Genomic DNA, 55560 nt, shown 5'->3' on the forward strand with positions numbered 1-55560 from the left:
TCGCTGCCCGGACTGCAACCTGTTCAGCCGCCGGCTGGGAGACGGCGGCCATTGCCCCAACTGCGACGAGCCAGTGCTCGTCCAGGAGCTATTCAGCCCCATCCATCAAGCACCGTCACACACAGAGAACTTGACAGGCCCCGCGCCCGGGGCCACTGGGCTACGGCTGGACCGAGGGCTACGCCGACTCCCTCGCCGTCGACCCGAACAGCGGGGTGGTAACGGTCACCGCGGGGGACGGTTCGACGCTGCCGTTCACACCCTCCGGCGGCGGCGGGTACACCGCCCCGCCGTGGGTGTCGGCGACGCTGACCCACAACGGTGACGGCAGTTACACGGTGCGCCTGCCCGACGGGTCGGCGATCGCCTACGACGCCGCCGGGCAAGCCACCGCGGACACCGACCCGAACGGCTACACCACCACCTTGTCCTACACCGGCGGGCTGCTCGCCGCGGTCACCGACCCGGCCGGGCGGAGCCTCACCTTCGGTTACAACCAGTCCGGCCAGCTGGTCAGTGTCACCGACCCGGCCGGCCGGGTGGTCGCCTACGACTACGACCCGGCCGGGGACCTGATCGCCGTCACCGACCCGGCCGGGCGGGTTACCCGCTACGGCTACGACAGCGCGCACCGGATCACCACGATGACCGATCCGGATGGGCACACCACCGCGAACAGCTACAACTCCGCCAGCCAGGTGATCGAGCAGGTCGACCCGATCGGTCGGGTGACCGGGTTCGCCTACGGCAGCGAGATCGACGCGCCGGAGATGACCACCGTCACCAACCCCAGCGGCTCGGTCAGTGTGGTCAAATTCGACAACGACTGGTTAACGTCGACGACCGTCGGCTACGGCAGCCCGCTCGCCGCGACGACGAGCCAAACCCATGACGCGAGTGACAATGTCACCTCGTTCACCGACCCGGCCGGGCACACCAGCAGCTACAGCTACGACGCGAGCGGGAACATGCTCACCGCCACCGACCCGGACGGGCGCACCACCAGCTACAGCTACGACCCGGCCGGGGACCTGACCGCCAGCACCGACCCGCTAGGTGTCACCACCAGCTACAGCTACGACCCCGAGCGTGACCTGACCTCGGTCGCCACCCCGAACTCGAGCACCGGGCATCCGGCGGTGACGAGCTTCGGCTACGGCGACGGTAATCCCGGCGAGTTGACGTCGGTCACCGACCCGGACGGGAACACCAGCAGGTTCGGCTACGACCCGAACGGGGACCTGACCAGCGTCACCGACCCGAACGGGCACACCACCAGCTACACCTACGGCTGCCCGTCGGGCTGCCTGGACAACATCGGCTGGCCCTACTCGACCACCTCCCCCACCGGTGGGGTGACCACCTCGAGTTTCGACGCCGACGGCAACAAGCTGTCCAGCACCGACCCCGACGGTCACCGGACCACCTCCAGCTACGACGCGGACGGCAACGTGGTGTCGGTCACCGACCCCGACGGCAACATCACCACCACCGACTACAACGCCGACGGGCAACCCGTCTCGACCGTGCAGGGGGCCGGCACCGCGCAGCAGGTCCAGCAGCAGACCGGCTACGACGCCGCCGGTGACCTGACCAGCCAAACCGACGGCCGCGGGGCCACCCGAACCTACAGCTACGACCTGCTCGGCCAGCTCACCTCGGTCACCGAGCCGGCGACCCCGGCCGACCCGGGCGGGACCACCACCAGCTACAGCTACAACCCGGACGGCAGCCCGGCCACCGTCAGCAACCCGGCCGGCCGGCTCACCTCCTACGGCTACGACCCGGCTGGACAGCTCACAGCCATCTACTACAGCGACGGCACCACCCCCGACGTCCGCTACGCCTACGACGGCGACGGCCGGCGCACCCAGATGAACGACGGCACCGGCACCAGCCGCTACACCTACAACAGCCTCGGCCAACTCGTGACAGCCACGAACGGACCCGGCGCCACCGTGCGCTACACCTTCGACCCGGCCGGGCAGCTGACCGCCCTCGGCTACCCGGACGGCCGGATCGTCACCCGCACCTTCGACCCGGCCGGGCAGCTGACCGGCGTCGACGACGGGCTCGGGAACCACACCGGATTCGGCTACGATCCGGACGGCAACCTCACCCAGATCAGCTACCCCAACAACGTCGTCGAAACCTCCAGCTACGACAAGGCGGACAACCTCACCGCACTCACCGACACCGAAACCGTCGGCGGGCAGACCACCACCCTGGCCGGCTACAGCTACGGCCGGGACAACGCCGGGCAGCTGACCTCGCAGATCAACACCGTCGGCGCCACCCAAACCCCGCAGACCGCCTACACCTACACCTCGCTCAACCAGCTCGCCAGCACCGCGAGCCAAGCGGGCGAACAGACGTTGACCAGCGGCGGCTACAGCTACGACAAGGCCGGCAACCTGACCGGCCTCCCGGACGGCACCACCCAGAACTACAACCCCGCCGACCAGCTGACCTCCCGCACCGGCCCGGCCGGGGTGACCACGAACTACACCTACACCGCCGCGGGTGATCGGGCCACCGCCGCCTCCGCAGCGGCGACCCTCAGCTACGGATACAACCAAGCCGACCAGCTCACCAGCGTCGGCACCCCCACCCTGAACGCCACGTATGGCTACGACGGGGACGGACTCCGCACCTCAGCCCAAACCACGATCGACGGCACCCCCTCGTCAACCCTCACGAACGGTTTCGCCTACGACCTCGCCGCCGGAATGCCGCTCATCCTCACCGACGGCGCCCTGGACTACATCTACGGACCCGGCGGACTGCCCATCGAGCAGATCCAGACCGTCGATGCCCACAGTGTCCCCACGTTTCTGAGCCACGACCAAAGCGGGTCCACCCGAATACTGACCGACCTCGGCGGCGTCGTCGTCGGCACCTACCAATACGACCCGTACGGCACCACCGTCGACCACACCGGAGTCGACACCCCGCTGCAATACGACGGGCAATACCACGATCCAACCGGCCTCTACTACCTCCGAGCCCGCTACTACGACCCGCAGACCGGCCAATTCCTCACGAGAGATCCCCTCGAAGCCATCACCGGGCAACCGTACGGCTACGCTGGGAACGACCCCCTCAACTCGGCCGACCCGACCGGACTTGGCTGTCCTTGGTGGGACCTGACGTGCTATGCGTACCAAGCGGTTTACGCTATCGGCGGCGGAATTGATTGGACAGCCAGTTTTGTGTCCAGGCATTTCGGAGATATTGCCGAATTAGGGGCCGGGGCTGGATGCATTATCGCGACGGGGGGTACGTGCTTCGCTTTGGTAATTTCGGCCACTGCCCTGCAGGTCAGTCAGGATCACTTTGTGGGGCATGCGGCTGGTGTACAGTTGGCCATCGACGGCATTGTAGGAGCATTGGGCGCCTCCTTTGCCGGGATTGCGGCAGAGGCAGTTTCGGGCCTCGAAGACGGCTCTGTCGTGGGCCTGAATAGGCTGATTGCGCAGGTGGAACGTAGCGGCTCAGCAAGGGCCCTGAAGGGCCTTAAAGGCCTCCTCCAAGCAACCGGCTTTGCCCCATCCATCGTCAATGCGGTTATTTCTGCTACCGCACACCATTCGTTCTGGTCGGTATGTAAGGGCTAGATGGATGAAGGCAACCATGGCGCAGGGAGGCGCGGCGAGAACCTTCCAGAGTGCCTATCCGCGAAAAGTTGGAATCACAGGTACCGCGATCGTCCTCCTAATGCTCGTGTCGGTGTTGTTGGGCCATTCGATGAACAACTTCGGCAAAGTGACAACGGGAGTGATGCTGTTCGCCATTGGCTTATTTCTCATGCTTGGAGTTGCCCAGAGTCGTGTGATTGCCAACATGGAAGGAATCGTCATCCGAAATGCGACGAGTAGGCGTTTCGTACCTTGGTCGAATATCGACTGCTTCGGCCTGGAGGCGGGCCGTTCGGCCCGAGTTGTTCTCCGGGAGGGCCGGACGCTGCGCATGGATGGGATCGTTGCCATTCGCATTTCTCCTGCGGCCAGCTTGAGGGTCAACAGGGTTCATATCGAAGCACTAGAGGCTCTGGCTGCGCTAGCCAGGCAGAACATGCCGTCGCTGTTAGCAGATCGACTGCAGTCGTGATTCCTGGCGATCGGGATGTTGACCGCCGAGTGGGATGGCCACGGCACCGACGCGATGCGTGGTAATGGATCCCTGGTTCAGAGATGTACCGCTCGGTCCTCGTCGCTCACCGACCCAGAGGCAAATCTCTATACGGACTGAATTACGCAATTCACCGGTACGGATCTGTGGTTACTAATTGGGTTACTAATCGCACTCGCGGCTTGCGGAAGAAAGTAGCAGAAACCCGAGGGTCGCGGCCGAGCCCAATATTGATACTTGCTGCCGCCCTCGGCAGCCTGATCGCGGGGTGCCGCGCAACCGCGTCACCGATCTACGGTGGCCCGTCTACCCGGACTAGCTCAGCGGTAGCGCGCCCTATGTCTGATGTTCTAGTCGTGGACTGTGTCGGCGACCCGGCCCAGCGTGAACCGGCGATAATTATTCTCGCATGTGGCGACGGGAATATCCAAGCGATCCAATTGCGATGGTTAAGTTGGCAGAATACCGAAGCGAAAGCTATTGGCTATGTCAACGCGAATAATTGCGATCCGAGTTGCGTCGCCGGTCACTTCGAGGAATACGCCGCTTCGTTTACACTCTCTCGGGTTGAGCGCGCGGGGGAGCAGGTGTACTTCACACTAGTTGTTGTTACCTACCGGAACAAGGAAGCATTCGGCAGGCGGACCGAGTCGTATCAGCTGCTTACTCCACGGGGTGGATGACGCTTGTCTGTCGCTTGTCACCTCTACGACCCTGCGGCGGGTGAGGGACGCAACGGCGGCAATAGCTCTTACCTATCCTGACGGTAGGTGTTGGATCAGATCACTGGTACATACCGCCATATCCACATTGGGTGGTCACGCCAAGGCTCAGGCTCCCGCCGCACCCCGGCCACCCGTGCGCTTGATCGGAGGTGCAGCGTGAAATCCGATGATGGGTCGTTTCGGCGGGCGCGGCGAGAAGTCAGGCTGCGGACGCAGGCATTAGCCGCTGTTAGAGCCCGATCACGCGTCACTGACGTTGACACCATTCGGGCAGACTTCCGGACAGAGTTGGCAGAGCGCGGGCTCACGGTCACGGATGAGCAGCTAAGAGCGCGCGCGGATAGGTGGGTCACGGGCGCGGTAGTGCCGGGTCGTTCTCGACGGTCTGCAGGGCCAAGGTCTCGAGTTCGGTGGCCAGTTCGCGCAGCCGTCGTGCGTTGTCGAGCAGTGGCTGGAGTCGGTCTGCTTGGTCGGGGGTCAGGGTGCGGGTGACGGTCTTGTTCTCGACCTTTCGGGTCCAGCTCAGGTAGGGCCCGTGTAGCTGTGGTGGGTCGGCGTTGCAGCGGCAGCCGGGGTTGCCGCAGCGGGTGGTCCGGCCCACGAGGCTGCCCGGCAGAGGTAGTCCGAGCGCGGCGATCTCAGCGGTGATCGTCGCCCGTCGGCGCTCGATCGCGGCCCTTGCAACTGGTGGCTTCCCACGGCGTCTCATGCCGGTCCTCTCGCTTGAAGTAGCCATACTTGAAGTATCAGTACTTCAGGTAAGACTACCCACCGGAGGACGCCGTGCAAGCGCTGAACCCTCGTGTCGTGGACGCTGTCTGGGCAGCGGTCGAGCCGCTGCTGCCACCACAACCACCGGATGAGCATCCGCTGGGGTGTCACCGACCCCGCATCGCCGACCGGGACTGCTTCACCGGGATCCTGCTGCGACTGGTCACCGGCTGCTCCTGGGACGTGGCGGCCCGGTTCAGCACCGCCGGGGAGACCACGCTGCGTCAGCGGCGCACGTTGTGGTTGCAGGCCGGGGTGTTCGACGCCCTGGTCGAGGAGGCCCTGGCCGGCTACGACCGGATCATCGGCCTGGACCTGGCCGAGGTCGCGGTGGACGGCAGCCTGCACAAGGCACCCTGCGGCGGTGAGGGAACCGGACCCAACCCCACCGACCGGGCCAAGACCGGCTGGAAATGGTCGTTGGCCACCGACACCAAGGGCATCCCGATCGGCTGGGTCGCCGACGGGGCCAACCGCCACGATTCCATCCTGCTCGAACCCACCCTGCAGGCCATCGCCGAGCGTGGGCTGCTGCTCGACATCGAGACCCTGCACCTGGACCGCGGCTACGACAGCAACCTGACCATCACCCGATGCACCGACCTGGGCCTGAACGACGTCATCTGCGCCAAGAAGAAACCCAAGCGCGATCCGAAGAAGAAGACAACAACGAGGAGGCCCGGCCGAACTACGACAACGGCCACCGGTCCCAACGCGAAGAAGACCAGGCAGGCGAAGAAGTCAGCACTGACCCTGGGGCTGCGCTGGCCAGTGGAACGCACCAACTCGTGGATGTCCAACTTCGGCCAGCTCCGCCGCAACACCGACCGCTACCCCGCCCAACGCCTCGGTCAGCTGGCCCTGGCCATCACGCTCATCCTGACCGTCAAGCTCGTCGCATGGGCCAAGCGCTGGACCGACTAGCCGCCGCCTATCCGCGCGCGCTCTAAATCATATGACGAGAGAAATCTCCCGTGGGCAGGGAGCTACCGGTACCTTGAGGCGAGGCATCAGCGCTTTTTCTGCCATCAGAGAAATTCGACGGATTCTTAGACAGTCAGAGGGGCCTGATTGGCTTAGGCCCCCGCCTGGGGCTATGTGACGGGTGGAGGGCAGTACGGCGCATCGCTGGATGGGGTCGGAGAATATGAAAGCATGGTGGCCTCCGTCTATAACGCCATTAAAGACGATGACAGCGACCAGATTGTCGTCTGCACATGGCTATGTCTAGAGCATTCCGATGGTGGGGCGATTAGGCTGTCGGTGCGCGCAGGGGATGCGCCCCTAGGCTATCTCTCCGAAAAGGATTTCGCCCCTCTCCGAGGGTTGGTCGAGCGTGCTCAAGCCCGGCGGCGAGCAGTATGGGTGGATGCATTCATCGCGCTCCAAGAGAACAGATACCACATATCAGTGAGCCTGCCTGTGGCACGGCCTGCCAAGGCGACGGGCAGGGAGACCGCTTAGGCGGCCCGAGATTCCCCCGAATCCGCAGAGACCTCCGCCGTTAGGCGGATCTTGCTCTTCCGGCCTTCCTCGTCGAAGTGGCACAGCACCGCATCACGCACCGTCGCCCGCAGTCCGTCGAGGTCGTCTGCCTCGTTCAGGATCGATTCTCCGAGGGCGCGGGCCAGATAGCCCCCTCGGGGCGTCTTCGACGACGAACACAAGCTCGGACATAGCCAAAGGATCATGCCAAGGTCCCGCCGCTGTCGGTTGCCCATCTGGCACGAAGCTGGCACGACCCGTCTGGCCTCGGAGTCCGAATCGCCGAGATCCAGCTGCAATTCAAGGCATTCACACGCCGGAGCAACCCGCAATCACGGTGGTCCGCAGCACAGCGGCCGGCCTACGGGCGCGGTCTGATCGCCCGGACCGGTCGGCCGGCGACGAGATCCGACCACTCGACCTCGGCGAGCGATCCATCCCGGCGTCGGATGGTGAGCCGGCCCTCGCGCCAGGACACCAGCTCGCCGACGACATCACCGAGCCGGCCGGTCGGGAGCATCCGGCGCACCGTGACCCGGTTCCCCACGTCGGCGGGGCTCAGATCGATCCGGTGTGGCAGCGGGCGCGGCACGTCGGGGCGCCCTCCTTCCGGATCGGGGCGGCCACCCTCCGGCAACCCGGCCATCCCTGACCGCGATACTAGGAGCCGCTCGCCCCCGCGCCGAGGAGGAACAAGGGCCGTGACCTACGTCATCGCCGAGCCCTGCGTCGATGTGCTCGACAAGGCCTGTATCGAGGAGTGCCCCGTCGACTGCATCTACGAGGGTGCTCGGATGCTGTACATCCACCCCGACGAATGTGTCGACTGCGGGGCTTGCGAACCGGTCTGCCCGGTTGAGGCGATCTTCTACGAGGATGACACGCCCGAGCAGTGGAAGGAGTACTACAAGGCGAACGTCGAGTTCTTCGAGGACCTCGGGTCGCCCGGTGGCGCGTCGAAGGTTGGCAAGATCGACCGGGATCATCCGATCGTGGCGGTGTTGCCCCCGCAGGGCGAGGGACACTGACCGCACCGCCCCGTCCGGCCGACCCGGAGCGAGTCCGACTACCGGACTTCCCGTGGGATCGGCTCGCGCCGTACGCGGCCATCGCCGCCCGTCATCCCGGCGGGCTGGTCGACCTCTCGGTCGGCACCCCGGTCGATCCCACCCCCGACGTCGCCCGCCAGGCCCTCGCCGCGGCTTCGGAGGCACCCGGCTATCCGGCAACCGCCGGCTCGGTCGAGCTGCGCAGGGCCGCCGCCGGGTGGCTTCATCGACGGGCCGGGGCCCTTGTCCCGGCCGAGGCAGTGCTGCCGACGGTCGGATCCAAGGAGCTCGTAGCGGGCCTGCCGTCCCAACTCCGGGTGGCCGGGCGCCGGTCGGCCACCACCGTCGTCTTCCCTCGGCTCGCCTATCCCACCTACGACATCGGTGCCCGAATGGCCGGCTTGCGTCCGCACGCAGCCGACGACGTGACCACGCTCGACCCGGCCGACGTCGCGCTCGTCTGGCTGAACTCGCCAGCCAACCCGACCGGCGAGGTGCTGTCCGCGGAGCGGTTGCGGACGGTCGTGGACTGGGCCCGCGCCGGCGAGGTGATAGTCGCCTCCGACGAGTGCTATCTCGAATTTGGCTGGGATGCGGAACCGGTCTCCGTCCTCGCCGCCGAGGTCTGTTCCGGCTCGCTGGCGAATCTGCTGGCCGTTCACTCGCTGTCCAAGCGCTCCAATCTCGCCGGGTACCGGGCCGGATTCGTCGCCGGCGATCCCCGACTGATCGCCGGGCTGCTCGGCGTTCGCAAGCACCTGGGGTTCATGGTTCCGTCCCCGGTACAGGCCGCGATGGCCGCTGTCCTCGATGACGACGCGCACGTCGCGGACCAGCGTGCCCGCTACCGCGAGCGGCGGGCGAGGCTGCTCCCGGCGCTCGGCGCAGCCGGCTTCCAGATAGAACACTCCGCCGCCGGCCTCTACCTGTGGGCGAGCCGGGCGGAGGACTGCTGGCGCAGCGTCGCGCGCCTGGCCGAACAGGGGATCCTCGTCGCGCCCGGCGATTTCTACGGGCCCGACGGCGCCGAACACATCCGAGTGGCCCTCACCGCTACCGATGAACGGGTCGACGCTGCCGTCGAGCGGCTGCACCGGCTGGGCGGGGACTAGGGTTCCGCGATGACCAGATCCGAGCTCGACCCCGCAGTCGACGAGCTGTGGGAGCGGCAAGAAGAGCTAGGCGCCGACGTCCGCGAGGCGATCGACACCGTGACGGCGGCCCTGGACGACCTCGACGAAGGCCGGGCGCGGGTGGCCTGGGTGGATCCGCGGACCGACCAGGTCGTCGTGGACGAGCGGGCCAAACGGGCCATCCTGCTGGCGTTCCGTATCCTGCCGATGACCGAGTCGGTGGCCGGTGGCTTCCGGTACCAGGACCGGATACCGCTGAAGACCCGCCTGGCCGGGGTGCGGGTGGTCCCGGGTGCGATCGTCCGCTGGGGTGCCTACCTCGCCCCGGGTGTGGTGCTCATGCCGTCCTACGTCAACGTGGGGGGCTACGTAGACGAGGAGACGATGGTCGACACCTGGGCCACCGTCGGCTCCTGCGCACAGATCGGGAAGCGGGTGCACCTTTCCGGCGGGGTGGGGATCGGGGGCGTGCTCGAGCCGCCGAACGCGATCCCCGTGGTAATCGAGGACGACGCCATGATCGGGAGCCGCGCGATGATCACCGACGGCGCCCGGGTAGGCCCTGGCGCCGTCGTGGCGGCTGGGGTGATTCTCAACCCGTCGATCCCGGTCATCGATGCCGAGACCGGAACCGAGATCTCCCGCGGGTACGTCCCGCCGTGGTCGGTGGCGGTCAGCGCTTCCCGGATGCGTGAGTTTGCCGGCGGCACCTTCGGATTGCCGTGCGTGCTCGTGATCAAGCGGCTCGAGGAAGGCCAGCGGCACAGCAAGGCGCAGCTCAACCAGGTGCTGCGGGAGCACGGAATCGCGACCTGAGCATGTCGACCTCGAAGCTCATGCTCAACGCGCCGGGCGACGCCCTGACCGCGGCGCTCGTGGACATGCCGTCGCCCAGCGGCTCGGAAGGCCGCCTCGCCGACGCGATCGAACACGCGCTCCGACAGGTCGAGCACCTGAGCGTCGACCGGGACGGTGACGCCGTCGTCGCGCGCACCACGCTGAACCGGACGGAGCGGATCATCCTGGCCGGCCATCTCGACACGGTGCCGCCTGCGGACAACCTGCCGGCGCGCCGGGACGGCGATCGGCTCTACGGCTGCGGGAGCTCGGACATGAAAGCCGGGATCGCGGTCATGCTCAGGCTCGCGGCGGCCGTGAGCGAACCGGTCCGTGACGTGACCTACCTCTTCTACGACAACGAGGAGACCGACGCCGCGCGGAACGGCCTCGGCCGGCTCGGGCGCACCCACCGGGAGTGGTTGGCCGCGGACCTCGCGCTGCTCATGGAGCCGACCGCGAACCGGGTCGAGGCAGGTTGCCAGGGCACCCTGCGGGTCCTGGTCGTCGTGCCCGGGCGCCGCGCACACAGCGCGCGGAACTGGCTCGGCGACAACGCGATCCACAACGCCGGCCAGGTCCTCGAACGGCTGGCCGGATATCAGGCGCGGCAGGTGGTGATCGACGGATGCACCTACCGGGAGGGGCTGTCCGCGGTCCGCATCGAAGGCGGAGTTTCCGGCAATGTGGTGCCGGACCGCTGCACGGTGATGGTGAACTACCGGTTCGCACCGGACCGGGACGAGGCCGCCGCGCTCGCGCATGTCCAGCAGGTGCTCGCCCCGTTCGAGTGCGTGCTCACCGACTCGGCGCCCGGGGCGCTCCCCGGGCTTTCGGCCCCGGCGGCGAGCGAATTCGTCCGAACCGTAGGGGACGAGGCGGTGGCCAAGCTCGGCTGGACCGACGTCGCCCGGTTCACGACGCTCGGCGTTCCGGCACTCAACTACGGGCCAGGCGACCCCAACGTGGCGCATACTCGGGACGAATACGTGGACACGTTCCGAATCGGCGAGTGCGAGCGGATCCTGCGCGGCTACCTTTCCAGCCGCGGGTAGCGTCGCCCGCATGAGCGCGCAGCGCCCGACCCAGCCGGGCGACCCGGACGCGGTTCCCGCCGGGCGGCAGGTCGAGGGTCAGGCGTCCCGCGAGGCGGCGGCGACCGCATCGAGCGCAGCCCGCGCGAGCGATCCGGCCGACAGCGCCGAACCGCCGGAAAAGCATCGCGGGCCGATCGTCTTCCGGCGCGGTCAGGTGCAGACGACGACGACCGATCAACGGCTGCTCGACACCCGTGGCCGCTCGGACTGGGTGCACACCGACCCGTGGCGGGTGTTGCGGATTCAGTCGGAATTCGTGGAGGGGTTCGGGCTGCTCGCCGAACTGCCGCGGGCCGTGAGCGTCTTCGGCTCCGCCCGTACCGAGCGGGGCGCCCCGGAGTACGTCGCCGGGGAAGCACTCGGCGGGGCGCTCGCCCGGGCCGGCTACGGGGTGATCACCGGCGGCGGCCCGGGCATCATGGAGGCTCTGAACAAGGGCGCCAGCGAGGCCGGGGGGGTATCCGTCGGCCTCGGCATAGAGCTGCCGTTCGAGCAGCGGCTGAACGCCTGGGTGGACATCGGACTGCACTTCCGGTACTTCTTCGCCCGCAAGACGATGTTCGTCAAGTACGCGCAGGCGTTCGTCGTTCTCCCCGGCGGATTCGGAACGTTGGACGAGCTGTTCGAGTCGCTGACGCTCGTCCAGACCGGCAAGGTCACCTCGTTCCCCGTAATCCTCTACGGCTCCGCCTACTGGCAAGGACTGCTCGACTGGCTGCGATCGACGGTCGCCGGGTCCGGGCGGATCGCCGGTCCCGACCTTGACCTGGTGCGGGTAACCGACGACGTCGACGAGGCAGTCGCGATCATCGCGGCCAGCGAGGCGGAGCGGCGGGACGACCGCCGCCAGGGGAACGAAGCCGGGGCTCCCTCGGCCTGATGCCGGCCATCTGCGTGTTCTGCGCCTCCAGTGACCTCGTCGCGGACCGGTACGTCGCATTGGCGACGGAGGTCGGCCAGGAGCTGGCGCGGCGGGGTCATTCCCTGGTCAGCGGGGGCGGCAGCGTGTCGTGCATGGGTGCGGTGGCTCGGGCCGCGCGGGCGGGGGGTGCCCGGACCGTCGGGGTGATCCCGCGCGCACTGCTCAACCTCGAGGTGGCCGACACGGACTGCGACGAGCTGGTGGTCGCCGACGACATGCGCCACCGCAAGGGGGAGATGGACCGCCGAGCCGACGCCTTCCTCGCGTTGCCCGGGGGCCTCGGCACCCTCGAGGAACTCCTCGAGGTGTGGGTGGCCCGGACCCTCGACATGCATGACAAGCCGATCGTGGTCCTCGACCCGGACGGCGTCTTCGAGCCGCTCCGGGCTCAGGTCGACCGCCTGCTGGCTGGCGGGTTCGTCCGCGCACGGAGCCTGGACGCCGTCCGATGGACGGACAGCGTCCAGGCCGCGTTCGACGCGCTGGGCGCGCCCCCCGAGTTGCCGGGTCCGCCGAGCTCGGCGGAGGTACTCGAAGCCGAGCCGTGAGCCGGGCGGTCGGTCAGGCGCCGGTGGCGCCCGATCCGGTGGCGCCCGACCCGGTGGCTGTCGGCGGCCCGGCGTCGACAATCCGCATGGCGAGGAAGCCGCCGTTGGACTGTTCGACGGCGAACACGAGGACCCGATCGCCGGTGGCCACAGAGCTCAGCGGTACCGCCTTGCCGTGCTCCCGGATCTTGGTGGTCGCGGTCACGGCGTAGGTGGCCGCGTGCCCGTCGGCGCTGGTCACGCTGATCGACTCCGTGCCGGTTGTCACGGTTGCGCTCACCTTGCCGCGCTGGACATCGACGGTGGCGAAGCCGCCCTTGCGGCGAACGACGAACTGACCCCACACGGTGCGGCCGGCCAGGCCGCGCAGCCCGGCTGCGGACCGGCCGGGGTGCGGGCGGGGGGATGGCGCGGACGGGGAAGTCCCACCGGCTGACCCGGCGTAGGCGATCCCCCCCGCGAGCCCGGCGCCGAGGACGGCGACCGCAGCCCACGCCCCGGCCTTGGCCAATCCATGAACTCTGGACATCGGAGGATCCTTTCTCGAAACATTCCCGGGCCGACCGGCCCGTCGGAAATGACTGTCGCCGACCCTCGTGGTGTCCCGGTTGTCGCAAGGTTCGGGCCAGGTAAATCCGCTATGCGAGACCGCGCCTGGTCACCGCCGGGGGCCGGTCGCCGCGCACGCTTGCGACCATGTCGAGGGTCTCCCGGGTCTCCCGGACGTTGTGCGCCCGGAAGACCCGAGCCCCGAGCCAGGCGCACAGGGCGGTCACGGCGAGGGTTCCGGTGAGTCGTTCAGGCACCGGAAGGTCGAGGGTTTCGCCGACGAAATCCTTGTTCGACACCGAGACGAGGACGGGCCAGCCGCCCGCCACCAACTCGTCGAGGCGGCGGGTCGCCTCGAGGGAGTGCCAGGTGTTCTTGCCGAAGTCGTGCCCCGGGTCGACAAGGATCCCGTCGGCACGTACCCCTGCATGGATCGCGGCGGTCGCCAGCCGGCCGGTGACCGCCACGATGTCGGCCATCACATCCGGATAGGCCACCCGGTGCGGGCGGGTCCGCGGGGGCAGGCCGCCGGCGTGGGTGCAGACCAGGCCGAGACCCGACCGGGCGGCGACGATGGCTAGGTCCGGGTCGAATCCCCCCCAGGCGTCGTTGATGAGGTCGGCCCCCGCCGCCGCGGCGGCCTCGGCGACGGGAGCTCGCCAGGTGTCCACGCTGATCGGCAGCGCCGGATGGCTCAGCCGGACCGCGCCAACCAGATCGACGACCCGGTTCACCTCCTCCTCGACGTCGACCGCGTCGCCGGGGCCGGCCTTGACCCCGCCGATGTCCACGAGATCCGCGCCTTCGGCCACCGCCCGCTCCACGGCGGCCAGTGCCGCGTCCAGCGCGTAGGTAGCCCCCCGGTCGTAGAACGAGTCGGGAGTGCGGTTGATGACGGCCATGACGAGTAAGGCCCGGTCGTCGAAGACCCGGCCACCGAGACGCAACGCCATGACCCTCCAACCGCTCACCGGTCCGCCCAGCGTGACACCATCACCCGGTCGATGTCGCAGGGAGACCCGGTGGTCCTCGCTCTCGAAGTCCTTGTCGCGGTCGCGTTGATCGCCGCGACCGCGGTACTCGCCGCCGGTCGCGGTGAAGCGATGTCCCAGCCGGAGCCCGACCGGCCGGACACGGGCCTGCCCGAAGGTCGCCCGCTGCGCTCCGACGAGGTCGGCCGGCTGCGATTCCCGATCGCTGTGCGCGGCTACCGGATGGAGGACGTCGACCGTGCGCTGGACGCGGTCGCGGCAACGCTGGCGCGGTTCGAAGCCGAACGGGCGCGGCCGGCATGGCTCAACTCGGGGGCCGACCAGCCCCCGGCCGATCCGGCGTCGACCGGCCCCAGCTCGGCGCTCGGTGGGACGCCCGAGCCAACGGCCTGAACGGGTGGGCGGCCTGGTAACCGGGTCTGACGGCCACCGACGGTGCGCCTGGTCGGTCGGCGCGCCCGAGTACATGGCCTACCACGACGACGAGTGGGGGCGTCCGGTGCGCACCGATGATCCGATCTTCGAGCGGCTCACCCTGGAGGCCTTCCAGTCCGGGCTGTCCTGGCTGATCGTGTTACGCAAGCGGCCAGCGTTCCGGGCGGCGTTCAACGGGTTCTCCATCGCGAAGGTGGCGACGTTCACGCCCGGTGACGTCGACCGGTTGCTGCTGGACCCCGGGATCATCCGCAACCGGGCGAAGATCGAGGCGGCGGTGGCCAACGCCCGTGCCGCAGGGGAACTGCCGGGCGGGCTGGCCAACCACCTCTGGGCGTTCGCCCCGGGGCGCCCGAGGCGGGCGCCCCGCAGCGGGGCGGAGGTTCCCGCGACCTCAGCCGCCTCGACGGCGATGGCTCGGGACCTGCGCACCCGCGGTTTCCGGTTCGTCGGACCGACCACCGCCTACGCCCTGATGCAGGCCACCGGGATGGTCAACGACCATCTGGTTGGCTGCTGGCGCCGACGTGGCTAGCGGCCGACGAAGGTCACCGGTGTTTTCTCGAGAAACGCCAGGGTCGATGCCCGGTGGTCCTCGGTCATGCCGCACATGGCCTGAAGATCGGCCTCGCGTTCGAGGGACTCGGCCAGTGAATGGTCGGCGGCGAAAGCCAGTGCATCCTTGATCGCCCCGTAGGCCACGGTCGGACCGGCCGCGAGCAAACTCGCGAGCAGATGGCTCCGCTCGGCGAGCGCCGCGCGCGGAACGATCTCGTTGACCAGACCCAGCTCGAGTGCCCGGGCCGCCCCGACTGGTTCGGCAAGCATGAGCAGCTCGGTGGCGGCAGCCCGGCCGACGAGTCGAGGCAGCGTCCAGGTGGCGCCGGAGTCACCGCCCAGCCCGACCTTGGCAAAGGCCATGAGGAATCCAGCGGTTTCCGCCGCGATTCGGAAGTCGCAGGCGAGCGCCAGCGCGGCACCGGCCCCGGCCGCCATCCCGTTCACCGCGGCGACGACCGGTTTCGGCATGGCGGTGAGTCCGAGGATGATCGGGTTGTAGTGCGCCCGCACCGTGTCCAGGGTGCTGCCGCCGCCGTCGCGCAGGGTGTCGGCGTGCTCGCGGAGGTCCTGTCCCGCGCAGAAGCCCCGCCCCGCCCCGGTCAGGACGAGCGCCCGGACCTCGCCGTCGTCCCGAGACCGCCCGATCGCGTCGATCAGCTGCTCCTTCATGCCTACGCTCAAGGCGTTCATCGCGTCCGGCCGGTTCAACGTGATCGTCGCCACCCCGCCGGACAGCTCGAAAAGGACTTCGTCACTCACGATTCGCCTCCAGGCAGCTGTCGACGTAGCGGGCGGCGGCGGGCAGCAGGCGGCTGGACTCCGCGTCGAAGTAGGTGGCGGCGGTATCGCCGGCCCAGTTCTCCGGCAGCAGTACACGCGGTAGAGCCGGATCACGGAACAGGAACTTGCGCCACTCGTGGACCAGCCGACTGCGGGCCGCGAAGGCCGCCTCCTCCGTGGGTGCCGCCCCCACCGCCACGACGATCCGCGTGGCGTCGGCCAGCCACTGGTGGTAGGCCCGGTGCAACTCCGCGAGGTTCCACCCGCGGGCGACAAGGGCCGGGTCCTGACCCAGGTAGCGGGCGGTGAAGCATTCGCCGCGAACGTGCTCGCCGGCGAGCAGTCCGGCGACCTCCGGTGACGGGTACGCGGAGATCCACACTTGCGGCTCGAGTTCGGCGTAGCCGAGGAAGCGCAGTCCGACCCGTATCCGGTCCCGAGCCGACCGGCTGGCCGGTCGCGCGGTGCTCACCAGGTGCCAGCAGCCATCCCAGCTCCGGGTGGTGGTGCGGTAGATCCGGGCCGAGGCCGCGTCCAGCCGCTTCCGCGCCCGGTCGGTGGCGGCGTAGCCCGGCCCGGCCGGGGTGCTCCGAGGTTCCAGCCAACCCTGCCGGACCATTCGCGAGATGGCCGTGCGGACCGCCGGGGCCGCGACGTCGAGCGGGCGCAGGAGCCGGACGATCGAGGCCACCGGTGCATATCCGCCGCGCTCCCGGAGGTGATCGCCGAACAGGTCGAACACGGCGGAACGAGCGTTCACCGCCGCCTCCTGACCCCGTCGCCGTGACTCGGTCACCCCGGGCCGGGGATAATCATGGCCGATGGCGATGCCGGGCCCGTTCGGTCATTGCCGGCAGGGTCCGTGGACGCACGAGAGGAGCACGTATGGCGGCCATGAAGCCGCGGACGGGTGACGGTCCGCTGGAGGTCACCAAGGAGGGTCGGGGCATCGTCATGCGCGTCCCGCTCGAAGGTGGTGGCCGACTCGTCGTCGAGCTCTCGGCCGACGAGGCCAACGCGCTCGGGGACGCGCTGAAGAGCGTCGCCGGCTGACCCAGGATCGGGAGAAGGCCCCGGGCCGGGGAACCGGTCCCGGGGCCTTCTGTTGTCAAGCGAGAACCTGTAGATACACCTCGAGTGTCCGCTGGGCGGCCCGGGCCCAGCTGAATTCGCCGATGGCCCGCTCGCGCCCCGCCCGGCCCAGCCGGTCCGCCAGCTCGGGATCGTCGAGCAGGGTGTCGAGCGCGGCCGCCAGGTCGGCCGCGAACCGGGCCGGATCGCGGGGAGTGCCGTCGGGATCCTGGTCGACCTCGACCAGGATCCCGGTGGTCCCGTCGGCGACCACCTCGGGAATGCCGCCCACCCGTCCGGCGACGACCGGCGTCGCGCAGGCCATCGCCTCGAGGTTGACGATCCCCAACGGTTCGTAGATCGACGGGCAGACGAAGGCGCGGGCGTGACTCAGCAACTGCACCAGATCGCCGCGGGGCACCGGCTCGGCGACCAGCAGCACCGAACGTCCAGCTGAGGCGAGGTCGCGGACCCGCTGGTCGACGTGCGCGCCGAGCTCGGGGGTGTCCGGCGCGGCGGCGCAGAGCACGAGTTGCGCGTTCGCCCGGATCAGCTCGGCGGCGTCGAGCAGGTGCGTGAGGCCTTTCTGCCTGGTGATCCGCCCGACGAACAGGAGATACGGGCGGTCCCGATCTATGCCGAGCCGGTCGAGCGCCCCCGATCCCGGGTCGGGAGCGAACCGCACCGTGTCGATCCCGTTGTGCACGACGCTCACACGGGACGGGGGCACGCCCGGGTAGCACCGCAGCACGTCCGTGCGCATCGCCTCGGACACGGCGATAACCGCGTCGGCGGCCTCGATGGCGGTTCGCTCGCACCAGCCCGAGATCGCGTACCCGCCGCCGAGCTGTTCGGCTTTCCAGGGCCGCAGCGGTTCCAGCGAGTGTGCGGTCACGACGTGCGGGATTCCGTGCAGGAGACCGGCCAGGTGACCGGCGATGCTCGCGTACCAGGTGTGCGAGTGCACGAGATCCCGATCGCCGGCGGCCGCGGCCATCGCCAGGTCGGTGGAGAGCACCCCCAGGGTCGGGTTGGCCCCGGCAAGCTCGGTCCACGGCTGATGGGCGATCGCACCCGGGCGGGGGCCGCCCATGCAGTGCACGACCACGTCGACGAGCCGCGCGAGTTCAGCGGCGAGGTGCTCGACGTGCACCCCAGCCCCCCCGTACACATCCGGGGGGAACTCTCGCGTAAGCAGACCTACGCGCATCGCACTAGTGTGCCCGGGTGGCCGAACCCCGCACGCTCGGGATCGTTCTCGCCGGCGGCGAGGGCAAGCGGCTGTGGCCGCTGACCGCCGACCGGGCGAAGCCCGCCGTGCCGTTCGGCGGGATCTACCGCCTGATCGACTTCGTGCTGTCCAATCTCGTCAACGGCGGCCATCGCCAGGTCGTCGTGCTCACCCAGTACAAGTCGCACTCGCTGGACCGCCACATCACCACCACCTGGCGGATGTCCACCCTGCTCGGCAATTACGTGACCCCGGTGCCTGCCCAGCAACGCCTCGGCCCGCGCTGGTTCTCCGGCTCGGCGGACGCGATCTACCAGAGTCTCAACCTGGTTTATGACGAGCGGCCGGAGTACATCGTCGTTTTCGGTGCCGACCACGTCTACCGGATGGACCCGAGCCAGATGCTGGCCCAGCACATCGCGTCGGGGGCCGGCGTCACGGTGGCCGCGATCCGCGTCCCGCGGGCGACGGCGACGCAGTTCGGCGTGGTGGCCGCCCGGGCAGACGGCCGGATCGAGGCATTCCTCGAAAAGCCGGCTGTGCCCCCCGGCCTGCCGGACGAGCCGGATACCTCCTACGTCTCGATGGGCAACTACGTGTTCTCCACGACGGTCCTGCTCGATGCCGTGAAGGAGGACGCCTACGACGAGGGCTCCGTGCACGACATGGGGGGAAACATCATCCCGATGCTCGTTGCCCGCGGGCTGGCCCATGTTTACGACTTCGCGAACAACATCGTGCCCGGCGCCACGACCCGTGACCGGGGCTACTGGCGCGACGTCGGAACGCTGGACAGCTACCACGAGGCCCACATGGACCTCATTTCGGTGCACCCGATCTTCAACCTCTACAACCGGAGTTGGCCGATCCTCACCAGCGTCCCGCCGTTGCCGCCGGCCAAATTCGTCCACCAGGAGCCGGATCGGACCGGGGCCGCCTTCGACTCGATCGTGAGCAACGGCGTGATCATCTCCGGCGGCCAGGTCCGCGGCTCGGTTCTCTCTCCGGGGGTCCGGGTGCACTCCCGAGCGCTGGTCGAGGACAGCGTGCTGCTGCACAACGTCGAGATCGGCGAGGGTGCGGTGGTGCGCCGGGCGATCCTCGACAAGAACGTCCGGGTGCCGCCGGGCGTCCGGCTCGGAGTGGATCCCGCCGAGGACAGGGCCCGAGGACTGCACCGCAGCGTTGGCGGCGTCATCGTCGTTGGGAAAAATGAAAACGTGAGTTAGGGCTTGACCGCCGCGAGCAGCCCGTCGCCGCACGGGAACAGGGTCGGGACCAGCCCCGGGTGATCGCGGACCGTCCGGCCGAGTTCGCGGACCGCGGTCGTCTCGGGGTCGCGGGCTGCCGGGTCGGCGACCCGGTCGTGCCAGAGCGCGTTGTCGAAGGCGACGATGCCGCCGGGACGCAAAAGTCGGATCGCCTCGCCGAGGTAGTCGGGGTACTCGGATTTCGCCGCGTCGCAGAAAACCAGGTCGTATGCCGAATCAGTGAGCCGAGGGAGCACTTCGAGTGCCCGCCCGGTGATCAAGCGGGCCCGGTTCGGGGCAATTCCGGCCTCGGCGTAGGCCTGCCGGGCCAGCTGCTGGTGCTCGGCCTCGACGTCGATGCTCGTGAGCACACCATCGCCGACCATCCCCCGGAACAGCCAAAGTCCGGACACCCCGCACCCGGTGCCGACCTCGACCACGGCGTGTGCCGAGACGACCGCAGCCAGGAAGCGGAGGGCGGCCCCGACGCCCGGGCTCACCGGCACCGCGCCGACCTCGGCGGCACGCATCCGGGCGGAGACCAGCGGCTCGTCCTCTGCCAGGTACCGCTCGGCGTAATCCCGACTCGCCTCGGCGCTCAGCTGCCCACCTCCATGTGCGTATACGCAGCGTAACGGGAACGGCTTCGGGGACCGCGGCGTTGAACCGGACGCGGGTCGGCTCGCGTACAGGAGGACGACAGGCGACGATGATGTCCACCATGACGATGCTGCGGGTGGGAGGTGACCGGGTGACCGTTCACTCGGCGGCCGTTCCCTACGCCCGGCCGTCCTGGGACGACGTGGTCCGCGATCACGGGGCGCGGGTATACCGGCTGGCCTTCCGGCTGGCTGGAAACCGTCCGGACGCCGAGGACCTGACCCAGGAGACGTTCGTCCGGGTCTTCCGCTCGCTGGACAGCTACACCCCCGGCACGTTCGAAGGCTGGCTGCACCGGATCACCACAAACTTGTTCCTCGACCTCGTCCGCCGGCGGGCCCGGATCCGATTCGAAGGGCTGCCCGAGGACACCGAGCGACTGGTCGGCCCGGAGTTGCCCCCGGAGCGGATCATCGACGACCGGCTCTTCGACGGCGACGTTCAGGCCGCGCTGGATGCGCTGCCGGCGGACTTCCGAGCCGCGGTCGTGCTCTGTGACATCGAGGGCCTGTCCTACGAGGAGATCGCCGAGACGCTCGGGGTGAAGCTCGGCACCGTCCGCAGCCGGATCCACCGCGGGCGAGCCCAGCTGCGGGATGCGCTCGCCGACCGGGCGCCGGTCGGCGGTCGGCGGTCGGGGTGACCCGCGGTGTGACCAGGGGACACCTCGGTGACCTGGCGGCCGCCCTCGTAGACGGGGAGCTAGGGCACGACGCCCGGGACCGGGCGCTCGCGCATCTGGCCGGCTGCCTCGAGTGCCGTGCGGAAGTCGAGTCGCAACGACGACTGAAGGCGAGGCTGGCCCGCCTGGTCGACCCGGTTCCGCCGGCCGAGTTGGCGGCCCGGATCGGTTCCTTCGCCAGCTGCGCCGCGGCTCCGCCGGGTCGGCGGGTCCTGCGGCGCGGATCCCGGTCGGCTCGACGCCCGGCCCGGGTGGGGCGCCGCCCGGTTCGGCAGCCCCGCGGCGCGCTGCGGCTCACCGTGGCCGGCGCTGCCGGCGGGGCGGTGCTGGGCGCGGTCGGGTTCCTCGCCGCGGCCCCGACCGGGGGCACCGCCGTCCCGGCCCGACCGGTCATCCACCAGATCAACGAGCAGGTCTCGTTGACCACCAACCCGCTGATGGAGCTTCCCGAGCCGATGTTCGGGATCACCACGGTTTCCTATCCGGCGCCTGCCGGGCCGATGCGTTAGGCCATCCACCCGCCACTCGGTGCCCCGCATGCGGCGGTCGGCAGGGATCCGAGGGAACATGTCTGGGACGACGACATGCCGAGGGCAGGAAGGACAGCCGGAACGATGACTGACGGAGGGCTCGGCTCAGGTCCGCCGCCGGCGCCCTGGTGGTCCCCCCAGGTGGGCGGCCCGGAGGGCTCGATCCCGGTGGTCGGCGGCGGGTTCGGGGTCGACACGCTGCAACACCGCTTCGGCGAGGCACCGGCCCCTGGCGGGCGGACCCGAGCCTGGGTGGTCGGCAGCGTGGCCCTCGTCGCCGCATTGATCGGGGGCGCGATCGGGGGCGCGATCGGCGCCGCGGATGGCTCATCCGCCCAGGGCGGGACCAGTTCCTCGACCAGCCTTGGTGCTCCGCCGGTCACCACGACCAGCCGACCGAGCGGTTCGGTCGCGGCAGTGGCGGCCGCTGTGCTGCCGAGCGTCGTCTCCATTCAGGTGCAGTCGAGCACGGTGAGCGACACCGGTTCCGGGGTCATCCTCACCCGGACCGGCTACATCCTGACGAACAACCACGTTGTTGAGGCAGCCGCCGGGGGAGGCGGCACGATCGCAGTGACTTTGGAGAACCAGCCGACCCTCGAAATCCCCGGAACGATCGTCGGCCGTGACCAGAAATCCGACCTGGCGGTGGTGAAGATCTCCGCCGGGTCGGCGCTGCCGGCCGCGGTTCTCGGCAACTCCGCGGCGTTGCGGGTCGGCGACCCGGTCATAGCCATCGGCGCCCCGCTCGGGCTGGCCGGAACCGTGACCACCGGCATCGTCAGCGCGCTCGACCGGCCGGTGCTCCCGAACCCGGAGTCCACGACCGCCGTCGCCAGCGCGCTGGATGCCATCCAGACCGATGCGCCGATCAATCCCGGGAACTCCGGCGGGGCCCTGGTCAACAGCTCCGGCCAGGTCATCGGCATCAACACGGCAATCGCCACCCTCGGCGCCTCGGGGAGCCCGTTCGCGCAAGCCCAGCAGTCGGGGTCGATCGGGCTCGGCTTCGCGATCCCGATGAACTACGCGCGCACGATCGCCGAACAGCTCATCCGGACCGGACACGCGGTCCACCCGCTGATGGGCGTCTCGGTCTACAGCGGCAGCCAGTGCCCAAACAGCGGGGCGGCCCTGCCGGCCAACCGCAACGGTGCACTGGTGTGTTCGGTCCAGCCGGGGAGCCCGGCGGCTCGGGCCGGCCTCCAGGCCGGGGACCTGGTTATCGGCTTCGACAACCAGCCGATCACGAGCGCCGACACCCTGGTCGCCTTCACCCGGGTGCAGCAGATCGGCAGCAAGCACACCATCACCTACCTGCGCCATGGTCAGGTGCGCACGACCACGGTCACGCTTGGCAGCGACGCGGGCTGAGGCGCGGTGTTCGGCAACCTCGGCATCGACAAGCTCCTCGTGCTGCTCGTTGTCGCGCTCGTCGTGCTCGGGCCGGAGCGGCTGCCGAAACTTGCCGCCGACGCCGGACGCTTACTGCGCCGGTTGCGGGAACTCGCTCAGAGTGCTTCCTCCGAGCTCAAGGAGGAGTTGGGGCCGGAGTTCACTAATCTGAATCTCGCCGACCTGCATCCGCGGCGTTTCGTCGAGAAGCACCTATTCGGCGACGACGAGGTCGTTGCCCAGTCCCCGGTCTCGGAGGTCGCCGGGTCGGGTCCCGCCCCGCCCCGCCCGCTCGACCTCGGTCCCGGCGATCGCCCGCCGTTCGACCCCGACGCCACGTAACGCCCTTATACCGGTCGCGATCGTCCTCGTTACGGCCTGTCGTTGGCTCATCGTCGGTCCCATGATCGGGGCCTACCGGCAACCGGGCCCGGAGCCAGGGAGGCGCGCTCTACGCGCGCATTTCTCGATGAGTCAAACGAGTCCTTTTGACCGATGCAAGGTCGGTCCTTATGGTACTTGATGGCGCAGTGTATTGCGGCGGATCGGTTCACCGATATGCCCAACTTTGGCGGAACGTTATACGTCCATGTTGACTGCGCGAATGGCCCGACCTGGCTATGTCAGATCGGTGATTCCTCCGACTCGCGTGAAGGGAGCAGATCCGATCCATCGGAGGACGCAAACTGCTTGTCCTAATGGTTCGGGAGATCGCATGAATCGCCGTCAACGTGGCTCCGCCGTTGCGAGTGCGGTTTGCCTCCTCGCCCTGACCGGCTGCGGGCATGCGGTGGCCGGCTTCCGCGCCAGCGGGACACCGTCGATCTCCCCTTCGCCTTCGGGCCGAGTGACCCCGACGCAGGCGCCCGTCCCTCCAGGTTTAGACGTGGGGGGCCTCGCCGTTGTCGGAGCGAAGTCGGCCTGGCTCACCGTGGGGACCCCGCCTGTGCTGAAGTTCACCGACGATGAAGGTCAGACCTGGCAAACAGACGTATCTGTGCAATCTCTCGAGACACGCTTGCCGCCGGGGAAGACTTGGCAGGCGGCCCCTGGCTTCTTCCTTGATCGCAACAATTTGTGGCTGGGTTTCGACACCGGAGGCCAATCTGGTGATGTGGAGGTACTCCGCACCACCGACGGCGGCCAAACCTGGACTAGCTCAGCACTGCCGACGACTGAATTCTCGATCTACCTGCCAGTGCTGGAGCAGGTTCGTCTCCTGGACGCGACACGTGGTTGGGCCGTGCTGGACAGCGCCACCACTGGTTGCGATCTCGGTACCGGCCACCTGCTCATCACAAACGATGGCGGATCGACCTGGCACGTCTCTCCTCTCCCTGCCCCATGCGGTCAAGTATTCCTGAACGGAAGCGGCTCAGGTTGGTTCGAACGCAAAGGCGCCTTGCCCCAGGGGCGTCAGGGAACTGGTTGTGGACAACCGCAGATGACGGTGCATCGTGGACGCCATCCTCCGTCACGAATGCGGGATGTCGATCCGAGGCGTATGTAGGGCCGCAGGGAGATCCGATCCTCACCGGATCCAGTGCCGTGTTTCCGGTGGCGATGCCAAGCTGCAATGGGTTCCTTCGAACGGCTGATGCCGGGAACACCTGGAGTCTCGTGCCCGCCCCTTTGTCCCAAGGAATAGGGCTGTAGCTACCCTCACCAGCTGGTTCGAAGTAAGTCCAGCAGCGGGTCAAACTGCCGCCACGAGTAATGGCGGTGCAACTTGGCAAACCACGACCTTTAGCTCGGCATTGCCACAAAACAGCAGCTTCAAGTTATTGATTGCCTCGTCATCCACCGACTTATGGGCAGTGGGTGGTGCTAACTACAGCCGGCTTTACGTAAGCACTGACTCGGGACATTCGTTTGCGAACCGAACCCCCGCGTCATGATTGTTCAGCGTTTGAACTGCTGCGCAACATCACCAACTTGCGGTACAGCTCAGGAGTTTCGGCCTGGGACTTGCCGGCATTCCCACCGTGGGGCTCGCAAGCGTCCTCGGTGAGGAGGCATGCACGGCCGGTGCGGTAGCTGCGGACAACGCCGTTCACGGGCAGCCTAACGACCCTGGGGCTCGCCAGGAAATAACCTAGGCGAGTTAGCTACATAGATGTGAGTCCTGGGCGCACCGTGTGGTTCCACTCCCAGTGGAAGCCGTGGGGCCTGAGGACCTGGCTGACCGCCGCCATCTGCGCGTCGGTTATCGCCCCCGACGCCACGTAACGCTCGGGTTGCCCTCCCGCCCGGGGGCCGTGTGCGGTGTCCGCTCCGGGCCCGCGGGTCAGGCAGGGGTCGGGCAGGGGTCAGGCAGGGGTCAGGCAGGGGTCAGGCCGAGCGGACGGCCGACCAAGCCGAGGGCCCGGTGGCTGAGCCGGTCGGCGATCGCCACGAGCGCGAGTGAGGCGGGGGCATCTGGCGCGTCGAGGACGATCGGTCGGCCGGTGTCGCCGCCTTCTCGGAGCCGGATGTCGATCGGGATCGAGCCGAGCAGCGGGACGGATGTCCCGCTGATCCGGCCGAGCGCGGCGGCCACCTCGGCGCCGCCGCCGCTGCCGAAGACGTCCACATGACGAGCGCAATGCGGGCAGGCCAGTCCCGCCATATTCTCGACCACGCCGGCGATCTGCTGGCAGGTCTGGGTGGAGATGGCCCCCGCCCGCTCGGCCACTTCGCGGGCGGCTAGTTGTGGTGTCGTGACCACCACGATCTCCGCGGTCGGCACCAGTTGGGCAACCGAGATCGCGATGTCCCCGGTCCCCGGCGGAAGGTCGAGTAGCAGCACGTCGAGATCGCCCCAGTAGACATCGCTGAGGAACTGCTCGAGAGCCCGGTGCAACATCGGGCCGCGCCAGGCGATCGGGCTGTTGCCCTCGATGAACATGCCGATCGAGATAACCCGCACCCCATGCGCCTCGGGCGGAAGGATCATTCGGTCGACCATGGTCGGTCGGCTGTCGATGCCGAGCATCCGCGGCACCGAATGGCCGTAGATGTCGGCGTCGACGACGCCGACCGAGAGCCCGTCCCGGGCCATCGCAACGGCCAGGTTGACCGTCACCGAGGACTTGCCGACCCCACCCTTGCCGCTGGCAATCGCGTAGACCCGGGTCAGCGATCCGGGCTGGGCGAACGGGATCTCCCGGGCGGTTTGGCCGCCGCGCAGGTTGGTCCGAAGCTGACCTCGCTGCTCATCGGACATGACATCGAGGGTGACGTTCACGGTTGCGACGCCCGGCACCGCCGAGACCGCCGCGGTTACATCGCTGGTGATTCTCTCCCGCATAGGGCATCCGGCGACGGTGAGACTGACCGTCACCTGGACCGCTCCGCCCGCCCCGACCTCGACCAGCTTCACCATGCCGAGCTCAGTGATCGGCTTGTGGATCTCCGGATCGTTGACCCCGGCCAGCGCCGCGGTCACGGATTCTACGGTGGGGGGCATAGGACCATGGTAGGTGGAGCGGGCGGCGGTCAGGCCGAGCTCTCCTCGGCCTCGGCGATGCCGGTGATCATGCTGAGCACACGCTCCTCGAGGACGAGGGGTTCGACCGGCTTGTGCAGCACGTCGCATGCGCCGGCCGCTCGCGCCGACTCCGCCAGCGTCGCATCGTCGAAGCCGGTGAGCAACATGACCGGAATGCCGGCCGTGCGCTTGTCGTCGCTGAGCAGGCCGATCAGTTCGACGCCGAGCGAGTCGGGCAGCCCCTGGTCGACGATGATCGCCTGGTAGGTCCCGGTCTCCACCGCCGTCAGGGCCTCGCCCGCGGTGGCCACGGAGTCCACCTCGACCGTGTCGACCAGGGCCATGGCTACGTAGGCGCGGATCGCCGGATCATCATCTACAACGAGTAACTTCGGTCGCTTGGGTGCCGCGCGCAGGATCCGCGGTGGCGCCGGTCGCCGCTGCTCGTGCAGGGCCTGGGCCTCGCCCGGAGCGACCCGCAGGACCTCTTCGAAGGTGGTCACGCCGGCCATCGCACGGGCGATCGCCGAAGCCCGCAGGTCGGTCATCCCGGCTGCTTGCGCGGCGGCACCGACCGCCGCTTCGGTCGGCGTCGCGAGCAACACGGCTCGCAGCGCCGCGGTTACGGGCAGGACCTGGAAGATCCCGGTCCGTCCCCGGTACCCGGTGTTGCCGCACTCGGTGCAGCCCCGCCCGCGAAGGGCGGTGCCCGCAGCGAGATCCGCCTCGGTGAGGCCGAGGATTTCCAAGGTGCGGGGAGACGGCACGTAGGGCGCCGCGCAGGACCGGCAGACGCACCGAACCAGCCGCTGGGCCACCACGAGGCTCAACGAGGACGCCACGAGGAACGGTTCGACGCCCATCTCGACGAGTCGGGTCAGGGCGGCCGGGGCGTTGTTCGTGTGCAGGGTTGTGAGCACCAGATGGCCGGTCAGCGAAGCCTCGAGTGCGAGCTTCGCGGTTTCCTGGTCGCGAACCTCGCCGACGAGAACCACGTCCGGGTCCTGTCGCAGGATGGAGCGCAGGCCGCGGGAGAAGGTGAGGCCGGCTCGCTCGTGCACCTGCACCTGGGTGATCCCGCGGAGCTGGATCTCGACCGGGTCCTCCAGGGTCACGATGTTGAGCTCTGGCCGGCGCACCTGGGAGATCGCCGAGTAGAGGGTGTTCGTCTTGCCGGATCCGGTCGGACCGGTGATCAGGATGAGGCCCTGCGGGCTGGCGAGTACCCCGAGGAGAGTCTCGAGCTGCTGCTCGTCGAGGCCGAGTGAGTCCAGTCCGGGGACCGCGTCGGCCCGGCTGAGGATCCGGATCACGACCTTTTCGCCGTGGATGCTCGGCAGCGTGCTGACCCGGACGTCGACCATCGAACCGTCGATGTTGAGTCGGGCCCGACCGTCCTGCGGGAGCCGGCGCTCGGCGATGTCGAGGTTGGATAGCACCTTGATCCGGCTGACCAGGCCCCGGGCCGCCGAGCGGGGGACCTGCATGACCTCGCGAAGCAGGCCGTCGACCCGGTAACGGATCATCACATCGCCGACCTGCGGTTCGACGTGGATGTCACTCGCTCCGGTGCGGACCGCGTCGGCGAGGACGACGTTGACCAGCCGGACCGTCGGTGCGGATTCGACCGCGTTCTCCGGATCGACCTCCTCCAGCGCATCCTCGGTATCCATCGACTCGAGCACGCCGGCCAGCCCGGATGAGTCCTCGGTCAGCGACCAGATCCGCCCCAGCGCGTCACGGATCTGCGATTCCGGGGCCAGAAAGACCTGGATCCGACCCACCCCGGTGTAGACCCGGACGTCATCGATGGCCACCACGTCGGTGGGGTCCGCGACGGCGATCTTCAGGCCGCCGTCGCTGGTGCGGCTCAACGGGACCACCCCGTGGCGTTGGGCGACAGCCCGGGGCAGCAAACGGCCCACTCCGGCGTCCACTGGCGTCGTGCCGAGGTCGATGAGCTCGTAGCCGAGCGCGATCCCGAGGGCGGTGACGAGTTCCCGCTCGGTCAGGACTCCGCTGTCGACGAGCACGTGGCCGAGTCGGGCCCGCCGGCCGCCGCCGAGCGGCTGGGCCGAGCGTTGGGCCTCGAGGGCCGTGTCCAGCTGCTCCCGGGTGATCACGCCCTGCTCTACGAGCACCTCACCGAGGCGTCGGCGTTTCGTCCGCGGCGCCGCCTCGGGCGCAGCTGCGTGTGACTCCACAAGACCTATGTCGGCCGCCGGACCCTTCGGGTGAAGAGTCCGGCTCGACCCGAGCTGGTGGGTTGCCGGGCGCTGCCATCTGGCCGGAGCCCCCGCCGGCCGGTCGGGCGGCTAGCGTGTCCGGTCATGGGCATCCTTGATCGGTTCCGGCTCGACGACCGGGTGGCCATCGTCACCGGGGCCTCCTCTGGGCTGGGCGTGGCGTTCGCCGCCGCCCTGGCCGAGGCCGGCGCCGACGTCGCCCTGGGCGCCCGACGGGTGGACCGGCTCGAGGAGACCCGGGCGCTGGTCGAGCGGCACGGACGGCGGGCGATCTGCGTCGCTACCGACGTCAGCCGCCCGGCGGACTGCGACGCGCTGGTCGCGGCGACGATGGAGGCGTTCGGACGGGTCGACGTCCTGGTGAACAACGCGGGCATCGGCACGGCGGTGCCGGCCACCAGGGAGACGCCCGAGCAGTTCCGGGCCGTAGTGGACGTGAACCTCAACGGTTCGTACTGGATGGCCCAGGCCTGCGGACGGGTGATGCGCCCCGGGAGCTCGATTGTCAATCTCGGCAGCGTGCTCGGGTCGACGACCGCGGAATTGCCGCAGGCCGCGTATTGCTCGACCAAGGCGGCGATCATCGGCTTGACCCGGGATCTGGCCCAGCAGTGGACCGGGCGCAAGGGCATCCGGGTGAATGCCCTCGCGCCCGGGTTCTTCCCCAGCGAGATGACCGAGCAGTTCCCGGCCGGCTACATCGAGTCCCAGCTCGGTCGGGTTCCGGCCGGCCGGGCCGGGGAGCTGTCCGAGCTGTGCACCGCCTTGATCTTCCTCGCCAGCGACGCCGGCTCCTACGTCACCGGGGTCACCCTCCCCGTCGACGGTGGCCTGCTGGCCACGTGACCGAGCGCGTGCCGGCCGGCCGCCCGGCTCCCGGGCCGGTGCCCGCGGCGGTTGCCCGGCCGCCGCTCGGCGATGTCGCCCGGATGTCGCTGGCAGTCCTCGCCGTCTCCACCTCAGGTCCGCTCATCGCCGCAACCGTCGCGCCGGCCCTCGCCATCGCCTTCTGGCGCAACGCGCTGTCCGCGACCGTCCTGGTGCCGTTCGCCTGGACCCGGGCCCGCGCCGAACTGGCCGGCATGACCGGGCGGGAATGGCGGCTGGCGCTCGCCGCCGGCGGCCTGCTCGGCGCGCACTTCGCCACCTGGGTGCCCAGCGTCACCCTCACGTCGGTGGCATCGTCGACCGCGCTGGTCACCGTGCAACCGGTGTGGGCGGCCTTGCTCGCCCGCCGCCGTGGTCACGCCATCCCGCAGCGGGCCTGGATCGGCATCGTCGTCGCGGTCGCGGGGGCCGCGCTCATCACCGGCGCGGACGTGACCGTGTCGGCTCGGGCGCTCGCCGGGGATGGGCTCGCGCTCCTCGGTGGTCTGTTCGCGGCGGCCTACATCACGGTCGGGGGCGAGGTCAGGCGCAGCGTCTCGACCACCGCGTACACCACGGTGTGTTACGCGACGGCCGCGATGTCCCTGCTCGTCGTGTGCCTTGCCAGCGGTCAGGCCCTGACCGGCTATCCGGCCGCGAGCTGGTGGAAGATCCTCGGCCTGACGGTAGGCGCCCAGTTCCTCGGGCACAGCATGTTCAACGTGGTGCTGCGCACGACCAGCCCGACGGTCGTCGCCCTGGCGATCCTGTTCGAAGCCCCCGGCGCTGCGCTCATCGCCGGCCTCTGGCTCCACCAGCATCCGCGGGCGTTGGCCCTCGGCGGGCTGGCCATCTTGTTGCTCGGCGTCGCCGGCGTCATCCGGTCCGGAACCGCGGTCGCGCTGCCCGCGGAGTGAGGCCGGCCGGAAGGGGCGGAGGCGCCGCTCGGTAGCATCCGGCGGCAACCTCCCGCACCGGCAAGGAGTGCTTCGTGGCTGGCCCGCTCCGTCCCCGCCGTTCCTGCCTGGCCGTTCCCGGCAGCTCGCCGAAGATGCTCGGAAAGGCCCAGGCGCTCCCCGCCGACCAGGTGTTCCTCGACCTCGAGGACTCGGTGGCACCGCTGGCGAAGGAAGAGGCCCGGGCCAACGTCGTCGCTGCTCTCAACGACGGGGACTGGGCGCAGAAGACCCGAGTGGTCAGGGTCAACGACCTCACGACGAAATGGACCTACCGCGACGTCATCGAGATCGTCGAGGGTGCGGGGGCCAACCTCGACTGCATCATGCTGCCGAAGGTGCAGACCGCCGATCAGGTGGTCTGGCTCGATCTGCTGCTGACCCAGATCGAGAAGACCATGGGGCTCGAGGTGGGCCGGATCGGGATCGAGGCCCAGATCGAGAACGCGAAGGGTCTGGTCAACATCGACGCGATCGCCGGCGCCTCGCCGCGGGTGGAGACCATCATCTTCGGCCCGGCGGACTTCATGGCGAGCATCAACATGAAATCCCTGGTCGTCGGCGCGCTGATTCCCGACTATCCGGGCGATCCGTACCACTACATCCTCATGCGGATCCTGATGGCCGCCCGGACCTATGACGTTCAGGCCATCGACGGACCGTTCCTCCAGGTCTACGACGTGGACGGGTTCCGTGCGGTCGCGCGCCGCTCGGCGGCGCTCGGCTTCGACGGCAAATGGGTGCTGCACCCCGGGCAGATCGAAGCAGCCAACGAGGTGTACGCCCCCGGGCAGGAGGACTACGACCACGCCGAGCTGATCCTCGATGCCTACGAGCACTACACATCGGAGGCCGGCGGCAAGCGCGGGGCGGTCATGCTCGGTGACGAGATGATCGACGAGGCATCCCGGAAGATGGCCCTGGTGATCGCCGGCAAGGGGCGTGCGGCCGGACTACAGCGGACCCGGAAGTTCGAGCCGCCGGCTGGGTAACTCCCGATATCCGGTGCGCCGGTGGGACGCGAAGGCGCAGTGCCCGCCGGGCAGTCCGCCGCGGGAGGCATTACGGTCCGCCGGGATACTTCCGCAAAACCATCGGCCGGAAAGGATGGGTCATGGGCCGCCTGGCGCAGACCGAGGGACTGACCGACGTCCAGCGCGAGATCCTCACGACGGTACGCGAGTTCGTCGACAAGGAGATCCTGCCGAACGCGACCGACCTCGAGCACAAGGACGAGTTCCCGGACGCCATCGTCCATGGCATGCGCGAGCTCGGTCTGTTCGGGCTGATGATCGACGAGAGACACGGCGGCCTCGGCGAGTCGTTGCTCACCTACGCGCTCGCGGTAGAGGAGCTGTCCCGCGGTTGGATGAGCATCTCCGGGATCATCAATACCCATTTCATCGTCGCCTACATGTTGTGCCAGCACGGCACCGAGGAGCAGAAGGACAGGTTCCTTCCCCGGATGGCGACCGGGGAGTTGCGCGGCGCCTTCTCCATGTCGGAACCGGGTTGCGGATCGGACGTGTCGGCGATCACGACGAAAGCGGTACGCGACGGTGACGATTACGTCATCAACGGATCGAAGATGTGGCTCACCAATGGGGCCCGGGCCGGCCTGGTCGCCACCCTGGTGAAGACCGACGAAGGCGAAGAGTCGGTCTACCGGAACATGACGACCTTCCTGGTCGAGAAGGAGCCCGGTTTCGGTGCGGTCGGCAATGGGATCACGGTGCCACCGAAGATCGAGAAGATGGGCTACAAAGGGGTGGAGACGACCGAGTTGGTGTTCGACGGAACCCGGATCCCGGCCGACCTCGCCCTGGGAGGGGCGCCGGGTCGCGGTTTCTACCAGATGATGGACGGAGTCGAGGTCGGCCGGGTCAACGTGGCCGCGCGAGGTTGCGGGGTCGCGCAGCGGGCGTTCGAACTCGGGGTCGGATACGCCCAGCAGCGCGTGACCTTCGGGAAGCCGATCGCGCAGCACCAGGCGGTCATGTTCCGGCTGGCCGAGATGGCGACGAAGGTCGAGGCGGCACACCAGATGATGGTGATGGCGGCACGAAAGAAGGACGCCGGGGAGCGCAACGACCTCGAGGCCGGGATGGCCAAGTACCTGGCCAGCGAGTACTGCAAGGAGGTCGTCGAGGACGCCTTCCGCATCCACGGCGGCTACGGCTATTCGAAGGAGTACGAGATCGAGCGCCTCTACCGGGAAGCCCCGATGCTGCTCATCGGCGAGGGCACGGCGGACATCCAGAAGATGATCATCGGGCGGCGGTTGCTCGAGGACTACAAGGCGCAGAGCTGATGCAATTCGGCCGGTACTACGAGGAGTTCGAGGTTGGTGCCACCTACCGGCACTGGCCCGGCAAGACCGTGACCGAATACGACGACCATCTGTTCTGCCTGCTGACGATGAACCACCATCCGCTGCACCTGGACGCCAACTACGCGGAGAAGACCACAGACTTCGGCCGCAACGTCGTCGTCGGCAACTACATCTACTCGCTGCTCCTCGGGATGTCCGTGGCGGACGTCAGCGGCAAGGCGATTGCCAACCTCGAGGTGGAGTCGCTCCGCCATATCGCGCCGACGTTTCACGGCGACACGATCTACGGCGAGACGACCGTGCTCGACAAGGTTGAGTCGAAGTCGAAGGAAGACCGGGGTGTGGTTCACGTCGAGACCCGGGGATTCACCCAGGACGGCACCGTCGTGTGTGTCTTCCGGCGGAAGGTCCTGGTGCCCAAGCGCTCCTACGGTGAGGCGCGCGGCGGCGACCAGCCTGGTCGCCCGGAGGTACGCGCCGACTAGTCGCTTAGAGGTGCGGGCCGACGAATGGTCCGAGGTGCGGGCCGACTAGTCGCCCCGAGTGTGCAATTTCCGACGGTTTTCGGCCCGTGGCGAGCGTGATGCCCGTCGGAAATTGCACACTCGCCGATTCTGGGGCTACAGAACGCCCCATGCGGTCAGCGCGGCCACCAGCCCATCGGTCACCGGAAGCGTCGAGAGCTCAGCCGAATCGACCCAGCGGGCCGCGGCGGCGTCGTCGCCGGCCGCCAGCTCCCCGCCGACGACGGTGCATCGAAAGTCGGCGATTGCGTAGGTGACGCCGGCCGGACCCTCCAGCTCGACCTCGCCCACCAGCTCGCCCACGGATACGTCGAGCCCGGTCTCCTCCCGCAACTCGCGAACCAGTGCATCCGGGCTGGTCTCCCCGGGCTCGACCCGGCCGCCGGGCAACGACCAGCGGCCGGCCGCCGGTGGCCGGCCGCGCTGGACGACGAGCAGCCGGCCACCCTCGTCGTGGACGATCGCGCCGACGCAGGGAACCCGCACCGGCCGAGGCTAGCCGGACCGGTTTCCGGCAAGGGTTGACGTAGCCCCGGGCGGGCGCGATCTTGGGGCATGGCCCCGGCCCCGACCTGCCCGCGCTGCGAAGCCGCCGTGCGGCCGCCGGGGCTGTGGTCGAGTCAGTGGCAGTGCCCGCGGCACGGCCTGGTGCTTCCGTACACCGTGTACACCCATCTCGGGGCCGAGGCACTCCAGCACATCCGCTCCCGTGCCGCGGTGCCGCTGTGGCTGCCGAATCCACTGCCTCCGGGGTGGGTGGTCAGCGGGTTGGCCGCGGCGGGTGACGATCGCAGCGGAGCCCGGGCGACCGTGCTCGCCTGTTCCGGCCCCGGCCCGCTCGGTGGCGGCGCAGACCTGCTGCTCATCGCGGAGGAGCCGGGGGTCGGGCTGGGTGCGCGTTACGCCGGCCTGCCCGGCCCCGACCCGGGTGAGCAGTTCGATGACGGGCCCCCGGACGCAAAGGTGCAGGCGGCCGGGCACCCGACCGCGTTGTGGAACATCGCCGGCGCCGAGGATCGGGCGGTCTTCCTCGGCGAGGCAAAGGGATTGTGGCTTTGGGGGGTGCTCTGCCCGAGCAGCGCTGGCGTCCTGTTCTACGAGAACCTGGTCCTGGAAGACCTACGCGAACGCCAACTCGAGGGTGAGCTCGAATTCGGCAGCCCGACCCCGCTGCTCACTGCCCGGCCGGCCTGAGCCGCGTGCGCATCGACCTGCACTGCCACAGTTCTGCCTCGGACGGGACCGCCGCCCCCGCCGAGGTGGTGTCCCGGGCCCGGGCCGCCGGGGTCGACGTGCTCGCGCTCACCGACCACGACACGGTCGCTGGCCACCCCGAGGCGATCATGGAGCTGCCCCGCGGGCTCACCCTCGTGCCGGGTGCCGAGCTGTCCTGCGCCGTCGTCGACGGTGGCCGGCCGGTTTCCCTGCACCTGCTCGCCTACCTGTTCGATCCGGGGAACGCTGAGTTGGCGACCGAGCTCGACGCGCTGCGCTCCGAGCGGGTCCGCCGGGCCGCGGCGATGGTGGAGCGGCTGGTGGGTCTGGGAGCCCCGGTCAGCCTCGAGCAGGTTCTCCGGATCGCCGCCGGCGGGGCGATCGGCCGGCCGCACGTGGCGCAGGCACTGGTGGAGGCGGGTGTGGTCGCGGACCTCCCGGCCGCTTTCGGAGCCGATTGGATCGGATCGGGCGGTCGGGCGTACGTCCCCAAACGGGCGCTCGACCCGCTCCGGGCCATATCGCTGGTCCGAGCCGCCGGTGGGGTCAGCGTCTTCGCCCACCCGGGCGCTTCCCGGCGGGGCCCGCTGGTCAGCGACGCCGTCATCGCGGCGATGGCCGGGGCCGGTCTCGCCGGCCTCGAAGTCGACCATCCCGATCACGATCCGAGCACCCGGGACCGGCTGCGGGCACTGGCCGCCGACCTGGGCCTGGTCGTCACCGGATCCAGCGACGACCATGGACGGCCCACCGGCTACCGCTACGGCTGCGAGACGACGGCCGAAGCCGCTTACGCGGAGCTCATCGGCGCGGCGCACGGCGCGACGCCGATCGCCGCGTAGGGGGCGCGGTGCGGCACGCGAGCGGATTCGACCTGCGCCTGTTCGGCGAGGTGTTCATCACCCTTGTCGTGATCATGGACCCGGTCGGCACCATCCCGCTGTTCCTCGGGCTCACTAGTGGTCGACCGGGGAAGGCCCGCCGCCGGCTTGCCGCCCAGGCCGTCGCCGTCGCCGCCTCGGTGATCGCCGCATTCGCCCTGTTCGGGCAGCAGATCCTCGCCTACCTCGGGATCTCCGTGGCCGCGTTGCAGGGCGCCGGCGGTCTGCTCCTCGTGCTGGTCGCCCTCGAACTGCTCACCGGCGGCAGCGACAAGCCAGGGGAGCGGCCGGATGTCAACGTCGCGCTGGTTCCGCTGGGCACGCCGCTGCTCGCCGGGCCGGGGGCGATCGTCGCCACCATCGTCTTCGTGCGGGGCGGCCACGGCGTCCGGGACGCCGCGGCGATCGCGGCCGCCCTCGTCGCGGTCCACCTCGTCCTGTACCTGGCCCTGCGTTTTGCCGTCGTCATCCTCCGGGTGATCAGGGAGAGCGGAGTCCTCCTGCTCACCCGGATCTCAGGTCTGTTGCTCTCGGCGATCGCCGTTCAGTTGCTCGCCACGTCCGCGCTGGCCTTCGCCCGGAGCGCCTGATCGACCGGGTCAAGGGCGGGGCGCGACGGTGAACCGGCGGTGGGCGAGCGAGGGCATTCGGGAGCGCACCTCCGCGACCCGGTCCGCCGTGAGCTCGGCCGCGGCGACGCCCTCCCGGTCGGCCAGTCCAGCCACCTCCACCCCTAGCGGATCAACGACCAGGCTGCGACCCACGTAGTCCGGCGGCGGTTGACCGGCGGCCGCGACGTAACACGTGTTCTCGATGGCCCGGGCCCGGACCAAGGTCCTCCACTGGTCCTCCTTCACCGGTCCGGCGACCCACGCAGAGGGGACGGCCAGCATGGTCGCGCCGGCGTCGACCAGTGCGCGGCCGAGCTCCGGGAAGCGCAGGTCGTAACAGGTGAGCACTCCCACCTCGAGGTCGCCGACCGGTAATACGAGCAGGGCGTCCGGGCCGATCGGCGCGATTGCCAGTCGGTCGGACTCGACCCAGCCCAGCGCGTCGAACAGATGCAGCTTGCGGTATCGACCGATCAGACCTCGCTGGTCGACGGCGACGACCGTGTTGAAAACCCGGTCCCCGCGGATTGCTTCGAACATGCCGGCGAGGACGGTCACCCGATGCCGGTCGGCCAGTTCGGCGAGACCGGTGACGAACCTTCCGTCGAGCGGCTCGGCCACCGGCGCGAGGGGCCGGTCGGCGGGCCCAAACCCGTGCATTGCGGCCTCGGGGCAGACGATGAGCTCGGCGCCTGCTTCGGCGGCCCTGCCGATCAGACCGCCAAGGCGGGCCAGATTGTCCGCCTTGTCGTCGGACGCACGGAACTGCACCACGGCGACCAGCACCCGGTCCTCCCCTGCCTCTAGTCTGCGCGCATGTCGCAGCTCGTGGAGCGTATGCGCGCGTTCGGCCCGACGATCTTCGCAGAGGTGACCGCGCTCGCGCTGAAGACCGGCGCGGTGAACCTCGGCCAGGGGTTTCCGGACACCGATGGGCCGGCGAGCATGCTGGCCCGCGCGGTCGCCGGGATCAACGGCGGGCTCAACCAGTACCCGCCGGGACCTGGGATGCTGCCGTTGCGCCAGGCGATCGCGGCGCAGCGGCAGGCCCGCTACCGGACCGACTACGACCCGGCCGAGGAGATCCTGGTCACGGTAGGGGCCACGGAGGCCGTAGCCGCGTCGATGCTCGCGTTGTGCGAGCCCGGCGACGAGGTCATCGTCTTCGAGCCCTACTACGACTCCTACCCGGCGGTCATCGCCATGGCCGGCGCGATCCGCCGCCCGGTAACCCTCCGCCCCGACGGGCCCGGCGGCCGGTTCGCCTTCGATCCCGACGAGCTGCGGAACGCTGTCGGCCCCCGCACGAGGCTGATCCTGGTCAACACGCCGCACAACCCGACCGGTTCGGTATTCAGCCGGGCCGAGCTGGACGTCATCGCCGGCCTCTGCCGCGAACACGACCTCCTCGCGGTCACCGACGAGGTCTACGAGTATCTGACCTTCGACGGCGCCCAGCACATCCCGCTGGCCACGTTGCCCGGGATGCGGGAACGGACCGTTTCGGTGTCCTCGGCGGGGAAGACCTTCTCGGTCACCGGTTGGAAGGTCGGCTGGATCTGCGCGCCTGCCGAGCTGATCCGGGCGGTGACGACGGTCAAGCAGTTCCTCACGTTCACCGCCGCCGGGGCGTTCCAGGCCGCCGTTGCCGGTGCGCTCGTCGATGAAATGAACTGGGTGGAGCGGTTGCGCGCCTCGCTCCAGGAGCGCCGGGACCGGCTCAGCGCGGGGCTCGAGGGGATCGGCCTGATCGTGCACCGGCCGGCCGGGACCTACTTCGTCCAAGCCGACGTCCGGGGGATCGGGATCGAGGACGGGGAGACGTTCGCCCGGGCGTTGCCTGAGGCCGCCGGGGTCGCCGCGATCCCGACCTCGCTCTTCTACGACGAGCCAGGAACTGGCCGACCGTTCGTCAGGTTCGCGTTCTGCAAGCAGGACGAGGTTCTCGACGAGGCGGTCCGCCGGCTGGCGGCCCACGCCGCGGACCTCCGCGGAGCCTAGGTGGCCGCGGCCAGCCGGCGCCGGGCTGCCCGGACGTGCGGCCCCTCTCGGACCGTGGCCGGCAGCGCTCGAAGTCCGGCGGCGAGGATTCGCAGCTGGCTGGTGGCCAATAGGTCGACTACGCCCAGACCGGGCAGGCCGTAGAGCCGGCGAACCCATGGCGGGAGCAGCGCCCAGGCGAGCGCGGCGATCCCGGCCCAGGCCGGGCGGAGCGGGAGCAGCTTGCTCGGCATCGGAGGGTGCAGCACGAAGCGGGCGGTGGCCCGGACCCGCTCGTCTGCGAGCAGCGACGGGCGCATCGCCGCAAAGTAGTCGGCGAGGGCGCTGACCGAGGCGGGGATTTCGCCGAGCTCCAGGCCGACGACCGCCGCTGCTCGGGTTTGTTCGGCGAGGTAGCGGTCGGCGTCCCGGTCGTCAAGCCGGCCGCCGGACCGGCGGTAACTCGAGAGGAACGAGTCGACCTCGCAGCAGTGCACCCAGCGCAGGAGGTCCGGATCACTCGCCCGGTATCGCCGGCCGCTGACCCGGTCCCGTCCCTCGACCCTCGCATGCAGTTGGCGGACCCGGGCCCCGAGCCGTTCGACGTCCGCCCGGGGCCCGAAACTCACCGTGCCGACGTAGTTGGCGGTCCGCATCAGCCGGCCCCAGGGGTCCGAGCGGAAGTCCGAATGCTCGAGTACCCCGGCCATCGCGGCCGGGTGCACGGCCTGAAGGAGAAGGGCGCGCAGGCCGCCAACCCACATCACCGGATCGGCATGGACCCGCCAGGTCACGCTGCCCGGCGGGAACAGGCCGTCGTAGCCGTCCATCCTCTGCCAAGCGTCGCATGGCCCCCTCAGCGGCCGCTGGCCGCCCAGAAGTCGATGAGCAGGCGCCCGGTGGGCTCAGGCGCCTCACATGCCGGTGAGTGCATTGCCCCGGGCACGACCGCGTACCGGGCGCCGAGGCGGTCGGCCATCGCCGCCTGGACGTCGGGCGGCCACGCATCGTCCCCCTCGCCGTGCAGGACGAAGATCGCCAATCCGATGGCCGAAAGGTCCGCCACCCGGTCGGGAGCGGTGAGCAGTTGGTCACCCATGGCGACCAACCCGACCGGGTTGGTGCCGAAGTGCCGGCGTCGCAGGAAGTCTCGGATGTCCGGCGGCAGGTTGGCTCGGCGCGGGTCGCCAGCCTCGACGATCTCCCAGAGCCCGTCGACCCCACGCTCGGCGAGCAGGCCGGGAAGCATCTCGATGCCAGCCGCCCGGCCGCCGCCGATCGCCCCAGGGCCCGAGCCCAGCAGGGTCAGCGAGAGCACGCCGCGTGGGTCGTCGAGCACGACCTGGCGGGCGACGAGGCCGCCGAAGGAGTGCCCGACCAGGTGCACGCCGGTGCCGTCGGCGACGTGGTCGACGACTGCGCGGACCCCGGCAGCCAGCGATTCGATGGTGTACCCGGCGGGCTCCTCCGGTCCGGGGCTCTCGAACTGTCCGGGCAGGTCGATGGCGGTCGCCGGATGGCCCGCTGCGGCGAGCAGCGGGAGCAGCGGAAGGAAATCCTCCTTGCTGCCGGTGAAGCCGGGGACCAGGACGACCCGGGCTCTGCCGCCGGGGCCGGGGGAGGCGTCGAGGGTGGCGAATTCACCGGGCGGGGGAGCGGCGCGCGGGCGCAGGCAACCGGCCCGCACGCCGCGCGGCAGCGCGACGGACGGGGGCAGGCTCACGGGCACTCGCTCTCCGGACCGATGGCGGGCAGCCCGGTCCCGAGCGTACTGCTGCCGCGACCGGCGCTGGGGGAGCCCGCAGTGGTGATCACCCGCGACCAGTTGCGATCCGGACCGCGATGGCGTTGACTCCGCCGCATGACGGTGACTACGCCCTCGGGGGTCGGGGACGCCGCTCCCGACCCGGAGCTTCCCCTCCGCCAGGCCGAGACGCGGCTGTTGGCCCGGTACGAGGCGGCGCTGCCGCGGCCGGTGATCCGAGCGGCCGTCGACGAAGCGCGCCGGGCCCATCGGGGGGCCCGGGTGCAGAACTACGTCGGCTTGCTCGTCGAACGAGCCGCCCGGACCCGACTCGAAGCGCTCTCGCACGGTCCGCGGCGCGGCTGATCCCGCGACGGCCCGGCCACGGCTTGCCGGAACGGCCGGTGCCGATCAGACTCGGGCAGAGCCGGCATGAAATACCGGCGCGAACGCAACTTGACCCCGGAACCCGGAAGGACCGCCGTGACCGGCAGCCCGCGGCGAACGATCGCCGTCGCCAACCAAAAGGGCGGCGTCGCCAAGACGACAACGGTCGCCTCGCTCGGGGTGGCCATCGCCGACCTCGGCCGGCGGGTGCTGCTCGTCGACCTGGATCCGCAGGCCTGCCTGACCTTCTCGCTCGGTCTCGACCCGGAGGGCCTCGAACTCTCCGTTCACGATGTCCTGCTCGGGCGGGTGTCCGCCGGCATGGCGGTGCACGCGACCGGCGACGGGCCCGACCTGTTGCCGTCGACGATCGACCTGGCCGGCTGCGAGACCGTCCTGCTGACGAGGACGGGGCGCGAGTACGCCCTGCGCAGCGCGCTCGAGGAGTTCGCCGACGACTACGACCTGGTGTTGCTCGACTGCCCGCCGTCCCTCGGGGTACTGACGATCAACGCGCTCACCGCCGCCGACGAGCTGCTCATTCCGCTGCAGTGCGAGACCCTCTCGCACCGGGGGGTCGGCCAGTTGCTCGACACGGTGCACGACGTGCAGCGGCTGACCAACCGCGACCTCCAGGTCCTGGGTGTGCTGCCGACCCTGTTCGACGCACGGACCTCGCATGGCCGGGCGGTCCTCGCCGACGTCGCCGACCGCTACGCGCTCAAGGTGCTCGAGCCCGCCATCGCGAAGTCGATCCGATTCGCCGAAGCCCCGGCCACCGGCCGTTCGATCCTTCGCACCTCGGATCGCACGCCCGGTGCTCAGGCCTACCGGGAACTCGCTCGTTGGCTCGCTGGTGAATGCCCGGGTCCGCCCGCGGTGCTCGAGATCCCCGATGTCGCGCTGCCGGCCGGTGCGGAGGCCGGCGAATGAACCGCGGCTTCGATCGGCTACGGCCGCGCACGCCTTCCGTCACTGGGCTTGGACCCGGCGACTACGAGGCGCCGCACGACGCGGCGGGCAAGCGTGCCCTGTTCTCGGCAGGGGACGTCCTGCCGGCCGCCGGCGCGGTGAGCATCGACTGCTCGGCCTGTGGGGAACGGACGGCGCTGTCGCCGGCGCGCGCGTTGCGCGCCGCGCTTCCTAGCGTGCACCTACCGGTCCTGCGCCGGGACTATCCCTCCTGGATGCGCTGTCCGGCCTGCACCCGGCGGACCTGGGTCCGGGTCGGCCTGCATCTCTAGCGACCCCGTCAGCCGGACAGCCCGAGCGTGGACATCCGCTCGCTGTGGCGGTCGGTCAGCCGGCTCAGCAGCCGGGCCACCTCGGCGAAGTCACCGCTCCCGCCGACGATCAGACGGGCCAGGCCGTCCCGCTCGATGGCGATTCGCTGGGCCTGGGTGAGCGCCTCCCCGACCAATCGGCGGGCCCACAGCGCGAGCCGTCCGGCGAGTGCGGGCTCCTCGGCGATCGCCGCCCTGACCCGATCTACGGCGAAGGTCGAATGCCCGCTGTCGGCGAGCACCTCGAGGACGAGATCGCGGGTGGGCTCGTCGACGTATTCAGCGACTTCCCGGTAGAAGTCGGCGGCGAACCCGTCGCCGACGTAGGCCTTGACCAGCCCCTCCAGCCAGTCTCCGGGGGCCGTCGAGTCGTGAAAGGCGTCCAGCGGCTCGACGAACGGCCCCATCGCCTCCTCCGGATCGACCCCCATCGCGGCCAGCCGGGTCTGCAACTTGCGGAAATGACCGAACTCGGCAACTGCCATCTGGCCGAGCGCGGCCTTGTCGTCGAGCGTCGGCGCGAGCCGCGCGTCGTCTGCCAGCCGTTCGAACGCGGTGATCTCACCGTAGGCCAGTACCGCCAGGAGGTCGGTGACCGCGGCCCGGAACGAGACCTCGTCCATCCCGGGAGGCAACTCGCCGGTGGACCCCATAGCCGGACACTACAAGGCGAGTTCCTCGGCGCCGGTTAGACTGAGCGCAACGTCACGAGGCCAAGCCGGTCGCGCGGCGCCGATGTGACAGTTCGCGGAGCGCTTCAGGCGCACGCTGGCCCCCCGGATGCGACCGGGTGCGGGCCGGCGGACACGCCCGCCGGGTGGCCTCCGCCGTGATGGAGGCTGCTCTGACTACGTTCGCCGACCTAGGCGTACTCCCCGAGACCGTCGACGCGCTCGCCGCCGCGGGCATCGTCGAACCCTTCGCCATCCAGTACCTGGCCATCCCGCTGGCCCTCGAGGGCCACGACCTCATCGGACAGGCGCGCACCGGAACCGGCAAGACGCTGGCCTTCGGTGTCCCGCTGCTGCAGCGACTCACCTTGCCCGGTGACGGTGGCGTGCAGGCCCTCGTCGTCGTACCGACCCGGGAGCTCTGCGTCCAGGTGACGGGTGACATCGCGCTCGCCGGACGGACCCGGGGCACCCGGGTGCTCGCCGTGTATGGCGGTCGCTCCTACGAGCCGCAGGTCGAGGCATTGCGCAGCGGCGTCGACGTCGTCGTCGGCACCCCCGGCCGGCTGCTCGACCTGTCCCGGCAGAAGGCGCTGGACCTGAGCCGAGTCCGGGTGCTGGTTCTCGACGAGGCCGACGAGATGCTCGATCTCGGCTTCCTGCCCGACGTCGAGCGGATCCTGACCTTCATCCCGGCCGACCGGCAGACCATGCTCTTCTCCGCGACGATGCCCGGTCCGGTCGTGACGCTGGCCCGCCGCTACCTTCGCCAACCCACCCACCTGCGAGCCGAGGCGCCGGAGGAGAGCGCCACCGTTCCCACCACCCAGCAGCACGTGTTCCGGGCGCACGCGATGGACAAAGTCGAGATGCTGGCCCGGATTCTGCAGGCCGAACGCCGCGGGCTAGCCATCGTCTTCTGCCGGACCAAGCGGACCGCCGCCCGGGTCGCGGAGGATCTGGGCACCCGCGGTTTCGCCGCCGCCGCGGTGCACGGCGACCTCGGCCAGGCGCAGCGGGAGCAGGGCCTGCGCGCCTTCCGCAGCGGAAAGGTCGACGTGCTGGTGGCGACCGACGTCGCGGCCCGCGGGATCGACATCAGCGGCGTCACCCACGTCGTGAACTACCAGTGCCCCGAAGACGAAAAGACCTATCTCCACCGGATTGGCCGGACCGGCCGGGCCGGCGGCTCGGGGATCGCCGTCACCCTTGTCGACTGGGACGACATCCCCCGTTGGCAGCTGATCAACACGGCGCTAGCGCTGCCGTTCGACGACCCGCCCGAGACCTACTCGACCTCAGAGCACCTTTATGCCTCGCTTGATATCCCGGCCCGGGCTACCGGGGTACTGCCCCGCGAAGCGCGGGTCCGGGTCGGTCTCGGCGCCGAGCGCATCGAAGACCTTGGCGAGACCGGCCGTACCCGCAGCCGGCCGGCGCAGCCCCGGCCGGCGGAGCCGCGGCCGGCCGAGCGGGCGCGCGGGGAGCGGACCCGCACCCGAACCGGCCGCGGGGCGGGCGCGGTGGTCACCCCGGTCAGCGCCGCCGACCCCGCCCGACCGCGGCGGCACCGGCGCCGGCGTCGGGCCAACTCCGGCGGCGAGGCCGGCAGCGTCCCGTCGTCGGCCGAAGAGACGGCCTGAGCGTTCAAGGCGGCCTTTTGCCGCGCCGACCTTAGGGGAAACCCGAGGAGGCGTCGTGGTGCTACGGACGGTGCATGGTGGGCGGCGGGCGGAGTCCGGCGCTGACCTGCGGACCTGGCTGACCCAGCTGACGGGCTGCCCGCCGGTCACCGAGACCGTGTTGCTGGCCTGCTCCGCCGACGCGCACCAGGACGAGCCATCGACCTGGTTCTACGTCGAGGCCGATCGCGACAGCGGCGTGGCCCGGCGGCGGTGCCTCGCCTGCGGTCGGGTCGCTGCGGTCCTCGACTCCGAGGAGCACTGGACGCATCCGCCGGTCTGGTCCTGCACGGGGTGCAGCAACTCCATCGTCGAGGTCGCCGCGGGACTGGCGGTCGCCGGCGGTGCTGTGACCTGGGTGGCGATCGGCGTGCGCTGCGTGGACTGCGGCACAGTCGCTGGGGTCACCGACCTGCACGTGGCCAGTAGGCCGCTCGGCGAAGTCGTCGCGGAGATCTAGGACTCCGGAGCGGCCACGCGCGAGGGACCCGCGGCGCATCGGGGCCACCCGCAACGCCGCCGCCTTCCGGCCGGCGCCGCCCTGGGCCTACAGGGTCCCGAAGCCGACCCGTCGACCCTCGGCCTCGGCAATCTCGACGTAGGCGAGTTTGGCGCTCGGGATCAGCACCCGCCGGCCCTTCTCGTCAACCAGGTTCAGCACGCCAGCCGGGTCGGCGAGCGCCGCACCGACCGCCTGCTCGACCTCGGCCGGCGACTGCGCACTCTCGAGGACAATCTCCCGGGGCGCGAACTGCACGCCGATCCTGACTTCCACGCCGCCGCCTCGCCCTCTCGCGGCTCCGCATCGGAGCCGTCCAGCCTGGAGGCTATCCCGCGGTCACGGGTTGCGCGGAAAGCCGGAGATCCCACGCCAGGCCAACGCTGTCAGCAACTCGACGGCACGGGCCTTGGGCACACTGCCGGCCGAGGACAGCCACCAGCGCGCGGACACCTCGGCCAGCCCGGCGAGCCCACACGACAACAGCTCCGACTCCTCGCGCTGGAGTCCGGTGTCGCGCGCGATGGTGTCGGCGATCGCCTCGATGGAAACCTGGAGTGCCCGTTCGACCCGCGCGCGGACCACCGGCTCGTTGCGCAGATCGGACTCGAAGACGAGCCGGAACGCGCCCCCCTCGTCGCCGACGAAGTCGAAGTACGCCGCGATGCTCGCCTGCACCCGGGCTCGGTTGTCCGGCGTGGAGGCGAGAGCCCGGTTGACCCCTCGTTCGAGGGAAGCCACATGCTGGTCGAGAAGCGCCAGGTATAGCTCGAGCTTGCCCGGAAAATGTTGGTACAGCACGGGTTTGCTGACGCCGGCTCGTTCGGCGATGTCGTCCATCGCGGCGGCGTGGTAACCATTCGCGACGAAGACTTCCTGGGCAGCTCCGAGCAGCTGGGTGCGCCGGGCCGAGCGCGAGAGCCGGCTACGGGGACGGGCTTGCGAACCGCTCGTCACGCTGCCCCTCGTCGCTGCGTCGGGCGCAGCGCCTCGCGCGCCCACGGCCGAGCCTACCGGAGGCTCACCAGGAGGCGGTGCCTAGCGGTAGTCCTCGTCGCCTTCGACGATCACGTCCTGCTCGGCCGCGTCCGCGTCGTCGGCCTCGAGCGGCCGCTCCCGCCGATCGGGCTCCGCCACGTCCTCGACGGTCTGGGCCTGCTCGACGACGTCCGCCTCGGCGGCCTCGAACTCGCTCACGGGCACTCCGTCTCGTCGCGTTCGTTCCCCGCGGCCAGCATGCCGCAGGGCGCTTCAGCCCAGCCGACCGGGATCGTCGAAGACGGCGTCGAACAGGTCGCCCAAGGTTGCCACCCGGTCGAGAGCGTCGGCGGAAAGGAAACGCAAGCCGGCGGGGTTTCCGGACTCCGCGGCCGCCTCGACCTCGGCCCAGGTCACCGGGGTCGAGGCCGTCGGCTCGGGTTGGGCCCGAAGTGAATAGGGGGCGACCGTCGTTTTCGCCGCGTTGTTCTGGCTCCAGTCGACGAGCACCTTGCCCCGACGCACCGCCTTCGTCATCGAAGAAACGACGAGCCCCGGGTGGTGTCGCTCCAGGCCTTCGGCGAGAACCCGGGCGTGCCGGTGGACCACTTCCCAGGCGGCGCTGCCATCCAGTCCGGCGTAGAGCTGGAGTCCCTTTCCGCCGCTCGTCTTAGGCCACGCATGCAGACCGTCGGCGGCCAGCGCGGCCCGGGCCAGCAGGGCGACCCGGGCGCACTCGACCAACCCGGCCGGAGGGCCGGGATCGAGGTCGACGACCAGCCGATCCGGATTCATCGGGCGCCCGTCGTCGTCGACGCGCCACATCGGGACGTGCAGTTCGAGGGCGGCCAGGTTGGCCAGCCAGACCAGTGTTGCCGTCTCTTCGACGACGAGGTAGTCGATGCTCTCCCGGCTACGGGTCGATCCGGGACTGGGCAGCCGGACCTTGCGGACCCAATCGGGGGTGTGCGACGGGGCGTTCTTTTCGAAGAATGTCGTGCCGTCGACGCCATTCGGGAATCGGCGCACGGTCAGCGGCCGGCCAGCGAGGTGGCGGAGGAGCACCGGGGCGATCCGCGTGTAGTAGTCGATGACCGCGGCTTTCGTGGTTCCGGCCGCGGGGTAGAGCACCTTCGCCAGGTTGGACAGCGAGAGCCGACGGCCTTCGACCTGCACCGTCACCTTCTCCGGCGCGCTCAACCGCCCACTTCCTGTTGCACGTCCGCTGGCGGCCGGACGGTGGCTGAGCCCCGGGCCAGCCGCTCGTTGGTAGGGGCTTCCCCGTGGCGGGCGAGCGCAACCGCGCCAGCGACGGTGCACACGAAACCGATCGCGGCAAGTCCGACGTAGCCGTGACGTGGATGGTCGTGCAGCAGCGCGACGCCGATCGCGGCCGGGACGAGGGTCTCCGTGACGACGACCGCCGCGGTGACCCGAGTGACCGTGCCGCGCTGCACGGCGGTCGCATAGAGCAGGATTCCCAGGAGACCGGCCGCCATCATCGCCCAGGTCGCCGGGTCGGTCACCAGCCCGAGCAGGGAACGCGGGTGATGCAGGATCCGGGCGCCGATCCCGGACGCGCCGTAGGCGAGCCCGGCCAGCACCCCGAGCGCCCAGCTACCCGGACCCGGTCCGGTCCGGGTGGCCCGGCCGGCGAGGAAGGCGACCGCGCCCAGCAGACCGACACCGAGGAGCAACGCCGTCCGCCCGCCGAGGTCCACACCGGCCGGTCGGTTCCGTGCGGAGGAGATGGCGAGCATCGCGAGGCCGGCACTGACCAGGGCGATCGCCAGCCACTCCCGGGCCTGCAGCCGGGCCCGAAGGAATGCGGCCGCGAGCAGGGCCGTGACCGCGAGACTCGCCGAGATCGCAGCCTGGACCACGAACAGCGGCAGACTGCGCAGCGCCGCCAGGGACAGTGCGAAGCCGAGCCCGTCGAGGCCGAGCCCGGCGATGAACATCCAGGAATGGACCAGTCGCCACAGCATCCGAACGTCGACCGACTGGGCACGCTGGGTTCGGCGGGCGCCGATGGTCTGAAGGATCGTCGCGACCCCGTAGGCGATGGCGGCGGCGAACGCCCCCGCGAGGCCCCAGTGCACGCAGTGGACGGTAACCCGTCCGTTTCGGAGCGGGGCCGCGGCCCGGCGTAGCTGCCGGATCAGCGGGGTAGGATGATCTTGACGATCGGCGATCCGGACCTGGCGAGGCGGGCATGCGCAGCATCTGGAAAGGGGCCATCTCGTTTGGCCTGGTCACGATTCCGGTCAAGCTCTATTCCGCCACGGACGTCAAGGACGTCAGCTTTCACCAGGTCCACCGCGCCGACGGAGGCCGGATCCGCTTCAAGCGCGTGTGCTCGATCGACGGCGAGGAAGTGCCCTTCTCCGACATCGCCAAGGGCTACGAGCTGGGCACCGGAGAGGTCGTCATGCTCGGCGACGAGGACTTCGCCGACCTGCCGTTGCGGACGTCGAGGTCGATCGATGTGCTGACGTTCGTCCCGCTCGATCAGGTCGACCCGATGTACTTCGAGCGCAGCTACTACCTCGAGCCGGAGACCGCCGGCACGAAGCCATACGTTCTGCTGCGCGAGGCGCTCGAGCAGTCCGGGCGGGTTGCCCTGGTCAAGGTGGCGCTCCGGCAGCGCGAGACGCTGGCCGCGCTTCGGGTCCGGGACGGGGTGTTCGTGCTCGAGACCATGCTTTGGCCGGACGAGATCCGAACACCGGACTTCGCATTCCTCGACGAGGAGGTGCCGGTCCGCCCGCAGGAGCTCGCGATGGCCGTTTCGTTGATCGAGACGCTGGCCGGCGACTTCGATCCGATGGCCTACACCGACGACTACCGGTCGGCGCTCCAGGAGCTGATCGAGGCGAAGATTGCCGGCCGGGACGTGGTCGCTCCCGCCGAGCCGACCCAAACCGGCGGGGCCGTGGTCGACCTGATGGCGGCGCTGCGGGCCAGCGTCGAAGCCGCCCGGGGGGGCCGGTCCGATGCCAGCCCAGCGCCGTCGCAACCCGCATCCGCACCCGGGACGGCGTCGAAACGGGGCAAGGCCAAGACCGCGGCCGCCCCCCGGGGGGCTCGAGCGACCCCCGCCACCGCCGGCGAATCGCCGCGCAAAGCCGCTCCGACTCGGAAGGTATCGGCCAAGAAGACGGCGAAAAGGACATCGACCCGCCGTTCTGCCTGACCGCCCCCGGGCGCCGGTGCTCAAGGCGACCCCCAGACCGGTCGACACCCCGACGAGGGGTTGATCAACCCATCCGCGTCCATTGGGGGCAGTTGAGGTGACGCTCACCGACTACGCCGAGATCGTGGCTGCGCTGCGCGCGGTTCCGGGCGTGGCCGACGCGGACGTCGAACCCGACGAAGAAGGCGGCGGGCTGGGGCTTCTCCGGCTCGGCCTAGCCCCTGGTGTCGACGAGGTCCAAGTGGCGACCAGCGTGGGCCGTCTGCTCCGCGAGCGCTTCGGCCTCGGCGTGGACGCCGACCGGGTGCAGCTCGTCGAGGATACGGCTACCCCCGAGCCACCGACCCTCCCCGAGGGCACCGGCGGCCGGCCGGCGATCACCCGGATGCAGCTTGTTTCTTCAGGGCTCGATGTAACCGCGATCGTCACGCTGCGGCACGGCAGCTCGTCGGCCTCCGGGGAAAGCACCGGCACGGCCACCCAGTCCGGCGTCCAGCGCGCGGTTGCCGGCGCAACCCTGCGGGCGCTTGAGGGTCTGCTGGACCGGAGGGCCCGATTCGAACTCGAACACGTCGAGATCTCCAACACCGGGCGGCACCGTACCGTGCTCGTTTCACTGACCATGCTGTCGAATTCCGGCAGCGAGCGGCTCACCGGATCGGCCACGGTCCGCGAGGATGTCCGCCAGGCCTGCATCCGGGCCACCCTCGATGCGGTCAACCGACGACTCGAGCCGATGCTGCACTGAGCCCCTCACGCCCGCCCGCCGGCGGCTGCGGAGCACCCTTTCGTAGGTTGATCCCATGCCGGGAACGATCTGCCTGCAGGGCGGCGCCGAATTCGGGGATCTCTGCCGTCCGATGGACCTGGACCTGTTGGCCCGGGCGGACGGCGGACCGGTCGTCGTCGTGCCCTTGGCCGCGGCCGTGGGGCGGGAGGCGGAGCTGGCCGGCCGGCACGGTGTCGAGCACTTCGCCGGTCTGGGTGCGGTCAGCGCCGTCGTCGCCCCGGACGCGCGCTCTGATCCCGGCGCGGCCGAGGCCGCGTTCGCCATCGCCCGGTTGCTCGTGCTTCCGGGGGGTTCGCCGGGGCGGTTGTTGGACGCTCTGCGGCACACCGGAGCCGATCGCTGGCTCGATGGGGTCCTCGAACGTGGCGGCGTCGTCATGGGGGCCAGCGCGGGGGCGATGGTCCTCGGGGCGGTGACCCTCCGCCCCGGTGCCCGCCCCGGTTTCGGACCCGGGCTCGGCCTCCTGCCCGGGCTCGCCGTCGTCCCGCACGCGTCCGACGATGTCGACCGGTTGCAGACGGTCCGGGCGATGGTCGGCACCGCGGTCGTGGTCGGAATCCCCGAGTGCGCCGGGATCCGGATCGACCCCGACGGCTCGTGGACCGGGATGGGCGCGTCGGCTAGCACCGCCGTCGACGCGGCCGGACCGCGCCGCCTCGAGGTGGGGGCGACGTGGGCGCTCCCGTGAGCCTGCGCGAGCTCCCCGGCCCGGATGCGCCACCGCTCGGACCGTGGGCCGGATCGCTGCTCGACGCCGGCACCGGCGCCCGGGTGTTCGTCCGCCGGGTCCCGGACAGCACCGGTGCGGAGCCTGCCGTGTTCGTCCACGGCCTCGGCGGCGCCGCGACGAACTGGACCGACCTGGCGTGGCTCCTCGCCGACGTGGTCGACGGTTACGCGGTCGATTTGCCGGGCTTCGGCTACAGCGAACCGGCTGCCGACGGCCGCTACCGGCTCGACGCACATGTCGACGCAGTGCAAGGGGTCATCCGCCGGCTCGAGCGCGGCGCGGTGCATCTGTTCGGCAACTCGCTGGGCGGCGCGGTGGCCGTCCGGCTCGCAGCGGATCATCCCGACCTGGTCCGCTCGCTCACCCTCGTCTCCCCGGCGCTGCCCGATCTGACCCCGTGGCGGCTGCACGACCCGAGGTTGTTGGTGCTGCTGACCCCCGGCGTGCGCGGGATCGCGCAACGCCGACTTTCGTCCGTGCCGGCCGCCGCGCGGGCTCGGCGGATGCTCCGGCTCTGCTACGCCGACCCGACCCGCGTGCACCCGGACCGGGTCGACCAGGTGATCGCGGAGATAGAGCGACGGGACCGGGTGAGCTGGGCGAACCGGGCCCTCCTCGGCTCCCTCGACGGGTTGGCCCGGGCCAACCTCGAGCCGGGATCGCGTTCCCTGTGGCGGCAAGCGGCCGCCCTCGAGGTCCCCACCCTGTTGCTCTGGGGACGCAAGGACCGGCTGGTGAACGTCGCTGTGGGACACCGGGCACACCGGCGGATCCGCGGGTCGAAGCTCGTCATCTACCCCGACTGCGGGCACGTGGCCCAGCTCGAGGCCCCAGAACGGGTCGCCGCCGAGGCGTGGCGCCACGTCACAGCGGCCCGATAACCGGGGATACTGCGATCCGGACAGGAGGGAGCAGGCCGTGACCGACTTCGGACCTGGGGGGGCGCCGTTCACCGACCCCCCCGCGGAGGCACCTGCCGGCTCGCCGATGGCTGAGCGGATGCAGCAACTGCTCTCGCGTGCAGTCGAGGACCAGATCTCCGAGCAGCGCCAGTTGGCCGTCATCGTCGGCGAGATCCGCGGGTTGTTGGCCCGGCTGCCCGAGGAACTGCGGATCGCCGCCGGCGGGGCACTTATCCAGCAGACGCAGCAGACCCAGCAGGCCGTCGCGGCGGTAGCGGCCGTCACCTCCCGGGTGGAGGAACTCGGCGGCCAACTCACCCACCTCGCGTCCGCCGACGCGGTGGCGCTGCTTGCCGCGCGGATCGACGAGCTCGGGGTTCGAGTCGACCGATTGGCCGGCGGCGAGCTCCTGACCGCTGTCCTCGACCGGCTCGACACCCTGTCCGGCAGATTCGACGGGGTCCACGGTCGACTGGAGGGAATCCCCGGCGAGGTCGCCGGGTCGGTGCGCAATGAATTCGGCCCGGTCCTCGACCGGCTCAGCCGGGTCCAGCGCGGGCTCGCCGACGGCGAGACCCGGATCGCGGCTCGGGTGGATGAGGCGGTCCTCGCCCTGGCTGACGCGCTGCTCCGCAGACGGTCCCGGCCGGCCGGCTCCGGCAAAGCCGCGGCGGAGCCGCCCGGGCCGGTCGAACTGCCGGTCGAACCGCCGGTCGAGCCGCCGGTGGTCGAACCGCCCGGGCCGGCCGAGCCTCAGGTGGCCGAACCTCCGGTGGTCGAACCGCCGGCCGAACCGCCCGTGGCCGAACCGCCCGGGCCGGCCGAACCGCCGGTGGCCGAACCCATCGATGCAGTGACACGCACCGACGAGCGTTTGCTCGACGACGCGGACGCCGACCCCGAACCGGCGCCGTTCACCGGTCATCTGCTCCAGGACGAGCCGGCTGATGCCGCGCCCAGTCCGGAGTCGACCAGACACCCATGGTCCTACCCCGAGTCCGGTCCGGATTCTGTCGCGCCGCCGGTCAATGCGGCGCAAGCGGCGGCAGAGAGCCCGGCCGAGCAGTCGGACGAACCGCGCCGACGGCGGCCCTGGTGGCGTCCGGGGGACTGACGGAAGGCCGCCGGAAGGCTGACGCAGAGGCAGGCGGACAGGTAGCCGGACAGGTAGGCCGGACAGGCCGCGGGCCGGACCGCCCCCGTGGCCGGCCTGGCCCGCAGCCTCGCGCGGTCAGGACTTGAACGCGTCCTTGACTTTCTCGCCGGCTTGCTTGAGGTTTCCGGCGACCTGGTCACCCTTGCCCTCTGCCTGCCACTGATCGTTGCCGGTGGCCTTGCCGACCTTGCGCTTCGCGTCGCCCTTGAGTTCCTGCGCCTTGTTCGAGAGCTTGTCGGCCGCGCCCATCTCGTCTCCTCGGTTCGTGGTGCTTCCGCCACCTGGTTACTGCCCGCGGCGCGCCCGGCGAAACGGAACAATCGCGCGGTGGCGAGGGTTTCCCCCTCGCGAGGGCGGTCTGCCAGGCTGTCCCCAAACGCTGTCTACGAACGCTGTCTACGAACGAGGTGCATCGTGGCGTTGCCGCCGCTGGTCGAGCCGGCCGCAGACCTGACCACGGATGAGATCCGGCGCTATTCCCGGCATCTGATCATTCCGGACGTCGCGATGGACGGTCAGAAGCGGCTCAAGCACGCCAGGGTGCTCGCGGTCGGGGCCGGGGGGCTCGGCTCGCCGACCCTCATGTACCTGGCGGCGGCCGGTGTCGGCACCCTGGGCGTCGTCGACTTCGACGTCGTGGACGAGTCGAACTTGCAGCGTCAGGTGATCCACGGGCAGTCCGACATCGGGCGGTCAAAGGCCCAGTCGGCACGCGACTCGATCCGTGAGATCAACCCGCTGATCGACGTTGTCCTGCACGAGCAGCGGCTCGATTCCTCGAATGTCATGGAGATCTTCGCCGGCTACGACCTAATCGTCGACGGTACCGACAACTTCGCGACTCGCTACCTCGTGAACGACGCCTGCGTGCTGCTCGGGAAGCCTTACGTGTGGGGATCGATCTACCGGTTCGACGGGCAGGCGTCGGTGTTCTGGGCCGAGCATGGCCCGTGTTACCGCTGCCTCTACCCGGAGCCGCCGCCGCCGGGGATGGTGCCCTCCTGCGCGGAAGGCGGCGTTCTGGGCGTGCTCTGCGCGTCGATCGGCTCGATCCAGACCACCGAAGCGATCAAGCTGCTCACCGGGATCGGCGAGCCCCTGGTGGGCCGGCTGATGATCTACGACGCGCTGGAGATGACCTACCGCACCCTGCGCGTGCGTAAGGACCCGGAGTGCCCGTTGTGCGGGAAGAACCCGACGATCACGGAGCTGATCGACTACGACGCCTTCTGCGGCGTCGTGTCCGAGGAGGCGCAGCGCGCCGCGAGCGGATCGACGGTCACCGCGGCCGAGCTCAAGCAGATGTTCGACGACGGGGAGCGGTTCCTGCTCGTCGACGTCCGGGAGCCGGCCGAGTACGAGATCGTCCGGATCCCCGGGTCGGTGCTGATCCCCAAGGGCGAGCTCGCCGGTCGGCTCTCCGAGCTGCCGCAGGACCGGCCGGTGGTCCTGTACTGCAAGACCGGGGTGCGGTCCGCCGAGGCACTGGCCATGCTCAAATCCGCCGGCTTCGCCACGGCGACGCACGTGCAGGGTGGCGTCACGGCCTGGGCCCAGCAGGTGGATCGCAGCCTGCCGATCTACTAGACGCATGAAGCTCGGACGGCGGCTGGCAACCCTCGACCGCGCCGTGTTCGGTGCCCCGCCCCCGTCCCGGCGATGGAGCCGCCGGGAGGCGCTGAACCGGCTCTGGGCGCCGGTCCTCGGCAGCGTGCTGCTCGGGATCTGGGCTGTGTTCGTTCATCCGCTGGTGGTGCTGCTAGCCGGTTGGGTGGTGGTGTCGGTGCTTGTCGCGGTGAAGGCCCGGGGCGATGAAGAATGAGCGATCGAGGATGAACGCTGACCGGTCGCGAACCGCCCTCGGCGACTTTGCCTGCCACGTGCTCGACGTCGTCGATCTCATCCCGGCCGGGCGGGTGATGAGCTACCGGGATGTCGCGGACTACCTGGGGCGGGGGTCCGCCCGGGCCGTCGGTTCGGTGTTGGCTCGAAACGGCGCCGAGGTTTGCTGGCACCGGGTGGTCATGGCCGACGGCCGGCCGGCCCCGCACAAGGATGCCGAGCAGCTGCGCCGGTTGCGCGGCGACCGGACCCCTTTGACCGGTGACGGCCGTCGGGTCGACATGGCCCGCGCCCGCTGGGACGGGGCCGGTCCGGTTCGCCCGACGGAGCGGCGGCCCCGGATGCGAGGCTGATCCGGTGACCGGAGACCGGAACGTGCTCGGCGGGCCCCTGGAACCGTGTGGCACGGACCCGGTGACCGGCTTCTACCGCGACGGCTGCTGCACCTCCGGGCCGGAGGACTTCGGAAGCCACACCGTGTGCGCCGTGCTGTCGAGCGAGTTTCTCGCCCACCAGCAGGAGACCGGGAACGACCTGATCACGCCGAGGCCCGAGTACCGGTTTCCCGGCCTGCGGCCAGGCGACCGTTGGTGCGTCGTAGCGACCCGCTGGCTGGAGGCCTACCAGGCCGGCGTCGCGGCGCCAGTGGTGCTGGCTGCAACCAACATCCGGGCGACGGACCTGGTGCCGCTGGAGATCCTGCGTCGGCACGCGGTCGACGTCCCTGCCGACCCCAGCTCGCTCGGCTGACCCTGGCTGCCCCGCAACGCCGCCCCGGTGACCTGACCTCATCGAAGGGAGAGCCGTGTCCGCGTGTGCCGTCCTGCTTCGTGGCATCAACGTCGGCAGGCACAACCGGCTGTCGATGGGTGAGCTGCGCTCGGTACTCGAGGCGGTCGGCGCAAGAGCGGTGGGCACATACCTTCAGAGTGGGAATGCAGTCGTCGAAGCGGAGCCGAACGGACTGGCCGCCCGGATCGAGGACGAGCTGCGCCGTCGGCTCGGTCTCGAGGTCCGGGTGCTCGTGCGGACCGCAGCGGAGCTCGGGGCGGTCGTCAAGGCGAATCCCTTCCCCGGACGCGTCGCCACCCCGAAGCAGTTGCACGTGGCCTTCCTCGAGGCGCCGGCGCCTGCGGAGGTGGTGCGGGCGGTGGGGACGACCCACGGGGCCGACGAGTACGCGGTCGGGGATCGCGTGCTCTACCTGTCATTCGCGGCCACATCGCACGATTCGCCTCTTAACGAGGCCCTTCGCCGGCTCGGGGTCGTGATGACGGCTCGGAACTGGACGACGGTGACCCGGCTGCTGGAGCTCGCGGAAGGGATCGCCGGCGGCCCCTGAGCTTCAGGCGCCGCGCAGCGGGCGGATCTCGGCGAGGGCGGGTGCCAGCCGGTCACGTTCGACTTCGAGGTCATACCGGCTCTGCAGGTTGATCCAGAACCGTTCCGAGGTGTCGAAGTAGCGGGCCAGCCGCAAGGCGGTATCGGCGCTGATCCGTCGCGTTCCGTGCACGATCTCGTTGATCCGCCGAGGAGGGACGCCGATGGCGACGGCGAGCTTGTGCTGGGTGACTCCGAGGGGAGCGAGGTACTCCTCGGCGAGGACCTCGCCCGGATGAATGGGGGCGATCGACGTGCTGGCGCTCATGGGATCTCCTCAGTGGTAATCAACGATCTCGACGTCTTCTGCGCCGGCGGTGGTCCAGCGGAAGCAGATGCGCCACTGCTGGTTCACCCTGATGCCGTACTGGCCGGCTCGGTCGCCAGCCAGCTTCTCCAATCGGT

Annotated in this window: 64 protein-coding genes and 1 pseudogene (1 of these 65 only partly in view); 42 read left to right on the forward strand and 23 right to left on the reverse strand. The window is 69.9% G+C overall.

Annotated features, from left to right (window positions below; translation table 11 throughout):
• The first annotated feature begins 215 nt into the window (after nt 1-215).
• Both VNG13_02200 and VNG13_02205 read left to right on the forward strand, forming a co-directional pair.
• Entirely contained in the window at nt 216-3617 is a 3402-nt protein-coding gene (locus VNG13_02200) for an RHS repeat-associated core domain-containing protein (protein HVA59331.1), read from the forward strand.
• Nucleotides 3618-3621: 4 nt separating this feature from the next.
• Nucleotides 3622-4110: a PH domain-containing protein gene (locus tag VNG13_02205; protein HVA59332.1), complete on the forward strand. Its 489-nt coding sequence runs from the start codon at nt 3622-3624 to the stop codon at nt 4108-4110.
• A 1095-nt stretch (nt 4111-5205) separates the two neighbouring features.
• On the opposite strand, the gene VNG13_02210 is transcribed toward VNG13_02205, so the two are convergent.
• Entirely contained in the window at nt 5206-5565 is a 360-nt protein-coding gene (locus VNG13_02210) for a DUF6788 family protein (GenBank protein HVA59333.1), read from the reverse strand.
• 98 nt (nt 5566-5663) lie between these two features.
• Between VNG13_02210 and VNG13_02215 the strand changes: the two genes are divergently transcribed.
• A complete protein-coding gene (locus VNG13_02215; protein HVA59334.1) occupies nt 5664-6551 on the forward strand; it encodes an IS5 family transposase in 888 nt (295 codons plus the stop codon).
• Between the two features lie 922 nt (nt 6552-7473).
• On the opposite strand, the gene VNG13_02220 is transcribed toward VNG13_02215, so the two are convergent.
• A complete protein-coding gene (locus VNG13_02220; GenBank protein ID HVA59335.1) occupies nt 7474-7704 on the reverse strand; it encodes a hypothetical protein in 231 nt (76 codons plus the stop codon).
• 109 nt (nt 7705-7813) lie between these two features.
• Between VNG13_02220 and fdxA the strand changes: the two genes are divergently transcribed.
• The 6 genes from fdxA to VNG13_02250 are packed head-to-tail and all read left to right on the forward strand — an operon-like array spanning nt 7814 to nt 12698.
• Complete coding sequence (gene fdxA / locus VNG13_02225; protein HVA59336.1) at nt 7814-8140, forward strand: ferredoxin; 327 nt, start codon at nt 7814-7816, stop codon at nt 8138-8140.
• Complete coding sequence (gene dapC / locus VNG13_02230) at nt 8137-9273, forward strand: succinyldiaminopimelate transaminase (protein ID HVA59337.1); 1137 nt, start codon at nt 8137-8139, stop codon at nt 9271-9273. The genes fdxA and dapC overlap by 4 nt, the downstream gene beginning before the upstream one ends.
• A gap of 9 nt (nt 9274-9282) precedes the next feature.
• Nucleotides 9283-10110 (forward strand): 2,3,4,5-tetrahydropyridine-2,6-dicarboxylate N-succinyltransferase, encoded by an 828-nt coding sequence (locus VNG13_02235; protein ID HVA59338.1) that lies wholly within the window; start codon nt 9283-9285, stop codon nt 10108-10110.
• A 20-nt stretch (nt 10111-10130) separates the two neighbouring features.
• Entirely contained in the window at nt 10131-11186 is a 1056-nt protein-coding gene (dapE, locus tag VNG13_02240) for a succinyl-diaminopimelate desuccinylase (GenBank protein HVA59339.1), read from the forward strand.
• A 10-nt stretch (nt 11187-11196) separates the two neighbouring features.
• Nucleotides 11197-12108: a TIGR00730 family Rossman fold protein gene (locus VNG13_02245; protein ID HVA59340.1), complete on the forward strand. Its 912-nt coding sequence runs from the start codon at nt 11197-11199 to the stop codon at nt 12106-12108.
• The gene (locus VNG13_02250) at nt 12108-12698 is read left to right on the forward strand and encodes a TIGR00730 family Rossman fold protein (GenBank protein ID HVA59341.1); all 591 of its coding nucleotides are present in this window, start codon (nt 12108-12110) and stop codon (nt 12696-12698) included. The genes VNG13_02245 and VNG13_02250 overlap by 1 nt, the downstream gene beginning before the upstream one ends.
• Nucleotides 12699-12711: 13 nt before the next feature.
• Here VNG13_02250 and VNG13_02255 read toward each other — a convergent pair whose 3' ends face one another.
• Entirely contained in the window at nt 12712-13227 is a 516-nt protein-coding gene (locus VNG13_02255; protein HVA59342.1) for a hypothetical protein, read from the reverse strand.
• Between the two features lie 109 nt (nt 13228-13336).
• Nucleotides 13337-14200: a dihydropteroate synthase gene (gene folP, locus VNG13_02260; protein HVA59343.1), complete on the reverse strand. Its 864-nt coding sequence runs from the start codon at nt 14198-14200 to the stop codon at nt 13337-13339.
• A 51-nt stretch (nt 14201-14251) separates the two neighbouring features.
• Here folP and VNG13_02265 point away from each other — a divergent pair, with 51 nt between their 5' ends.
• Complete coding sequence (locus VNG13_02265) at nt 14252-14632, forward strand: DivIVA domain-containing protein (protein HVA59344.1); 381 nt, start codon at nt 14252-14254, stop codon at nt 14630-14632.
• A gap of 4 nt (nt 14633-14636) precedes the next feature.
• Nucleotides 14637-15209: a DNA-3-methyladenine glycosylase I gene (locus tag VNG13_02270; GenBank protein HVA59345.1), complete on the forward strand. Its 573-nt coding sequence runs from the start codon at nt 14637-14639 to the stop codon at nt 15207-15209.
• Here VNG13_02270 and VNG13_02275 read toward each other — a convergent pair.
• Both VNG13_02275 and VNG13_02280 read right to left on the reverse strand, forming a co-directional pair.
• On the reverse strand, nt 15206-15994 hold the full coding sequence (locus tag VNG13_02275) for an enoyl-CoA hydratase-related protein (GenBank protein ID HVA59346.1): 789 nt from the start codon (nt 15992-15994) through the stop codon (nt 15206-15208). The two genes, VNG13_02270 and VNG13_02275, sit on opposite strands and share 4 nt — an antisense overlap.
• Nucleotides 15987-16775: a PaaX family transcriptional regulator C-terminal domain-containing protein gene (locus VNG13_02280; protein ID HVA59347.1), complete on the reverse strand. Its 789-nt coding sequence runs from the start codon at nt 16773-16775 to the stop codon at nt 15987-15989. The genes VNG13_02275 and VNG13_02280 overlap by 8 nt, the downstream gene beginning before the upstream one ends.
• A gap of 125 nt (nt 16776-16900) precedes the next feature.
• On the opposite strand from VNG13_02280, the gene VNG13_02285 reads away from it, so the two are divergent.
• The gene (locus VNG13_02285) at nt 16901-17068 is read left to right on the forward strand and encodes a DUF3117 domain-containing protein (protein ID HVA59348.1); all 168 of its coding nucleotides are present in this window, start codon (nt 16901-16903) and stop codon (nt 17066-17068) included.
• A 55-nt stretch (nt 17069-17123) separates the two neighbouring features.
• Here the strand turns inward: VNG13_02285 and glgA are convergent, their stop codons facing one another.
• Nucleotides 17124-18296, reverse strand: coding sequence for a glycogen synthase (glgA, locus tag VNG13_02290; protein ID HVA59349.1), 1173 nt, complete (start codon nt 18294-18296; stop codon nt 17124-17126).
• Nucleotides 18297-18313: 17 nt separating this feature from the next.
• Between glgA and glgC the strand changes: the two genes are divergently transcribed.
• On the forward strand, nt 18314-19546 hold the full coding sequence (gene glgC, locus VNG13_02295; GenBank protein HVA59350.1) for a glucose-1-phosphate adenylyltransferase: 1233 nt from the start codon (nt 18314-18316) through the stop codon (nt 19544-19546).
• On the opposite strand, the gene VNG13_02300 is transcribed toward glgC, so the two are convergent.
• Nucleotides 19543-20097 carry an O-methyltransferase gene (locus tag VNG13_02300; GenBank protein HVA59351.1) on the reverse strand — a complete coding sequence of 185 codons (555 nt, stop codon included), beginning with the start codon at nt 20095-20097 and terminating at the stop codon, nt 19543-19545. The genes glgC and VNG13_02300 overlap by 4 nt on opposite strands.
• Before the next feature lie 197 nt (nt 20098-20294).
• Here VNG13_02300 and sigE point away from each other — a divergent pair, with 197 nt between their 5' ends.
• From sigE to VNG13_02325, 5 genes are all read left to right on the forward strand, one after another.
• Nucleotides 20295-20870: an RNA polymerase sigma factor SigE gene (sigE, locus tag VNG13_02305; protein ID HVA59352.1), complete on the forward strand. Its 576-nt coding sequence runs from the start codon at nt 20295-20297 to the stop codon at nt 20868-20870.
• 8 nt (nt 20871-20878) lie between these two features.
• Nucleotides 20879-21418 (forward strand): anti-sigma factor, encoded by a 540-nt coding sequence (locus tag VNG13_02310; GenBank protein HVA59353.1) that lies wholly within the window; start codon nt 20879-20881, stop codon nt 21416-21418.
• A gap of 105 nt (nt 21419-21523) precedes the next feature.
• A complete protein-coding gene (locus VNG13_02315) occupies nt 21524-22813 on the forward strand; it encodes a trypsin-like peptidase domain-containing protein (GenBank protein ID HVA59354.1) in 1290 nt (429 codons plus the stop codon).
• Nucleotides 22814-22819: 6 nt separating this feature from the next.
• On the forward strand, nt 22820-23176 hold the full coding sequence (locus VNG13_02320; protein HVA59355.1) for a sec-independent translocase: 357 nt from the start codon (nt 22820-22822) through the stop codon (nt 23174-23176).
• Nucleotides 23177-23780: 604 nt separating this feature from the next.
• Nucleotides 23781-24344: a sialidase family protein gene (locus VNG13_02325; protein ID HVA59356.1), complete on the forward strand. Its 564-nt coding sequence runs from the start codon at nt 23781-23783 to the stop codon at nt 24342-24344.
• A gap of 810 nt (nt 24345-25154) precedes the next feature.
• On the opposite strand, the gene VNG13_02330 is transcribed toward VNG13_02325, so the two are convergent.
• Both VNG13_02330 and VNG13_02335 read right to left on the reverse strand, forming a co-directional pair.
• Nucleotides 25155-26282, reverse strand: a complete 1128-nt coding sequence (locus VNG13_02330) for a P-loop NTPase (protein ID HVA59357.1) — start codon at nt 26280-26282, stop codon at nt 25155-25157.
• Between the two features lie 29 nt (nt 26283-26311).
• Nucleotides 26312-28507, reverse strand: a complete 2196-nt coding sequence (locus VNG13_02335) for an ATPase, T2SS/T4P/T4SS family (GenBank protein HVA59358.1) — start codon at nt 28505-28507, stop codon at nt 26312-26314.
• Nucleotides 28508-28633: 126 nt separating this feature from the next.
• Between VNG13_02335 and VNG13_02340 the strand changes: the two genes are divergently transcribed.
• The 5 genes from VNG13_02340 to VNG13_02360 all read left to right on the forward strand — a co-directional run bounded on the left by VNG13_02340 (nt 28634) and on the right by VNG13_02360 (nt 33189).
• The gene (locus tag VNG13_02340; GenBank protein ID HVA59359.1) at nt 28634-29395 is read left to right on the forward strand and encodes an SDR family oxidoreductase; all 762 of its coding nucleotides are present in this window, start codon (nt 28634-28636) and stop codon (nt 29393-29395) included.
• Complete coding sequence (locus VNG13_02345) at nt 29392-30333, forward strand: DMT family transporter (GenBank protein HVA59360.1); 942 nt, start codon at nt 29392-29394, stop codon at nt 30331-30333. Before VNG13_02340 ends, VNG13_02345 begins: the two co-directional genes overlap by 4 nt.
• A gap of 74 nt (nt 30334-30407) precedes the next feature.
• A complete protein-coding gene (locus tag VNG13_02350) occupies nt 30408-31364 on the forward strand; it encodes a CoA ester lyase (GenBank protein ID HVA59361.1) in 957 nt (318 codons plus the stop codon).
• A gap of 122 nt (nt 31365-31486) precedes the next feature.
• Nucleotides 31487-32683 (forward strand): acyl-CoA dehydrogenase family protein, encoded by a 1197-nt coding sequence (locus tag VNG13_02355; GenBank protein HVA59362.1) that lies wholly within the window; start codon nt 31487-31489, stop codon nt 32681-32683.
• A complete protein-coding gene (locus tag VNG13_02360; protein HVA59363.1) occupies nt 32683-33189 on the forward strand; it encodes a MaoC family dehydratase in 507 nt (168 codons plus the stop codon). The genes VNG13_02355 and VNG13_02360 overlap by 1 nt, the downstream gene beginning before the upstream one ends.
• A 135-nt stretch (nt 33190-33324) precedes the next feature.
• Here the strand turns inward: VNG13_02360 and VNG13_02365 are convergent, their stop codons facing one another.
• Nucleotides 33325-33714, reverse strand: a complete 390-nt coding sequence (locus VNG13_02365) for an NUDIX domain-containing protein (protein ID HVA59364.1) — start codon at nt 33712-33714, stop codon at nt 33325-33327.
• A gap of 69 nt (nt 33715-33783) precedes the next feature.
• Here VNG13_02365 and VNG13_02370 point away from each other — a divergent pair, with 69 nt between their 5' ends.
• From VNG13_02370 to VNG13_02380, 3 genes are read left to right on the forward strand one after another with little or no spacing between them, the layout of a single operon-like run.
• Nucleotides 33784-34422 carry a DUF6758 family protein gene (locus tag VNG13_02370; GenBank protein HVA59365.1) on the forward strand — a complete coding sequence of 213 codons (639 nt, stop codon included), beginning with the start codon at nt 33784-33786 and terminating at the stop codon, nt 34420-34422.
• 5 nt (nt 34423-34427) lie between these two features.
• The gene (locus tag VNG13_02375; GenBank protein HVA59366.1) at nt 34428-35285 is read left to right on the forward strand and encodes a PHP domain-containing protein; all 858 of its coding nucleotides are present in this window, start codon (nt 34428-34430) and stop codon (nt 35283-35285) included.
• Between the two features lie 8 nt (nt 35286-35293).
• The gene (locus VNG13_02380; protein ID HVA59367.1) at nt 35294-35914 is read left to right on the forward strand and encodes a MarC family protein; all 621 of its coding nucleotides are present in this window, start codon (nt 35294-35296) and stop codon (nt 35912-35914) included.
• Between the two features lie 9 nt (nt 35915-35923).
• On the opposite strand, the gene VNG13_02385 is transcribed toward VNG13_02380, so the two are convergent.
• The gene (locus VNG13_02385; GenBank protein HVA59368.1) at nt 35924-36721 is read right to left on the reverse strand and encodes a carbon-nitrogen hydrolase family protein; all 798 of its coding nucleotides are present in this window, start codon (nt 36719-36721) and stop codon (nt 35924-35926) included.
• Between the two features lie 30 nt (nt 36722-36751).
• Here VNG13_02385 and VNG13_02390 point away from each other — a divergent pair, with 30 nt between their 5' ends.
• Nucleotides 36752-37936, forward strand: coding sequence for a pyridoxal phosphate-dependent aminotransferase (locus tag VNG13_02390; GenBank protein HVA59369.1), 1185 nt, complete (start codon nt 36752-36754; stop codon nt 37934-37936).
• Here the strand turns inward: VNG13_02390 and VNG13_02395 are convergent.
• Together VNG13_02395 and VNG13_02400 are read right to left on the reverse strand one after the other, a co-directional pair.
• Nucleotides 37933-38745 (reverse strand): oxygenase MpaB family protein, encoded by an 813-nt coding sequence (locus VNG13_02395; GenBank protein ID HVA59370.1) that lies wholly within the window; start codon nt 38743-38745, stop codon nt 37933-37935. The two genes, VNG13_02390 and VNG13_02395, sit on opposite strands and share 4 nt — an antisense overlap.
• A 26-nt stretch (nt 38746-38771) precedes the next feature.
• A complete protein-coding gene (locus tag VNG13_02400; protein ID HVA59371.1) occupies nt 38772-39638 on the reverse strand; it encodes an alpha/beta hydrolase in 867 nt (288 codons plus the stop codon).
• A gap of 138 nt (nt 39639-39776) precedes the next feature.
• On the opposite strand from VNG13_02400, the gene VNG13_02405 reads away from it, so the two are divergent.
• The 3 genes from VNG13_02405 to VNG13_02415 all read left to right on the forward strand — a co-directional run bounded on the left by VNG13_02405 (nt 39777) and on the right by VNG13_02415 (nt 41290).
• Entirely contained in the window at nt 39777-40025 is a 249-nt protein-coding gene (locus tag VNG13_02405; protein HVA59372.1) for a hypothetical protein, read from the forward strand.
• A 117-nt stretch (nt 40026-40142) separates the two neighbouring features.
• The gene (locus VNG13_02410) at nt 40143-40979 is read left to right on the forward strand and encodes a ParA family protein (GenBank protein HVA59373.1); all 837 of its coding nucleotides are present in this window, start codon (nt 40143-40145) and stop codon (nt 40977-40979) included.
• The gene (locus tag VNG13_02415; GenBank protein ID HVA59374.1) at nt 40976-41290 is read left to right on the forward strand and encodes a hypothetical protein; all 315 of its coding nucleotides are present in this window, start codon (nt 40976-40978) and stop codon (nt 41288-41290) included. Before VNG13_02410 ends, VNG13_02415 begins: the two co-directional genes overlap by 4 nt.
• Nucleotides 41291-41298: 8 nt before the next feature.
• Here VNG13_02415 and VNG13_02420 read toward each other — a convergent pair whose 3' ends face one another.
• On the reverse strand, nt 41299-41952 hold the full coding sequence (locus tag VNG13_02420) for a ferritin-like fold-containing protein (GenBank protein HVA59375.1): 654 nt from the start codon (nt 41950-41952) through the stop codon (nt 41299-41301).
• Nucleotides 41953-42161: 209 nt separating this feature from the next.
• On the opposite strand from VNG13_02420, the gene VNG13_02425 reads away from it, so the two are divergent.
• A complete protein-coding gene (locus VNG13_02425) occupies nt 42162-43643 on the forward strand; it encodes a DEAD/DEAH box helicase (GenBank protein ID HVA59376.1) in 1482 nt (493 codons plus the stop codon).
• A gap of 55 nt (nt 43644-43698) precedes the next feature.
• Nucleotides 43699-44142: a hypothetical protein gene (locus tag VNG13_02430; protein HVA59377.1), complete on the forward strand. Its 444-nt coding sequence runs from the start codon at nt 43699-43701 to the stop codon at nt 44140-44142.
• Nucleotides 44143-44229: 87 nt separating this feature from the next.
• Here VNG13_02430 and VNG13_02435 read toward each other — a convergent pair whose 3' ends face one another.
• The 5 genes from VNG13_02435 to VNG13_02455 form a co-directional block, all read right to left on the reverse strand.
• Nucleotides 44230-44457: a DUF3107 domain-containing protein gene (locus VNG13_02435; GenBank protein ID HVA59378.1), complete on the reverse strand. Its 228-nt coding sequence runs from the start codon at nt 44455-44457 to the stop codon at nt 44230-44232.
• 63 nt (nt 44458-44520) lie between these two features.
• Nucleotides 44521-45138 carry a TetR/AcrR family transcriptional regulator gene (locus VNG13_02440; protein HVA59379.1) on the reverse strand — a complete coding sequence of 206 codons (618 nt, stop codon included), beginning with the start codon at nt 45136-45138 and terminating at the stop codon, nt 44521-44523.
• A gap of 81 nt (nt 45139-45219) precedes the next feature.
• Nucleotides 45220-45378, reverse strand: coding sequence for a hypothetical protein (locus tag VNG13_02445; protein ID HVA59380.1), 159 nt, complete (start codon nt 45376-45378; stop codon nt 45220-45222).
• Nucleotides 45379-45432: 54 nt separating this feature from the next.
• A complete protein-coding gene (gene ligD / locus VNG13_02450) occupies nt 45433-46359 on the reverse strand; it encodes a non-homologous end-joining DNA ligase (GenBank protein HVA59381.1) in 927 nt (308 codons plus the stop codon).
• On the reverse strand, nt 46356-47261 hold the full coding sequence (locus VNG13_02455) for a hypothetical protein (GenBank protein HVA59382.1): 906 nt from the start codon (nt 47259-47261) through the stop codon (nt 46356-46358). Before VNG13_02455 ends, ligD begins: the two co-directional genes overlap by 4 nt.
• 113 nt (nt 47262-47374) lie before the next feature.
• Between VNG13_02455 and VNG13_02460 the strand changes: the two genes are divergently transcribed.
• The 5 genes from VNG13_02460 to VNG13_02480 all read left to right on the forward strand — a co-directional run bounded on the left by VNG13_02460 (nt 47375) and on the right by VNG13_02480 (nt 51891).
• The gene (locus VNG13_02460; protein ID HVA59383.1) at nt 47375-48355 is read left to right on the forward strand and encodes a Ku protein; all 981 of its coding nucleotides are present in this window, start codon (nt 47375-47377) and stop codon (nt 48353-48355) included.
• A gap of 97 nt (nt 48356-48452) precedes the next feature.
• A complete protein-coding gene (locus VNG13_02465) occupies nt 48453-49103 on the forward strand; it encodes a hypothetical protein (GenBank protein HVA59384.1) in 651 nt (216 codons plus the stop codon).
• A 55-nt stretch (nt 49104-49158) separates the two neighbouring features.
• Nucleotides 49159-49833, forward strand: coding sequence for a Type 1 glutamine amidotransferase-like domain-containing protein (locus VNG13_02470; GenBank protein ID HVA59385.1), 675 nt, complete (start codon nt 49159-49161; stop codon nt 49831-49833).
• A complete protein-coding gene (locus tag VNG13_02475; protein ID HVA59386.1) occupies nt 49818-50756 on the forward strand; it encodes an alpha/beta fold hydrolase in 939 nt (312 codons plus the stop codon). The genes VNG13_02470 and VNG13_02475 overlap by 16 nt, the downstream gene beginning before the upstream one ends.
• 37 nt (nt 50757-50793) lie before the next feature.
• Nucleotides 50794-51891: a hypothetical protein gene (locus tag VNG13_02480; protein HVA59387.1), complete on the forward strand. Its 1098-nt coding sequence runs from the start codon at nt 50794-50796 to the stop codon at nt 51889-51891.
• Between the two features lie 117 nt (nt 51892-52008).
• Here the strand turns inward: VNG13_02480 and VNG13_02485 are convergent, their stop codons facing one another.
• On the reverse strand, nt 52009-52182 hold the full coding sequence (locus VNG13_02485) for a CsbD family protein (GenBank protein HVA59388.1): 174 nt from the start codon (nt 52180-52182) through the stop codon (nt 52009-52011).
• A gap of 162 nt (nt 52183-52344) precedes the next feature.
• On the opposite strand from VNG13_02485, the gene moeZ reads away from it, so the two are divergent.
• The 5 genes from moeZ to VNG13_02510 are packed head-to-tail and all read left to right on the forward strand — an operon-like array spanning nt 52345 to nt 55117.
• On the forward strand, nt 52345-53520 hold the full coding sequence (gene moeZ / locus VNG13_02490) for an adenylyltransferase/sulfurtransferase MoeZ (GenBank protein HVA59389.1): 1176 nt from the start codon (nt 52345-52347) through the stop codon (nt 53518-53520).
• Between the two features lie 4 nt (nt 53521-53524).
• Entirely contained in the window at nt 53525-53755 is a 231-nt protein-coding gene (locus tag VNG13_02495) for a hypothetical protein (GenBank protein ID HVA59390.1), read from the forward strand.
• A 10-nt stretch (nt 53756-53765) separates the two neighbouring features.
• Nucleotides 53766-54128 (forward strand): MGMT family protein, encoded by a 363-nt coding sequence (locus VNG13_02500; GenBank protein ID HVA59391.1) that lies wholly within the window; start codon nt 53766-53768, stop codon nt 54126-54128.
• Nucleotides 54129-54132: 4 nt separating this feature from the next.
• Nucleotides 54133-54525: a DUF2237 domain-containing protein gene (locus VNG13_02505; protein HVA59392.1), complete on the forward strand. Its 393-nt coding sequence runs from the start codon at nt 54133-54135 to the stop codon at nt 54523-54525.
• Between the two features lie 55 nt (nt 54526-54580).
• Nucleotides 54581-55117, forward strand: a complete 537-nt coding sequence (locus VNG13_02510) for a DUF1697 domain-containing protein (GenBank protein ID HVA59393.1) — start codon at nt 54581-54583, stop codon at nt 55115-55117.
• A gap of 3 nt (nt 55118-55120) precedes the next feature.
• On the opposite strand, the gene VNG13_02515 is transcribed toward VNG13_02510, so the two are convergent.
• Both VNG13_02515 and VNG13_02520 read right to left on the reverse strand, forming a co-directional pair.
• Nucleotides 55121-55423, reverse strand: a complete 303-nt coding sequence (locus VNG13_02515; protein ID HVA59394.1) for a HigA family addiction module antitoxin — start codon at nt 55421-55423, stop codon at nt 55121-55123.
• A gap of 9 nt (nt 55424-55432) precedes the next feature.
• Nucleotides 55433-55560, reverse strand: a pseudogene (locus VNG13_02520) (type II toxin-antitoxin system RelE/ParE family toxin); it runs 22 nt beyond the window's last position.

The organism is Mycobacteriales bacterium, from assembly GCA_035533475.1.
Lineage (GTDB): Bacteria > Actinomycetota > Actinomycetes > DATLTS01 > DATLTS01 > DATLTS01.

Bases quoted from the DNA above. Each gene is read 5' to 3' on its own strand.
- VNG13_02205 (HVA59332.1), top strand. From the start codon at position 3,622: ATGAAGGCAACCATGGCGCAGGGAGGCGCGGCGAGAACCTTCCAGAGT.
- VNG13_02210 (HVA59333.1), bottom strand. From the start codon at position 5,565: ATGAGACGCCGTGGGAAGCCACCAGTTGCAAGGGCCGCGATCGAGCGC.
- VNG13_02235 (HVA59338.1), top strand. From the start codon at position 9,283: ATGACCAGATCCGAGCTCGACCCCGCAGTCGACGAGCTGTGGGAGCGG.
- dapE (HVA59339.1), top strand. From the start codon at position 10,131: ATGCTCAACGCGCCGGGCGACGCCCTGACCGCGGCGCTCGTGGACATG.
- VNG13_02245 (HVA59340.1), top strand. From the start codon at position 11,197: ATGAGCGCGCAGCGCCCGACCCAGCCGGGCGACCCGGACGCGGTTCCC.
- VNG13_02250 (HVA59341.1), top strand. From the start codon at position 12,108: ATGCCGGCCATCTGCGTGTTCTGCGCCTCCAGTGACCTCGTCGCGGAC.
- VNG13_02255 (HVA59342.1), bottom strand. From the start codon at position 13,227: ATGTCCAGAGTTCATGGATTGGCCAAGGCCGGGGCGTGGGCTGCGGTC.
- folP (HVA59343.1), bottom strand. From the start codon at position 14,200: ATGGCGTTGCGTCTCGGTGGCCGGGTCTTCGACGACCGGGCCTTACTC.
- VNG13_02265 (HVA59344.1), top strand. From the start codon at position 14,252: ATGTCGCAGGGAGACCCGGTGGTCCTCGCTCTCGAAGTCCTTGTCGCG.
- VNG13_02285 (HVA59348.1), top strand. From the start codon at position 16,901: ATGGCGGCCATGAAGCCGCGGACGGGTGACGGTCCGCTGGAGGTCACC.
- glgA (HVA59349.1), bottom strand. From the start codon at position 18,296: ATGCGCGTAGGTCTGCTTACGCGAGAGTTCCCCCCGGATGTGTACGGG.
- VNG13_02300 (HVA59351.1), bottom strand. From the start codon at position 20,097: ATGCGTGCCGCCGAGGTCGGCGCGGTGCCGGTGAGCCCGGGCGTCGGG.
- sigE (HVA59352.1), top strand. From the start codon at position 20,295: ATGCTGCGGGTGGGAGGTGACCGGGTGACCGTTCACTCGGCGGCCGTT.
- VNG13_02315 (HVA59354.1), top strand. From the start codon at position 21,524: ATGACTGACGGAGGGCTCGGCTCAGGTCCGCCGCCGGCGCCCTGGTGG.
- VNG13_02330 (HVA59357.1), bottom strand. From the start codon at position 26,282: ATGCCCCCCACCGTAGAATCCGTGACCGCGGCGCTGGCCGGGGTCAAC.
- VNG13_02340 (HVA59359.1), top strand. From the start codon at position 28,634: ATGGGCATCCTTGATCGGTTCCGGCTCGACGACCGGGTGGCCATCGTC.
- VNG13_02355 (HVA59362.1), top strand. From the start codon at position 31,487: ATGGGCCGCCTGGCGCAGACCGAGGGACTGACCGACGTCCAGCGCGAG.
- VNG13_02360 (HVA59363.1), top strand. From the start codon at position 32,683: ATGCAATTCGGCCGGTACTACGAGGAGTTCGAGGTTGGTGCCACCTAC.
- VNG13_02370 (HVA59365.1), top strand. From the start codon at position 33,784: ATGGCCCCGGCCCCGACCTGCCCGCGCTGCGAAGCCGCCGTGCGGCCG.
- VNG13_02390 (HVA59369.1), top strand. From the start codon at position 36,752: ATGTCGCAGCTCGTGGAGCGTATGCGCGCGTTCGGCCCGACGATCTTC.
- VNG13_02395 (HVA59370.1), bottom strand. From the start codon at position 38,745: ATGGACGGCTACGACGGCCTGTTCCCGCCGGGCAGCGTGACCTGGCGG.
- VNG13_02405 (HVA59372.1), top strand. From the start codon at position 39,777: ATGACGGTGACTACGCCCTCGGGGGTCGGGGACGCCGCTCCCGACCCG.
- VNG13_02415 (HVA59374.1), top strand. From the start codon at position 40,976: ATGAACCGCGGCTTCGATCGGCTACGGCCGCGCACGCCTTCCGTCACT.
- VNG13_02420 (HVA59375.1), bottom strand. From the start codon at position 41,952: ATGGACGAGGTCTCGTTCCGGGCCGCGGTCACCGACCTCCTGGCGGTA.
- VNG13_02425 (HVA59376.1), top strand. From the start codon at position 42,162: ATGGAGGCTGCTCTGACTACGTTCGCCGACCTAGGCGTACTCCCCGAG.
- VNG13_02460 (HVA59383.1), top strand. From the start codon at position 47,375: ATGCGCAGCATCTGGAAAGGGGCCATCTCGTTTGGCCTGGTCACGATT.
- VNG13_02470 (HVA59385.1), top strand. From the start codon at position 49,159: ATGCCGGGAACGATCTGCCTGCAGGGCGGCGCCGAATTCGGGGATCTC.
- VNG13_02485 (HVA59388.1), bottom strand. From the start codon at position 52,182: ATGGGCGCGGCCGACAAGCTCTCGAACAAGGCGCAGGAACTCAAGGGC.
- VNG13_02495 (HVA59390.1), top strand. From the start codon at position 53,525: ATGAAGCTCGGACGGCGGCTGGCAACCCTCGACCGCGCCGTGTTCGGT.
- VNG13_02500 (HVA59391.1), top strand. From the start codon at position 53,766: ATGAACGCTGACCGGTCGCGAACCGCCCTCGGCGACTTTGCCTGCCAC.
- VNG13_02515 (HVA59394.1), bottom strand. From the start codon at position 55,423: ATGAGCGCCAGCACGTCGATCGCCCCCATTCATCCGGGCGAGGTCCTC.